Origin of the sequence: Enterococcus sp. CSURQ0835, from assembly GCF_902706605.1 — a bacterium.
In the GTDB taxonomy this organism is placed as follows: domain Bacteria; phylum Bacillota; class Bacilli; order Lactobacillales; family Enterococcaceae; genus Enterococcus_A.
Map to the genome: position 1 here is coordinate 1 of NZ_CACSLH010000018.1, position 40,875 is coordinate 40,875.

Annotated in this window: 33 protein-coding genes and 1 other annotated feature; of the genes, 30 read left to right on the plus strand and 3 right to left on the minus strand. The window is 42.8% G+C overall.

Annotated elements, in window-relative coordinates; genetic code table 11:
* The 14 genes from GVJ38_RS08550 to GVJ38_RS08615 form a co-directional block, all read left to right on the plus strand.
* A partial coding sequence (locus tag GVJ38_RS08550) for a MucBP domain-containing protein (protein WP_200849481.1) occupies positions 1–571 on the plus strand: 571 nt, incomplete at its 5' end.
* 187 nt (positions 572–758) lie between these two features.
* A complete protein-coding gene (locus GVJ38_RS08555) occupies positions 759–1,406 on the plus strand; it encodes a hypothetical protein (RefSeq protein ID WP_159722739.1) in 648 nt (215 codons plus the stop codon).
* An 85-nt stretch (positions 1,407–1,491) separates the two neighbouring features.
* Entirely contained in the window at positions 1,492–4,236 is a 2,745-nt protein-coding gene (locus GVJ38_RS08560) for a helicase C-terminal domain-containing protein (RefSeq protein ID WP_159722740.1), read from the plus strand.
* A 100-nt stretch (positions 4,237–4,336) separates the two neighbouring features.
* Positions 4,337–4,837, plus strand: coding sequence for a cell wall elongation regulator TseB-like domain-containing protein (locus tag GVJ38_RS08565; RefSeq protein WP_235032852.1), 501 nt, complete (start codon positions 4,337–4,339; stop codon positions 4,835–4,837).
* 17 nt (positions 4,838–4,854) lie between these two features.
* Positions 4,855–6,045 carry a pyridoxal phosphate-dependent aminotransferase gene (locus tag GVJ38_RS08570; RefSeq protein WP_159722741.1) on the plus strand — a complete coding sequence of 397 codons (1,191 nt, stop codon included), beginning with the start codon at positions 4,855–4,857 and terminating at the stop codon, positions 6,043–6,045.
* A gap of 23 nt (positions 6,046–6,068) precedes the next feature.
* Positions 6,069–7,367, plus strand: coding sequence for an asparagine--tRNA ligase (gene asnS, locus GVJ38_RS08575; RefSeq protein WP_159722742.1), 1,299 nt, complete (start codon positions 6,069–6,071; stop codon positions 7,365–7,367).
* Positions 7,368–7,550: 183 nt separating this feature from the next.
* Complete coding sequence (locus tag GVJ38_RS08580; protein ID WP_159722743.1) at positions 7,551–8,186, plus strand: SGNH/GDSL hydrolase family protein; 636 nt, start codon at positions 7,551–7,553, stop codon at positions 8,184–8,186.
* Positions 8,187–8,352: 166 nt separating this feature from the next.
* Positions 8,353–10,413, plus strand: coding sequence for a heavy metal translocating P-type ATPase (locus tag GVJ38_RS08585; protein ID WP_159722744.1), 2,061 nt, complete (start codon positions 8,353–8,355; stop codon positions 10,411–10,413).
* A gap of 218 nt (positions 10,414–10,631) precedes the next feature.
* Positions 10,632–11,072 (plus strand): CopY/TcrY family copper transport repressor, encoded by a 441-nt coding sequence (locus GVJ38_RS08590; RefSeq protein WP_159722745.1) that lies wholly within the window; start codon positions 10,632–10,634, stop codon positions 11,070–11,072.
* Between the two features lie 69 nt (positions 11,073–11,141).
* Positions 11,142–11,351 (plus strand): copper chaperone CopZ, encoded by a 210-nt coding sequence (gene copZ / locus GVJ38_RS08595; protein ID WP_159722746.1) that lies wholly within the window; start codon positions 11,142–11,144, stop codon positions 11,349–11,351.
* Positions 11,352–13,523 carry a heavy metal translocating P-type ATPase gene (locus tag GVJ38_RS08600; protein ID WP_159722747.1) on the plus strand — a complete coding sequence of 724 codons (2,172 nt, stop codon included), beginning with the start codon at positions 11,352–11,354 and terminating at the stop codon, positions 13,521–13,523. It begins immediately after the preceding gene.
* A gap of 18 nt (positions 13,524–13,541) precedes the next feature.
* Positions 13,542–15,716 (plus strand): heavy metal translocating P-type ATPase, encoded by a 2,175-nt coding sequence (locus GVJ38_RS08605; RefSeq protein ID WP_442896032.1) that lies wholly within the window; start codon positions 13,542–13,544, stop codon positions 15,714–15,716.
* A gap of 142 nt (positions 15,717–15,858) precedes the next feature.
* On the plus strand, positions 15,859–17,157 hold the full coding sequence (locus GVJ38_RS08610; RefSeq protein WP_159722748.1) for a hypothetical protein: 1,299 nt from the start codon (positions 15,859–15,861) through the stop codon (positions 17,155–17,157).
* Between the two features lie 21 nt (positions 17,158–17,178).
* Positions 17,179–17,721, plus strand: coding sequence for a type II toxin-antitoxin system Phd/YefM family antitoxin (locus GVJ38_RS08615; protein WP_159722749.1), 543 nt, complete (start codon positions 17,179–17,181; stop codon positions 17,719–17,721).
* A gap of 91 nt (positions 17,722–17,812) precedes the next feature.
* Here the strand turns inward: GVJ38_RS08615 and GVJ38_RS08620 are convergent, their stop codons facing one another.
* Entirely contained in the window at positions 17,813–18,040 is a 228-nt protein-coding gene (locus tag GVJ38_RS08620) for a hypothetical protein (RefSeq protein WP_159722750.1), read from the minus strand.
* A gap of 82 nt (positions 18,041–18,122) precedes the next feature.
* A complete protein-coding gene (locus GVJ38_RS08625; RefSeq protein ID WP_159722751.1) occupies positions 18,123–19,376 on the minus strand; it encodes a multidrug efflux MFS transporter in 1,254 nt (417 codons plus the stop codon).
* Positions 19,377–19,617: 241 nt separating this feature from the next.
* On the opposite strand from GVJ38_RS08625, the gene GVJ38_RS08630 reads away from it, so the two are divergent.
* The 16 genes from GVJ38_RS08630 (at position 19,618) to rlmN (ending at position 39,700) form a co-directional block, all read left to right on the plus strand.
* The gene (locus GVJ38_RS08630) at positions 19,618–19,989 is read left to right on the plus strand and encodes a DUF1033 family protein (protein ID WP_159722752.1); all 372 of its coding nucleotides are present in this window, start codon (positions 19,618–19,620) and stop codon (positions 19,987–19,989) included.
* Positions 19,928–22,003, plus strand: coding sequence for a DNA topoisomerase III (locus GVJ38_RS08635; protein WP_159722753.1), 2,076 nt, complete (start codon positions 19,928–19,930; stop codon positions 22,001–22,003). The genes GVJ38_RS08630 and GVJ38_RS08635 overlap by 62 nt, the downstream gene beginning before the upstream one ends.
* Before the next feature lie 189 nt (positions 22,004–22,192).
* Entirely contained in the window at positions 22,193–24,868 is a 2,676-nt protein-coding gene (locus GVJ38_RS08640; protein WP_159722754.1) for a sigma-54-dependent transcriptional regulator, read from the plus strand.
* Between the two features lie 154 nt (positions 24,869–25,022).
* Entirely contained in the window at positions 25,023–25,346 is a 324-nt protein-coding gene (locus GVJ38_RS08645) for a PTS sugar transporter subunit IIB (protein WP_159722755.1), read from the plus strand.
* A gap of 21 nt (positions 25,347–25,367) precedes the next feature.
* Positions 25,368–25,700 carry a PTS lactose/cellobiose transporter subunit IIA gene (locus GVJ38_RS08650; RefSeq protein WP_159722756.1) on the plus strand — a complete coding sequence of 111 codons (333 nt, stop codon included), beginning with the start codon at positions 25,368–25,370 and terminating at the stop codon, positions 25,698–25,700.
* A 14-nt stretch (positions 25,701–25,714) separates the two neighbouring features.
* The gene (locus GVJ38_RS08655) at positions 25,715–26,881 is read left to right on the plus strand and encodes a GNAT family N-acetyltransferase (protein WP_159722757.1); all 1,167 of its coding nucleotides are present in this window, start codon (positions 25,715–25,717) and stop codon (positions 26,879–26,881) included.
* A gap of 195 nt (positions 26,882–27,076) precedes the next feature.
* Positions 27,077–28,330, plus strand: coding sequence for a PTS sugar transporter subunit IIC (locus GVJ38_RS08660; protein ID WP_159722758.1), 1,254 nt, complete (start codon positions 27,077–27,079; stop codon positions 28,328–28,330).
* A 68-nt stretch (positions 28,331–28,398) separates the two neighbouring features.
* Entirely contained in the window at positions 28,399–29,787 is a 1,389-nt protein-coding gene (locus GVJ38_RS08665) for a glycoside hydrolase family 1 protein (protein WP_159722759.1), read from the plus strand.
* A gap of 2 nt (positions 29,788–29,789) precedes the next feature.
* The gene (locus GVJ38_RS08670) at positions 29,790–30,878 is read left to right on the plus strand and encodes a DUF871 domain-containing protein (RefSeq protein WP_159722760.1); all 1,089 of its coding nucleotides are present in this window, start codon (positions 29,790–29,792) and stop codon (positions 30,876–30,878) included.
* 264 nt (positions 30,879–31,142) lie between these two features.
* On the plus strand, positions 31,143–31,400 hold the full coding sequence (locus GVJ38_RS08675; protein WP_159722761.1) for a FeoA family protein: 258 nt from the start codon (positions 31,143–31,145) through the stop codon (positions 31,398–31,400).
* On the plus strand, positions 31,378–33,300 hold the full coding sequence (gene feoB, locus GVJ38_RS08680; RefSeq protein WP_159722762.1) for a ferrous iron transporter B: 1,923 nt from the start codon (positions 31,378–31,380) through the stop codon (positions 33,298–33,300). Before GVJ38_RS08675 ends, feoB begins: the two co-directional genes overlap by 23 nt.
* Before the next feature lie 88 nt (positions 33,301–33,388).
* Positions 33,389–33,621, plus strand: a binding site (T-box leader).
* A gap of 205 nt (positions 33,622–33,826) precedes the next feature.
* Positions 33,827–34,468, plus strand: coding sequence for an amino acid ABC transporter permease (locus GVJ38_RS08685; protein WP_159722763.1), 642 nt, complete (start codon positions 33,827–33,829; stop codon positions 34,466–34,468).
* A gap of 15 nt (positions 34,469–34,483) precedes the next feature.
* Positions 34,484–35,119, plus strand: a complete 636-nt coding sequence (locus tag GVJ38_RS08690; protein WP_159722764.1) for an amino acid ABC transporter ATP-binding protein — start codon at positions 34,484–34,486, stop codon at positions 35,117–35,119.
* A gap of 47 nt (positions 35,120–35,166) precedes the next feature.
* Positions 35,167–35,994 carry an amino acid ABC transporter substrate-binding protein gene (locus GVJ38_RS08695; RefSeq protein WP_159722765.1) on the plus strand — a complete coding sequence of 276 codons (828 nt, stop codon included), beginning with the start codon at positions 35,167–35,169 and terminating at the stop codon, positions 35,992–35,994.
* An 86-nt stretch (positions 35,995–36,080) separates the two neighbouring features.
* A complete protein-coding gene (locus tag GVJ38_RS08700; protein ID WP_159722769.1) occupies positions 36,081–38,477 on the plus strand; it encodes a DNA translocase FtsK in 2,397 nt (798 codons plus the stop codon).
* Between the two features lie 155 nt (positions 38,478–38,632).
* Positions 38,633–39,700, plus strand: coding sequence for a 23S rRNA (adenine(2503)-C(2))-methyltransferase RlmN (gene rlmN / locus GVJ38_RS08705; protein WP_159722770.1), 1,068 nt, complete (start codon positions 38,633–38,635; stop codon positions 39,698–39,700).
* 108 nt (positions 39,701–39,808) lie between these two features.
* On the opposite strand, the gene GVJ38_RS08710 is transcribed toward rlmN, so the two are convergent.
* Entirely contained in the window at positions 39,809–40,636 is an 828-nt protein-coding gene (locus GVJ38_RS08710) for an NUDIX hydrolase (protein ID WP_159722766.1), read from the minus strand.
* Between the last annotated feature and the right edge of the window lie 239 nt (positions 40,637–40,875).

Genomic DNA, 40,875 nt, shown 5'->3' on the forward strand with positions numbered 1-40,875 from the left:
CGCTGATCCCCAAACAGTAACGTATATTTACACGAAAGATCCAGTGCAAACAGCAAGTGTAACTGCAAGTTATCAAAATACGGAAGGTGATCCGATTGCTCCAAATGTAGTTAAGAATGGGAACGTCGGCGATCCCTATACGACCGAACAAAAAACAATTCCAGGCTACGCACTAAAAGAAATAAAAGGGGATAAGACGGGCATCTTCAAGGATAAGGCTCAAACGATAACCTATATTTACACAAAAGCAGCTGTTTTGCCTGAACCTTCTAGTCAAACGGAGCAAAGTACGATTATACGCTACCCTAATAGTTCTGGAGACATCGTTAATTTAAATCATGGCTCCAGTATACAACCAACTTCGAAGTCTCAAGCTCTTTCAATTGAAAAACCAAGTAATTCAAAAAATAAATCTCTTGGACAAATAAATTCCAATACTCCAGTAAAGTCTAATGTAAGATATCCGAAAACTGGAGAAAGTAAACGAACTTCTGAGATTCTTTCATTGATTGGATTGGGTGTGGTCATCGCTGTTGTTTCGTTTGGAAAGATTATTTTAAATAAACGATAGTAAGCGAGGGGGACGAGGTAAACAATGACAATATCAATAGACGTTAAACAGTTTGGATTACTTAAGGGAAATGTTTCGGCATTTCCCTTTTTTATAAGTTTGAAATAATTATTGAGGGAATCAATTTTTTGAATTTCTCTTTTGCTTTCATTATAATGAAGAGATGATTTTTAGAAAGGGTGAGACGATGGCGACTGCACAAAATGACTTTGACTATTATCAGCGAACCATTCAACAAATGTATGATCGTTATTACATGAAGCGAATCATACTAGGTTTAGTTGCTTTAGCTATTTTTGTTGCATATACTTTTTTTATGAAAGAGCTGCTTTTGCTAAATGGAATATTGATCCTCATTATCGCTGTAGTCACTGGCTATTGGTTCGTCCAGCGGCAAAAATTTCCGGAAGTCTATCAAGCTTTTTTAGTTGAAAACGAACCACAGCTATCCATTCAATCAGTTGAAGAAGCGGAGTATACGTATAATATTAAAACAACTGGTCAGGTGATTCGGATAGCTAAAAAGGGTGCTCGTAATTTGCCATCTCAAAATAAACAGTACACATTATTAGTCGGGTTTGCTAAAAATCAATTTGCCCGCCAGCCGCTTCAAATTGTTTATTATGATTTATTAGCGTTGACGTACGAAGAAAAGTTTCGTTTGTCACGTAATGGCTATAGTCGGTTGCCAAAATTTTTACGGCGTTTTACGTGGAGCAATCTTAAAAACAGTGCGGGAAACGCAGCAAGTCTGATTTTTGGAAATTTATTTTTACTGTTTATCTTGTATCGCTTAATTCGATATATATTAGCTTTTTTACGCATGATGTTTTAAACCAGCAGATTTGCTGGTTTTTTATTTTTAGCTAAAACATGTTAAGATGGCAGTTAGAGTGTACAGAAAAAGGAGCGTCAGCGTCATGAAGAAGACTTATGCGGTAGTAGATATCGAAACGACGGGGACTGATCCGAAAAGTGATCGGATCATTCAGTTTGGTTGTGTTTTGATCGAAGACGACGCGATCGTCTCACGGCTGTCCATCGATATCAATCCTGACCGTCAGATTCCTAATCAGATCCGCACCTTGACCGGCATTACCAATAAGCGAGTCAAAGAAGCGCCATATTTTGAAGATGTGGCTCTAACGATCTATAATTTGCTGACGGATACGGTCTTTGTTGCCCATAATATTTATTTTGATTATCCCTTCTTAAATCACGAGCTGAAACGTTGTGGTTTACCAGAACTGGAGATACCTGGCATTGACACGGTAGAATTATCTCAGATCTTTTTGCCCACGTCATTGAGCTTTCGGCTAGGATATTTAGCCCAAGAGCTGGCCTTGACTCACGAAAATCCTCATCAAGCGGACAGTGATGCGGAAGTGACTGCCCAATTATTGTTGCGGTTAAAAGACAAGATGAAACGGTTGCCGTTTGTCACCTTAGAAGCAATCGCTGCGCGCGGTGAACACTTGGCCTTTCAAACGCAAACATTTATCGAAGAAGTGTTGACTGAACTGCGCGAACAGCCGCAAGAATTGGCGCCAGAGTTACAGATCGTAAATGGGCTAGCGTTACAAAAAAAAGCAGTTCCACTATTTGAAGAAAATTATTATCAACCGGCCTATCCGCGAGCAAAAAAAAATAAAGTCAAACTATATCAAGGTCGATTAGAGTTTCGTAAAGAGCAAGCACGGTTGATGAATCTCGTGTATGATTTTTTTCAGCAATCGACCGAAAAAAATCTTTTGATCGAAGCTGCGACAGGGATCGGTAAAACGCTGGGCTATTTATTGCCAGCTTGTTTTTTTGCGACACCAGAAAAACCATTAGTCGTTAGCACCGCGTCCTTAGTTTTACAAGAACAGATCATGATCCACGATTTGCCACTTTTAAATCAGTTGATGGAGCAGCCCTTACAAGGCGTCGTATTAAAAAGTAGCCGCCACTATATCAACTTAGCGCGTTTTTATCAAACGTTGCAACGACCGGTTGAGCAAAAACAATATGCTTTTTATCAAATGGCCGTTCTCGTTTGGTTGACGGAAACGAAGACCGGCGACTTCGACGAGTTAAACCAAACGAATTACAATCATCCATTTTGGCATGATATCAGTCATTATGGCACGCAGACTTTAGTTAAAAATGATCCGTTTTATGAAGTGGATTTTATTCGCCACCGCAATGAGCAGTTGAAACAAAGCAATTTGATCGTGACCAATCACGCGTTTTTAGCCCAAGAAGATGAACGCGAGTTTCCTGAATTGCCGACCACGCCGTATTTATTGATCGATGAAGCGCATCATCTGAATCATACGTTGAGTCGTCAAAGTACGGAACTGATCGATGTGACCGCTTTTCAAAAAATGATCCAGCAGCTGACTGAAAAAGCTTGGTTTGAAACGTGGCAAGTTCTGGCTCAAAAAGATCAGCAAAGTCAACATGCGTTAGCTTTATTACAAGAGATCGCCGGAGAACTGATTGAAGATTTAACTGATTTTTATCACGTGATCAGTGATTTGCCGACAACGGAACGGATCTTAGCAAAAGACCAGTTCGATCAATTGCCGTCGACTGGAGAAGAATTACTTTCGCGCATCGAAGTGTTGTACCAAGATGCAGTGACACTTACTGAACAACTCAAACGATATTTTCAGCAACAACAAGCGCGCTTTAGTTTGGCTGAACAAGATCAGCTAGCGCATTTTTTACGATTAGCAGAACGATTAGCAGTCGACGAACGAACCTTTCATGATTTTACGAACCAATTTGCGGCACGCTATGTCCGTTTCGTTGAACCAAAAAAAATGCGGTTCGGGCTGCAAGACCTCCAAGCGGATAATTTACCTCAAACAAAATGGTATCAACGCTTTGAACGGATCTTGTACATTGGTGGCACCTTAAAAGTTGGTAGTCAGCGGGATTACTTTCCAAAACGTTGGGGGATCGAAGCTAAGCTAAAAGTGATCCAAAGTCCTTATGATTATGCCAACCAAGCGCGATTGTATGTGCCAAGTGACAGTTTAGACATCCAACATGCTCCAGCAGAACATTATGCTCATTATTTAGCTGAAGTCGTCTGTCAGCTGGCGGGTCATGAGCAGCGACCGATTTTAGTGTTGTTCACATCCCATGATATTTTGCAACGCGTCTATCAAAATGTTCGCGGACCATTGCTGCAAGAAGGCCGCGAATTATTAGCTCAAGGAGTCGGGGGCAGTCGCGAGCGATTGTTGAAACGTTTTTTACTTTCAAAAGATGGGATCTTGTTTGGTGCCGATAGTTTTTGGGAAGGCATTGATTTACCAGGTGAGATTTTACAGTTAGTGGTCGTAACGCGTTTACCATTTGAAAATCCGCAACGGCCGCTAGTTAAAGCCCGCAACCAGTATTTAGAAGCCCAAGGACTCAATCCTTTTTACCAAGATTCATTGCCTCATACGGCATTGCGTTTGCGGCAAGCACTCGGGCGTTTGATTCGCGGACCACAAGATCGAGGCGTCTTGATCTTACTAGATGCGCGCTTTTTAACCGCGAGTTACGGCAGTCGTTTGCAAAAATCGTTGCCTAAAGATTTACCGATTGAAGAAAAACCACTTCATGAGATCATACTTTCTGCCAGTGAGTTTTTACAAGCGCCACAAATGTCAGATAATTCGTGAGGGTTGCCGGCTTATTTGGTATAATGAGTGAGACACGCGGGGTGGGAAAAAGTATGTACGAGCCCGGCCAAAATTTGTTACTTTAGTGAAGGAGTCCAATGTGAGAAGAAGGTTTAGACAACGTAAGCTGAATTATTGGTTACTGTTAGCCGTGATTATTTTGCTAGGATTCATCACAGCGGCTACCATGATGTTCATCAAAGCCAGTCGTCCTATGACACAAGCGCGTGCTGAAGCGGTGAAGATCGCAAAAAAACAGGCGCATTTAAAGACGGTGGATGAATTTTATTGGTTCAATCGCGGAAAGTCTTATTTTACCGTTACAGGAAAAAATGTCGATGACAAACCGATCGTCGTGATCATTCCTAAAACAGGCGATAAACTGCGGCTGTTAAGTCAAAAAGATGGACTGACAGAAGCTGATGTCCGGCAATTAATAGCGGAAAGACAACCGCAAGAAAAAATTGAAAAGTTAGCGCTAGGGATTTACCAAAAGCAAACCGTTTGGGAAGTGACGACGAAAAATAAAAACGGAGAATTGAATTATTACCTCTTGGCTTTTTCAAATGGTAAGAAAGTCAAGACGATCAAAAATTTATAATGGTAGGTGTAGTAAGTATGAAATTAGCAAAAAGAGCAGCTGAATTAGAGCCGTCAGTTACTTTAGCTGCGGCCGCTAAAGCTAAAGCATTAAAAGCAGCTGGTTTAGATGTGATCAGTTTAACGGTGGGGGAGCCGGATTTTACGACACCAGATAATATCGAGCAAGCTGCGATTGCTGCCATCAAAAGTGGAGAAGTGAGTTTTTACACTCCCTCAGGTGGAACGCCGGCCTTAAAATCAGCGATCATTCAAGCAACTAAAGAAACGTATGGCTTCACTGTTGCAGCCGAAAATGTCATGGTGGGTACCGGTGCAAAGTTTGCATTATATGCATTGTTCCAAGCGATCATCGATGAAGGGGATGAGGTCATCATTCCAACGCCTTATTGGGTGAGCTATGGTGAACAAGTAAAACTTGCGCAAGGGACACCGGTCTTTGTGGCTGCGACGCACGAAAACGATTATAAGGTCACAGTCGACCAATTGGAAGCCGCTCGGACAGACTATACGAAAGCAATTATCATCAATTCGCCATCTAACCCGACTGGTATGATTTATACCGAGGCTGAATTGCGCGCGATCGGTGAGTGGGCAGTGGCCCATGAGCTATTGATCGTGGCAGATGATATTTATGATCATTTAGTTTATAACGGAAATGTCGCTCATCACATCGCGTCTCTTTCAGATGCGATCAGACAACAGACCGTCATCATCAATGGGGTGTCTAAGACGTACTCGATGACGGGCTGGCGAATCGGTTATGCGATCGGTGATAAAAAAATCATCGCGGCGATGACATCGATCGCCTCGCAATCAACTAGTAATCCCACAGCCGTCAGTCAAATTGCGGCCATCGAAGCATTGACTGGTGAGCAAGCGACTGTCGAAACGATGCGTCAAGCATTTGAAAAACGATTGAATACGATCTATGAAGAAGTCGCGGCATTGCCTGGTTTCAAATTAGCAAAACCGCAAGGCGCTTTTTATTTGTTCCCGAACATCAAAGAAGCTATGGATTTAGGTGGCTACACTAATGTGACGACTTGGGTCAATGATTTGTTGGAACAAGAACAAGTCGCATTAGTTACTGGAGAAGGGTTTGGCGCGCCAGAAAATGTTCGGCTCAGCTATTCTTCTAGTCTTGAAGATTTGGAAGAAGCGGTGATCCGCATTCGGCGCTTTATTGAAAAGAGTCAAAAAAATTAGTTTTTAAGATAGGAGAGACACTTGTGAAACAGATTCAAATCATCGACGCCAAAGATCATGTTGGCGAAACAGTCAAAATCGGCGCTTGGGTTGCCAATAAACGTTCTAGCGGAAAAATTTCCTTTTTACAATTACGCGATGGGACAGCTTATTTCCAAGCCGTTGTGGTAAAAAGCGAAGTTCCCGCAGAAGTATTTGAACTTGCAAAAGAAGTCCACCAAGAAACTTCTATTTGGGTGACCGGGGAGATCCGAGAAGATGCGCGTTCAAAATTCGGTTATGAACTAGGTGTGCAAAGTATCGAGGTCGTTGGGGAAAGCCATGACTATCCTATCACACCTAAAGAGCACGGCGTCGACTTTTTGATGGATCACCGCCATTTATGGTTGCGTTCATCACAACAACACGCCATCATGTTGATCCGCAATGAAATCATTCGAGCAACGTATGAATTTTTCAATGACAATGGCTTTGTTAAAATCGATCCACCGATCTTGACGGGTTCAGCACCTGAAGGAACGACGGATTTGTTTGAGACTAATTACTTTGACCAAAAAGCGTACCTCTCTCAAAGTGGTCAATTGTATATGGAAGCCGCAGCCATGGCCTTTGGAAAAGTTTTTTCATTTGGTCCGACCTTCCGTGCGGAAAAATCAAAAACTCGCCGGCACCTGATTGAATTTTGGATGATCGAACCCGAAATGGCGTTCATGCACCAAGAAGAAAGTTTGGAGGTCCAAGAACAATATGTGGCTTACTTAGTCCAAAGTGTCTTAGATCATTGTGATTACGCGTTAGATACTTTAGGTCGTGATAAAGAATTGTTGAAGAAATATACGCAACTACCTTATCCACGAATTTCTTACGATGATGCGATCGAATTATTGAAGAAAAATAATTTTGACGATATCGAATGGGGAGATGATTTTGGTTCACCACATGAGACGTTTATCGCAAATTCATTTGATCGTCCCGTTTTCATTTTGAATTATCCGAAAGCGATCAAACCATTTTACATGAAGCCACATCCAACACGAGACGACGTCGTGATTTGTGCTGATTTGATCGCGCCAGAAGGTTATGGTGAGATCATCGGCGGCTCAGAACGGGCGACTGACTACGAATATTTATTGGAACAAATCAAAGCAGCTGGCTTAGATGAGGAAGAATATTCTTGGTACCTTGATTTGCGGAAATATGGTAGCGTGCCACATGCTGGGTTTGGACTAGGACTAGAACGGACGATCACATTTATTACGGGGATCGAACATGTGCGAGAAGCCATTCCATTCCCACGTTTGTTAAACCGGATCTATCCATAAGTAAATTCAAAAAATCCGATCTGATAATTTGTCAGGTTGGATTTTTTTTGCAATCAAAGCGAGCTGACTTGCTAAAAATATCAAAGCAGTTAGCAAACTTTTGGTTCGAGCAAGTGAGTATGTCATAATAAAAGAGAGGTGAAGCAGATGGGGATTTTTTCGTGGTTTAAAAGGAGGGAGACGATGCGAATTTTATTTATTGGTGACAGCATCACGGATGTGGGGCGTACGCAAACAAAATATGGAGCACTTGGTCATGGCTACCCACTTTTGATCAGTGGAGCTTTGACGAAAGACTATCCCACCGAAGCGATCGAATTTTTTAATCGCGGTATCAGCGGCAATCAAGTCAGCGATCTGAAAGCGCGTTTTGAAACCGATTGCTTAGCTTTAAATCCTGATGTCGTTTCGATCTTGATCGGGATCAATGACACGTGGCACACAGTTGGGACTAAACAATTTGGAACGCCAGTTGCTGCTGAAAAATTTGAAGCCGACTATCGAGAGATCTTGAACCAGTTAAAGCAAGCGCGGGTGAAAAAAATTATTTTACTCGAGCCTTTCGTATTACCGTATCCAGCTGATCGTAAGACGTGGCGCTGCGATCTTGATCCAAAAATCCAGATCGTACGCAAGTTAGCGTTGGAGTTTGATACCTTGTTCGTACCACTGGACGGAATATTTAATCAGTTAGGTATTCGCTATGGCTTTGACAAATTTACTTTAGACGGTGTACATCCCACACCTGCTGGTCATCAAGTGATCGCCGAGCAATGGTTGGCGGCAGCATCTAGTGAGTGGCTATTCGAATCAAGTTAATATCTTTAAATAATAATTGAAAGCGACTTTTTGAGCTAATCGCAAATAAAAAATTATTTGCAGTTAGAATGAAAAAGCTTTCTTTTTTAGTTGACACATGAACATATATTCATATATAATATAAATGAAGAAACATTCATGTGTTAATTTGAAAGAAGGGACTGTCATGGAAAAAATTTATCATTTAGCAGGACTGGACTGTGCGAATTGCGCAGCAAAAATTGAGCGGAATATTCAACAGATCAAAGGGGTCAAATCTGCGCGAGTCGATTTTATGACGACAAAGTTAACGATCGAAGCAGAAGAAAAAGAAATGGACCACGTGTGTGCGGAAGCGAAAAAAATTGTTCATAAACTCGAGCCGGATGTTGAACTACAAACAGAAGTGATCCCGAAAAGCGAAGGCTTAGATCGCAAAAAAATCGTTCAGATCGGTGCAGCACTTTTAGCGCTGTTGTTCTTAACCGTTTTTAAGTCAGCGTCGCTGTGGGAAATAGTAGCGTATGTAGTCGTTTATCTTTGGATCGGTTTTGATGTCTTGAAGACAGCGATCCTCAATTTATTTCATGGTGAGTGGTTTGATGAAAACTTTTTGATGGCACTAGCTACAGTCGGAGCTTTTGCGATCGGGCAATACCCAGAAGCGGTGGCAGTCATGTTGTTTTATCAGATCGGAGAATTTTTTCAAGACTATGCGGTCCAACGTTCGAAAAAATCGATCACTTCATTGTTGGCGATTCGACCTGATTCAGCTAATCTTTTAGTGGATGGAGCGGTTCGCGTCGTTTCTCCAGACTCAATTCGCGTAGGTGATGAGATCGTCGTAGCTCCCGGAGAAAAAGTTCCTTTAGATGGTTTGATCGTAAACGGCAATTCTTTAGTGGATACATCTGCATTGACAGGAGAATCCGTCCCTCGCAGTGTTCAAGCAGGTGAAGAGATTTTGAGTGGTTTTATCAATCAAAGTGGTCGCTTGGTGATCAAAGTCGAAAAAGTTTTTGGTGAATCAACAGTCAGCAAGATTTTAGATTTAGTGGAAAATGCCAGCAGCAAAAAAGCGCCAGCAGAAAATTTTATCACGACGTTTGCGCGCTATTATACACCGATCGTTGTGGCTTTAGCAGCTGCTTTAGCAATCATCCCACCACTTGTGACGAGTCAGCCATTTTATGATTGGTTGTATCGGGCACTAACATTTTTAGTGATCTCATGTCCGTGCGCGCTCGTGATTTCAGTTCCATTAAGTTTTTTTGGTGGGATCGGTGGTGCAAGTAAAGCTGGGATTTTGATCAAGGGGAGTAACTACATTGAAACGTTGGCTAAAATCAAAACGGTGGTCTTTGATAAAACCGGCACGTTGACTAAAGGTGTCTTTGCTGTCCAAAAAATTGAAACCTCATTGGAACAAGCTAAGTTTTTACACTTAGTCGCAAGCTTGGAACAACATTCCAATCATCCAATCGCGCAATCGATTGTTGCCGCGTATGGCAAAACTTTAGCGCCCGTTAGTGATCTGCAAGAGCAAGCGGGTTACGGAGTGAGCGGTGTAGTTGAGGGGCAGCAAGTCGTCGCTGGAAATGCTAAATTACTAACAAGCCGTCAGATTCCATTTGAACCAGTTACCGCGTTAGGAACGATCATTTATGTCGCGATCGATGAAACATATGCGGGCTACTTAGTGATCGCAGACGAATTGAAGGCCAATGTCAAAGAAACTCTGACGGCGTTGAAACAATCAGGGATCGAACAGACGATCATGTTGACCGGAGATAATGAAGTGATCGCTAAAACGATCAGTGATAAAATCGGAATCGATCAAGTGTATAGTGAATTATTACCAGCTGATAAAGTCAAACATCTAGAAGAACAATTAGCGTTGGATAAAAAAGTAGCGTTTGTCGGAGACGGTATGAATGATGCGCCTGTTTTAGCTCGAGCTGACCTTGGGATTGCAATGGGCGGATTAGGTAGTGACGCTGCGATCGAAGCTGCGGACGTGGTGATCATGGATGATCAGCCAGAAAAAATCCCGCTAGCCATTCAAATCGCGCGAAAGACGATGCGGATCGTAAAACAAAACATCGTCTTTGCGATTGGAATCAAAATTTTTGTGTTAGCGTTAGGCGCATTAGGATTTGCTTCGATGGCTGCCGCTGTATTTGCTGATGTAGGCGTGACAGTGCTAGCTGTTTTGAATGCAATGCGGTGTTTGAAAGTTAAAAGTTAAAAATATAGTTGTAAGCAGTGGCTGATTAATTTAGCTGCTGCTTTTTTTGCGAAAAAGCGCACACAATAAATTCTTAAACATTTATTTTATCGTCCATTTCACAATTCTAAAAAACATTTTTTATTTTTTTGAGGATATCGCTTGACCTTTTCCGATTACAAATGTAAACTCTGTTTGTAAGTTGATCTACAAATGTAATCACAAAGGGGGCGAATAATATGCCAACAATGACGCCAGTGAAGATCAGTGACTCAGAGTGGGAGATCATGCGAGTGATTTGGACGAAGCAAGCGGTGACCGCTCAAGAGATCATTGAGATTTTAAAACCAGCGATCGATTGGAAACCGGCCACGATCAAAACGTTATTAGGTCGTCTAGTTAAAAAAGAAGCGATCTACCCTGAACAAGCTGGGAAAAAATATATTTACCATCCTGCGATCTCAGAAGATGAAAGTGTTCGCAGTGCGACAGAAAATTTGTTTTCGCATATTTGTGCGAAGCGGATCGGCAAGACGATCGCCGAATTGATCGACGAGGCGGAGTTGACTGCTGAAGATGTCGAATTGATCAAGGAGCGTTTAGAACAAAAAGTATCCGTGGCTGAGATAAAATGTAATTGTATCCCAGGACAATGTGAATGTTCCCACCACCAACTATAAATTAGCGATCAATATATGTTAGATCCAGTATTACAAAAATAATCAAATTTAAAAGAGGAGTGTTTTATGATGAAACAAAAATTTGCGATCAACGGAATGAGCTGTAACCACTGTGTTGCCACAGTTGAAAAAACGATCAATGAATTGCCGGGAATTGAAAAGGTCAAAGTCAATTTGAAAAAAAATCAAGGTAGCGTCAAGTTCGATGAGACCCAGACGTCCGCGCAAGAAATCGCTGATAAGGTCAGTGCTGCAGGGTACGAGACTGAGGTGATCTAAATGGCGGAAGCGGCAGTGGAAACATTTGTGATCACAGGCATGACTTGTGCGAATTGTTCGGCGCGAGTCGAAAAAGAATTGAAGACAACGCCAGGAGTTAAAAGTGCTAATGTGAATTTAGCGACTGAAAAAGCGACTGTGGAATATGAGCCAACGATCACGCCTGAATTTTTGATCCAACGTGTCGAGTCGATCGGCTATGGTGCGATCTTATTTGATGAAGAACACAAGCAAAAAATCGCCGCTGAAAAAGCTGGCTACCTCCAAAAAATGAAACGCGATTTGATCATCAGTGCCATCTTAACGACACCGCTTGTCGTAGCAATGGTAGCCATGATCTTAGGGAGCAATGCGGGCTGGGTCCATGTCCTGCATTTACCTCTCGTTCAGTTACTGTTAGTGACTCCGGTTCAATTTGGGATCGGCCAACGTTTTTATCGAGGCGCTTACCACGCGTTAAAAACAAAAGCGCCGAATATGGATGTCTTAGTGGCGATGGGAACCAGCGCGGCTTACTTATTAAGTATCTATAATGGTTTTTTTAATCCTCACAACTCGGATCTTTATTTTGAAAGCAGTGCCATGATCATCACGTTGATTTTGTTGGGGAAATATTTGGAGCAAAAAGCTAAGACCAAGACGAGTGATGCGATCAAACAACTGATGGCATTGCAAGTTAAGACAGCGGCTATTTTACGGGATGGTCAAGAGTTTCAAATTCCCATCGAACAAGTCCAAACTGGGGATCGTTTGATCGTACGACCAGGTGAACAGATCCCCGTTGATGGTGAGATCGTTCGCGGACAAACGACATTAGATGAAAGCATGTTAACAGGTGAAAGTTTGCCCATCGATAAGAAAGTCACTGACCCAGTCTATGGTGGAACGCTGAATACGACGGGAAGTATCGAAGTGACCGCAACTCAAGTTGGCAGTCAAACGGTCTTAGCTCGGATCATCAAATTAGTAGAAGAAGCACAAGGTGAAAAAGCACCGATCCAACAAATCGCTGACCGCATTTCAAAAGTTTTTGTCCCCGTCGTTTTAGGGATCGCCGGTTTGACGTTACTTATTACCGGCTTTGTAACAGGTGACTGGCAACAAGCGATCGTACACAGTGTGGCCGTTCTTGTCATTGCTTGTCCTTGTGCGTTAGGGTTAGCGACGCCGACTGCGATCATGGTCGGTACCGGTTTAGGTGCTAAATCAGGAATCTTGATCAAAGGCGGCGGCGCGCTGGAAAAAACGGCCCATTTGACAACGATCGTCTTAGATAAAACTGGCACGATCACCAAAGGGCAGCCGCAAGTCACGGACTTTGAAAGTCAGGACCCTAAAAATTTAGCGCGACTAGTTAGTTTAGAAAATCAATCGGAACATCCATTAGCGAAAGCAATCGTTGCTTACGGGGAGGCTGAAACTTTATTACCGGTCACGGACTTTGAAAGTTTGACTGGCTTTGGGATCACCGGTAAGTTAGATAACCAAACGTATTTTGTCGGATCACGTCGCGGCATTTTGAAGCGTGGTTTTACGTTAGAGAATTTTCCACAAGTCGATTCATTGGAACAGTCGGGCAAAACGGTGATGTTTTTAGCCGATGAACAAGAAGTACTGGCACTTGTAGCGGTCAGTGATCAGATCAAAGACAGCTCGGCTGAAGCGATCAAACGCTTGAAAACAAAACTCAACGTTAAAATGTTGACCGGCGATAATCCGCAAACGGCCGCTTTCATCGGTGCTCAAGTTGGCTTGAGTCCAGCTGAGATCGTCGCCGAAGTCTTACCAGAAGACAAAGCGCAAGTGGTTAAAGCATTGCAAGCAAAAGGCGAAATCGTTGGCATGGTAGGTGATGGGATCAATGATGCACCGGCACTTGCCTTAGCTGACATCGGGATTGCAATGGGCAGTGGGACGGATATTGCGATGGAAACGGCGGATATCACGTTGATGAATAGTGATTTGTTATCAGTGGAAAAAAGTATTGCTTTGTCGCACAAAACATTGCGTAAGATCAAACAAAACTTATTTTGGGCTTTCTTGTACAATGTGATCGGGATTCCGTTTGCTGCGTTAGGTTTTTTGAATCCCATGATCGCCGGAGGAGCAATGGCATTTAGTTCAGTCAGTGTTTTACTGAATTCACTGAGTTTGAATCGGAGTAAAATTTAAGGTTGGAGGGATTGTTAGATGGCAAATAAGAAACAAGATCCAGCTCAGAATGACATGGGAAGCACGTCTTCCCATGAGCATTCTTCAATGGATTCAATGAGCCACGGTCATATGGACCACAACGAACAGGATATGGATCATATGAGCATGGACCATTCAATGCACGGAATGGAGCAGATGGATCATAGTCAGATGGACCACAGTCACATGGATCACGATTCGATGGGTGGGATGGATCACTCGATGCACATGGGTAACTTCAAGCAAAAATTTTGGTTATCGTTGGTCTTAGCGATCCCGATCATTCTTTTGTCACCCATGATGGGATTACGTCTACCATTTCAAATCACATTTCCCGGTTCGGAATGGGTTGTTTTGATCTTAGCAACGATTTTATTTTTCTATGGTGGGCAACCTTTTTTAAGTGGGGCCAAGATGGAAGTGCAAATGAAAAGCCCTGCGATGATGACGTTGATCGCGATGGGGATTTCGGTTTCATATATTTATAGTCTGTATTCCTTTGTGGCGAATAAATTAAATCCAAGTGCTCACGTGATGGATTTCTTTTGGGAATTAGCGACGTTAATCGTGATCATGTTGTTAGGTCACTGGATTGAGATGAATGCTGTTTCCAATGCCAGTAGTGCGTTAAAAAAATTAGCAGAACTTTTACCAGATGAAGTGACGCAATTAACCGCAGATGGTTCGACAAAGCAAGTAAAATTACAAGCTGTAAAAAAAGGTGATCGTCTTTTAGTTCGTGCAGGAGATAAAATGCCGACTGATGGTGTGATTGCTAAAGGTGCGACGACAGTTGATGAATCAGCTGTCACCGGTGAATCAAAAGGTGTCACAAAAAAAATGGGAGATCCAGTCATTGGTGGATCGGTCAATGGTAGTGGCACAGTGGAGATCACAGTTTCAAATACTGGAGCAGATGGCTATTTGGCAAAAGTTATGGAGATGGTCAAGCAAGCCCAAAGCGAAAAGTCAAAACTAGAATCACTTTCAGATAAAGTCGCGAAGTGGTTGTTTTATGTAGCGTTGGGCGCTGGTCTATTGAGTTTTGTAGTTTGGCTATTGGTGGCCGATTTGCCGCAAGCCTTAGATCGAATGGTCACCGTGTTTGTGATTGCCTGTCCCCATGCATTAGGTTTAGCGATTCCCTTAGTCATCGCTCGATCTACTTCATTAGCGGCTAAAAATGGTTTGCTGTTAAAAAATCGTAAAGCTCTCGAGCAAGTCAATCAAATGCAGTACATCTTTTTAGATAAAACTGGAACGCTGACGCGCGGCGAATTTACCGTGACTGGTGTAGAGCTTGTGACAGCTGACTATACGAAAGAACAAGCGTTAGCTTATATCGGAGCATTGGAAAGTCAAACAAATCATCCACTGGCTAGTGGGGTCATGAACTATTTAAAGACCGAAAAAATCGATTGGTTACAAGCCGATGATGTCAAAACGATTAATGGTGTTGGGGTATCCGGTCAAGTTGGACAACAAGCAGTGGCTCTAGTCAATCAAGGCGAAATCGAAAAACGAGGATTGACTTTTGACACTAGCCGCTTGAAAAAATATCAAGTGCAAGGCAATACGATCTCCTTTTTATTGATTGATGACCAACTGATCGCCTTTTTCGCATTAGGGGATACGATCAAAGAAGATGCGAAAGACTTTATCGCTGCATTGAAACAAACGGGGATCGAGCCGGTGATGGCAACCGGTGACAACCAAGAAGCCGCTAAAGCAGTGGCTGACTACTTAGGAATCAAGGAATATTATGGTGAACTGCTACCAGATGGCAAAGAAAAAATCATTCAGTCTTATGTTGCTCAAGGAAAAAAAGTCATGATGGTCGGTGATGGGATCAATGATGCTCCTGCTTTAGCCCGTGCTTCGATCGGGATGGCAATTGGTGCTGGGACTGATATCGCGATTGATTCAGCTGATGTCGTGTTGACGAACAGTCATTTGAGCGATATTTTGAAATTTATTGAATTAGCGAAAAAAACGCGGAGCAAGATGATCCAAAACTTATGGTGGGGAGCTGGCTATAATATTTTAGCGATTCCATTAGCAGCAGGGATCTTAGCTCCGATCGGGATCATTTTAAATCCAGCAGTCGGCGCGGTCTTGATGTCGCTTTCAACGATCATCGTGGCAATCAATGCGATGACATTAAAAGTTTAGCAATTAAACGTGTAAGTGATGAAGAATCGTCGCTTGCGCGTTTATTTTTGCTTACTAAAGGTTCGTTGCAAAAGCTTGATACCTTTTTTCTTAATTTATTTAATGAATAAGCTTGCCACAAGTCAAAGGGAGTGTGCTACAGTTGCCGAAAACTGGAACGGGTGATGAAATGTTGTGGCAATTATTTACAGAAAAAACGACTCAGCGACGGATGCATTTAGTCTGTTTATTAGAAAAGAAAGCAGTCCCATTAGCTGAGTTAGCACGATGTGTTGATTATAGTAGTAAGACCCTTCAACGCGATCTGATTTTTTTGCAGCAAACGTACCAGCTGCAATTTCAAATCGGGGACCGGATCGTTTGGCAAGATAAAGAAAAATATCCTACACTGTATCAACAACTGCTACATGACAGCCCACGTTTTTGTTTATTTGAGCAATTTTTGTGGGGAAAAGAAAAGGCTGCTCACTCAAAGATTCGACAACCGTTGCAAGAATTGAATCGATTTTTTAAACCACTGGGGATCTGGCTTGATACGAAAGCCGGTTGTCTAGCCGGAAATCAACGCGTGATTTTTCAATTACGACTCCAATACGTTAAAGATTTTACGAGCTGTAAATCTTCTAAGCAACGATATGAATATTTTTTGGCCCAACGAGCCCCCGTTTACTTTGCAGAAAAATATTTGGAACAAGTTGCGGATGATCCGTGTTTTTTTCGGTTTTTAAATGAATGCGATTTCACAATGCGCCAGCGGATCGGCTTTTATCAAGATCATCAATTGCAGGCTGTAGAACATAATCAATTATTGGCCCAACACCAAAAAAGTGCTAGCCCGTGTTATCAAAAAGTAGTCCGATTGATGGCGGTCTTAAAGCGCTACTTTACATTTTCTCACCACCAACAAGCTGCTTGCCAGCGGATGTGTTTTAAATTATTGTTAGCGATTGAAACGGAGCTGCCATTAGCTTATGTCCGATTGGCTGTTTACCGAAGTCAGTCGCAAGCGCCGCGTTTTACGAAACAGTTGAGCCAAGAGTTGCAACAATTAAGATTAGTCGTTCAATCAGAAAACGAATTGTTTCAAGCGATTTTATTTGATTTGATCGAAAAAATCTTGCCTCATGCATTCAGCGAAAAAAGTTGGCGCGTGGGCTTAGCATTGAAAAGTTCGGCGACGGAACAAGCGCGAAACCAACAGCAACTGCAACATGCCTTTGGGTTAGTTGGCAAAATCGAGATCATTTTATTTAAAGCGGGGGAGCCATTGCCGCCGCGATTAGATGTGGCGATCATTGAAGACCATTATGAAACACCACCTGCTGCGATCCCGATCTTTCATTTCAAAGACATCTCACTAGCTGAGCTGTTTATCTTTTTATGGCAATTAATCCAAGAGCAAGACATTTTTTGCTTGCCGCGGATATGCTATAATGAGTGAAAAGAAAGGGACGAAGCTGACGTGGAGTTGAAAAAACTAGAAGTACCGACTTCTTCGATTACAGAAGTCAAAAAATCCCCGATGACGGTCTTTGAACAAGCTCGTCAAGCAGGAACGGGTGTCTATATCTTTAATCGTGAAAAAATCGCTGGCGTGATGTTGACTAAAGAACAATATGAAGGGCTGTTAGAAGAGTTGACCGAGTTACGTCAACGTGCAGCTGAACTGGTGAGCGAGCCTGCAGTAGCTGTAAAGGAAATCGAAACTGTACCAGCAGGTTTAGAAGAGTTAGCGCAAAGCTTGCGCCAAAAAATCGTGCCAGGCACAGTCGTTTCCGCGCGCTATTTGGATGAACAAATGGTGTTTGCAGGGTTCATCACGAAAAAGACCGGTTTTGGCGGTGTGACCGAGATGCTGCGGGAATTGGAAAACAGCGGTAAGATCGTTTACCAATTGCGCCGGAAAGAAAATGGCCAGCAAGTCTATGGCGAGATTGAAGGAACGTTACCTGAAAATCAACCAGATCATTTAAAAATCGAGCAATTTAAATTAATCGCCCGCTAAGTTAGGGCGGTTGAACGAAATAAAAATCCCGTCAACGCACAACGTTGGCGGGATTTTTTTCGGTCAAAGCTAATCGAATCACACTGATCGACTATAAGGTATCTTTAAATTGTTCCAGCACGAGGGTGATCTCAGGTTGACGCTCGGGTTCGATCAGTGGCAGTAATTCTTGTTTGAGCTGCGCGGCTTTCTGATCATCATAGTTAGCAGCATCGATATCAGCAAAACTTTTAGCCAATACTTCTTCTGCCGCTTTTTCTTTTCCAGGTAGAACACTTTGTTTTACGAAATCAAAAAATTTTTCTTGTGCTGTTTGCATCATCATCCACTCCTTTTCTTCTATTATAAAGAAAAGAACTGGCTTAGACGACTAAAAGGATTCGTAAACGAGTTAGAAAAAATCAGTGATTGGTATCCGGAGCTTCCTGGTAGTCGTGTTCGATTTCTTTCGTGTTGCGGTGAACGGAAAGATAGTTGATCAAGATCAATAAGGAAGTGGAGAGAAAGACGCCGCGGTAACCAAAAATAGATGAGACGCTTGAACCGATCATAGGTCCCATAACATTGCCGGCTGCTTGGAATGATTGGTTGTAACTAAAAATCCGGCCAGCTGCATCATGTGGTGAGTATTTAGTGATCAAAGCTTGCACAGCCGGTAAGAGACACGCGTCTGAAATGCCGACTAGAAAACGCAAGAAGCCTAGCTGCCATACATTTTGGACCAGTGACATCGGTAAATAAACGAGCATCGCAAAAATCAAACCAACGCCTAAGATTTTTTCGCTACCGATCCGATCTCCTAACCGACCAAAACGCGGTGCAGCGATCAGTGTAGCGATCCCGGGAATCGAAGCAATGATCCCACTGACTAAGGTGACATCACCAGCATGATGCATCAACTCTCGGACGTATAAACTAATGATCGGACTGATCGAGTTGTTGGATGCTTGGATGATCATTGTCGTAATGAACATGCCGATGATCAAGTGGGGATATTTCAATTCTTGATAGATCTGTTTAGCGGGGATCATATCTTTTTTCTCAACCGGCGTAAATTCTTCGTGGACGAAAAATAAACTCAACAAAAAGACGATCAATAAAATCGCGCCAGTGATAAAAAAAGTATAACGATAACCGAATAATGAGGCGGCGACCCCACCGACTAAAGGACCCAATAAATTTCCTGTGACCGCACCAGTCGAAAGCGTTCCAAGTACTTGACCGCTTTTTTCTCTCGGTGTCCCCGTAGCAACTAGCGCGGTGGCATTACTGATGTAACCGGAAAAAACGCCTTGCAGTAAACGCAAGCCGATCAGTTGATAAACACTTGTGACAAGTCCCATCAACGCGATGACGATCGCCATGCCCAGCGAGGCTCGCAAAAGCATCAGCTTCCGGCCCTTTTGATCGGCCAACCGACCCCAAGCCGGCGAGATGATCGCAGTGACTAAAAAAGTAGAAGAAAAGGTAATCCCACTCCAAAAATTGAGTTGCGTACTAGAGTAATGCCCTAATGTATCGATGTATAAAGACATGAACGGCATGACCAAACTAAAGCCGACGCCCGCCATAAAAGTCCCGAACCACAAGACGATCAAATTTTTTTGCCACGTGGCGCGCGGTTGAAATAATTTTTGTTTAATTCGTTGGGTCAAAACGGAATATGCCTTCTTTCAAATGTTTTCAGTTTCTATTTTCAAGTTTAACAGGGGAAAACGAGATATAAAAATGACTTGCTTTATGGTAAAGTGGTATTTAAGGAAATCGCAAACTTTCTATGGCAAAATAGAAATTAACTTGTTTGCTGATTAAATTAAAAAGTCCGTCAACTAAACAGATTACTTGCCAATTTTTTTTCCACTGCTTATGATTGAATTGCATAAAGGGGGAACTATCATGTATCAAGTAATTAAAATGTACGGTGATAATGAGCCGTGGTGGTTTTTTGACGGTTGGAAACAAGATATCAAGGAAGAAAAACAGTTTACTGATTTTGCGAGTGCCCAAAATTACTACGCAAACTGTTGGCAGGAATTTTCAGAACATAATACATATCAAAATGCGAAAAAAAATTATTTAAGTGCTTTTTGGAATCCTGAAGACGAGCGCTGGTGTGAAGAGTGTGATGATTATCTTCAACAGTATTGGGGCTTGGCTTTGTTAAAAGATGGAGAAGCACTAGACTTGGAGAGTGGAAAAGAACTTTATGAAACAACTAATTCTAGCGGAAAAACCAAGTGTTGCAAGAGACTTAAGCAAGGTGCTTAATGCGAATCAAAAACATAAAAATTATTTCGAGGGTCCTAACGTGATCATCACGTGGGCCCTTGGTCATTTATTGGGCTTAAAAATGCCGGAAGACCTCAATCGGGAATGGCAAACGTGGCAAATGGAGACCTTGCCGATGATTCCTAAAAAGATCGGGATCAAACCACTGCCTAAAACCGGCGGACAGTTAAAAACGATCAGTCAGTTAGCTAAACGCAGTGACGTTTCTGAAGCGGTGATCGCAACAGATGCGGGACGAGAAGGTGAACTAGTAGCACGCTGGATCTTAGAGTGGGTACGGTTCAATAAGCCAGTTAAGCGGTTGTGGATTTCTTCGCAAACAAACAAGGCGATCAAAGATGGATTTAAAAAATTACGTCCGGCTAAAGAATACGATGATCTTTATCAATCAGCGTTAGCTCGAGCAAAAGCTGACTGGTTGGTAGGGTTGAATGTAACGCGCGCCATGACTGTCAAATACCAAGACAATCTCTCGGCTGGTCGGGTCCAAACACCGACACTCGCGTTAGTTCGCCAACAAGAAAAAAAGATCGATCAATTTCGGCCGCAAAATTATTTTGAGATTCGCTTAGAAGTCAATGGTCAAAAAGCGAAGCGACAACAAAAAAATCCCTACGCGATTAAAGAACGTGACGAAGCGGAAAAAATCGTTCATACTTTGAGTCAGCAAAAAGGAACGGTCACAAAGATCCAAGAAAAAGAAAAAATCGAGCCGGCACCACTGCCGTATGACCTAACGGAGATCCAGCGGGAAGCCAATGCACGTTATCAATTTTCAGCTAAAAAAACATTGTCACTGGTTCAAAGTTTGTATGAAGTCCATAAGATCGTCACATATCCGCGGACAGATAGCAAATATTTAACGAGTGATATGAAAGCAACGATGAAAGAACGTCTGCAAGCAATCAGTGATTTTGCGCCGGAAGTCAAGCAATACATCAAAGGCGGCGCGGTCGTCAAACAGCAAAAAGTTTTTCAAGATAGCAAAGTCACCGATCACCATGCGTTGATCCCGACTGAACAACGTCCGCGGTATGAAAAATTAACTGGGGATGAACAGAAGATCTACAATTTGATCGTGGAGCGTTTTTTAGGTCTATTTGCTGAACCGCATAAAGAACGCCAACAAAAAGTGACCGTGACTTTTGGCGAAGATACTTTCACTTTTTCACAGCATGAAGTTTTAGTGGCCGGGTGGAAACAAAAAGAAGCTGCGACTCAAACGGCAGTTGATTGGCAAGAAGGACAAAAGATCGTGCCGAGCTTTTCGATCGAGCGTGCATTAACGACACCACCTAAACCATTGAGTGAAGGGACGCTGTTAGCCCAAATGGAAAAATTCAGTCTGGGAACACCAGCCACTCGGGCCGAGATTATCGAAAAATTGATCAAGTCGGAATTGATGGAGCGAACCCCTCACGGCTTGCAAGTCTCACCAAAAGGGAAACAATTGTTAGAGCTCGTTAATCCAGCACTTGCGACACCCGAGCTGACCGAAAAATGGGAAAAACAATTGGAACAGATCGCTCGCGGGAAATACAGCAGTCAGAAATTTTTAAGTGAGATCGAAAAAGATACGAAACAACTGGTAAACGAAGTCAAACAAAGCGAGAAAAAATACCAAGACTTTTCGATCACGCAAAAAAAATGTCCCGAGTGCGGCTCGCCATTACGAGAAAAAAATACGCGGGATGGCAAGATCTATGTTTGTACAAATCCTGAGTGTAATTATCGGCGCCGCAAAGATCCAAAAGTTTCCAATCATCGTTGCCCGCAATGTCATCGCAAGATGGAGATCATTGATGGCAAAAACGGTTCATATTTCCGCTGTAAATATGATGGGACGACGGAAAAAATGTTAGATAAAAAAGAACGCAGTAAAAAAATGAGCAAGCAGGAAGAACGACGCTTGTTGAAAAAAGTCAATCAAGAAGCTGAAGAACAAGAAAGTCCATTGGCAGCAGCCTTAAAAGCAGCTATGAAAAAAGAATAAGGTGACTAGTACAGCGTAGCCAATTAGCTAATGTGAGTCAGAAAGAGTGAGACCGCGAGTCCCACTCTTTTTTGCAGTTTAATCGTCAGCTTTAAAATGCAATCCTATTTTTTGAGAAAAATTTGGAAAATTTTAATGCAGATTGGTTATAATGGGTTTGCTCTATACCAAAGATCTGGAGGTGTTCGTTTGAGTTCACGAAAAGAAGAAGTATTTGAGTGGTTGAAAAAAGCGGCGACTCCGCAAAGTGCGGCGCAGTTAGCAGAAAAAATGCAAATGGATCGAACAAATGTCAGCCGCTATTTAAATGAGTTGGTTAAAACAGGTCGTGTCCAAAAAATCGATGGCCGGCCGGTTTTATTTCAAGTCCAAGCGATCAAGACAAAAGTCGCGACAGAAGATCATATCACCTTTGATAATTTGATCGGTCGTGAAGATTCTTTAAAAAGTCAGATCCAAAAATCAAAAGCGGCGATCTTATATCCACCGCGGGGTTTACATACAATTATTTTTGGTGAGACGGGGACCGGGAAAACGATGTTTGCTGAGTGTATGTATCACTTTGCTGTTTCTTCTGGCATGCTGGATGAGACAGCACCGTTTATCACCTTCAACTGTGCCGATTATGCCCAAAACCCGCAACTGCTTTACGGGCATATTTTTGGTGTGAAGCGCGGAGCTTTTACGGGGGCAGAAGAAAACCGAGAAGGGTTAGTGGCAAAAGCTGACGGCGGTATTTTATTTTTAGATGAGATCCATCGCTTACCACCAGAAGGTCAAGAGATGCTGTTTACGTTTATCGACAAGGGAATTTATCGTCCATTAGGGGATAGCAAAGAAAAAACTGCGGCTGTTCAGATCTTAGGCGCGACGACGGAAACGAGTTCGACTTTTTTGACGACTTTCAATCGCCGCATCCCGATGCAGATCGAACTGCCTTCATTAGAACAGCGCTCATTAGATGAGCGGCTGGCGATCATCAAAGAATTTTTGCAGCAAGAAGCAAATCGTTTGAATCAAGAGATCGCGATCGACAAAAAAAGTTTGCTCGCTTTTTTATTGTATCAAGCAGAAGGCAATATCGGCCAATTAAAACGAGATTTAAAGTTAGTTTGTGCCAAAGCATTCTTACATTATCGGACGAAAAATGATGGTCAAAAATTGATGATCGTTCAAGAAGATTTGCCGTTGAGTGTTCAAAAAGGTCTGCTGCGAGAAAAAGAAACGCCCGAGACCATCAGTCCATTGATGGATAAAAAAAATCTCTATCTGTCATTTAAGCCAGGCAAAGAAGAAGTCGTTTGGGCGCAAGATCCGACTCAAAGCATGGAAGTTTATAATTCGATCGCTCATAAGTTGGATCATTTGAATCATGAAAACTTAAGTGAGATCGATTTGGAAGAATTGATCTCAAATGATGTCGATCGTTATTTTGATACGTATGTAGAAGAATTGTCCCATACGAATGCGTATCGTGAGATCATCTCAGACGAGTTGTGGCATTTGACTAATGAGATCTACAGTATCGCTACTGAAAAACTACAACGACAATTTGATGAAAAAGTCCGATTTGCTTTTGCGTTGCACATGAACTCAACGATTGAACGAATTCGCGCCAACCAACTGATCCCGCATCCGAATTTAAATGAGATAAGGCGACGCTATTCAAAAGAATTTCAATTAGCAATCGAGATTTCTGGCCAAATCGAAGAAGCGTATCACGTGATGATCCCATTAGATGAAATCGGGTTCATTACGATGTTTCTGACCAAAGAGATCAGCGAGAAAAAAATGTTGGCGGAAAAACAAGTGGCAGTCATCGTGTTGATGCACGGCCGCTCGACTGCTAGCAGTATGTTGGAAACAGCGCAAGATCTGTTAGGGACACAAAACGGTATTGCGTTCAACATGCCGTTGACGGTAAAAACCGAGGAGATGTACACGCAATTACGAAATTACTTAGCCGCTAGCAAAGAAAATTTTTCAGAAGGGATCATATTGTTAACCGATATGGGCTCTTTGAATGACTTTGGGAAATTGATCTATCATGAGACAGGGATCCGAACGAAAGTCATTACGTTAGCCAGCACGTTGTTAGTTTTAGAAACATTGCGCCTAGCTTCACTAGGTCGCAGTTTAGAAGATATTTACCACAGTGTGATGACGATGTTTGTCAATTTGGTCCAACAAGAAGAATTAGTAAAAAAAGATCGTAAAAAGGTGATCATCGTCGCGTGTTTCACAGGCGAAGGTGTGGCGCGTAAGTTGCATGAAGTCGTCTCGCGGCTGGTAGACCCAGCTGAATTTGAAATCGAGCAAATGCAATTTTTAGAAAAAGAAAGCTTTAAGCACCGCATCGATCAGTTGATCGACCACAAAGAGATCGTGGCGATTGTCGGAACGATGGAGATCAGCTATCAACAGATCCCATTTGTTCCAGCGTTAGATTTATTCGATCGCAAAAAGATCATCGCCTTTCAAGATTTATTAGGCACGCAGTTGACATTGACTGAGATGATCAAAGCATTGACTGGAGATTTTTCACCAGAACTCGATGTGACGGAATTATTTTTAACGATCGAGCAAGGCTTGAAACGAATCCGCACGCAACAAACATTGGTGATCGATCCAAATGTCTTACAAGGCATCGCGATCCATTTGGCCTTTTTGGTAGATAAGATAAAAAAAGGCGAGCATAGTCCCGCGTTTAATGATTGCGAAAATTATTTGACCCAGCAGCAGGGATTATTGGGAGCAGTCATGCAGCTGTTGACACAATTACAAGAAAAATTTGGTGTCTTGTTTACTCCCGATGACCAAGCCTACTTAGTGAAGATGCTCCATGACAATGACCTTAACTTATAAAATTGATTCAATGAAGGGGGTTACACAGTGTGTAACCCCCTTCTTTTTTGTGTGTAAGCGCTAAACTGCATCAAGTAAAGGCTGCTTGTTAAAAAAAGTTGGCACGCTTTTTGCTTTATAGTTAATGTCAAATAAAATTTAAGGAGTGTTTTAGATGAAACGAATTATGTTAGTTTGTTCAGCTGGAATGAGTACGAGTTTATTGGTCACAAAAATGGAAAAAGCAGCAGAAGCTCAAGGGATGGAAGCCGATATTTTCGCTGTCTCCGCTTCAGAAGCAGATGCTAAACTTGAAGATAGTGAACATCCGATCGATGTGATGTTGCTTGGACCTCAAGTTCGCTTTATGAAGAGCCAATTCGAAGATAAATTAGCGGGTAAAAATGTGCCATTAGCAGTGATCGACATGAAAGATTACGGCATGATGAATGGTGAGAGTGTTTTAAAAACTGCAATGGAACTAATCGACAATAAATAAAAAATAAAAGGAGATTTAGCGATGACTGAACCGTTGAATCAAGAACAATTAGAAGCAGTCATGGGATTGATCGTCAATGCCGGAAACGCGAAAAGCGATGCGATGGAAGCCATCCAAGCCGCGAAAAAAGGCGATTTCGAACAAGCGCATGAAAAATTAAAAGCGGCTGAACAAGCCTTAGTAGAAGCCCATCACTCACAAACGAGTCTGTTGACTGACGAAGCGAGTGGCAAACCGATGAACATCACATTGTTGACGGTTCACAGCCAAGATCATTTGATGACCAGTATCACGTTCAACGATTTAGCAAAAGAAGTCGTTGAGATCTATGAACGTTTAGCTGCCGACGAATAAAAGGAGGGAGTGGCGTGCGTTTAGAAAAAAATGAAGCCGCTTTAAAAGACGTCGCTCATTTGATCGAGTACGCCTTCAACAAAACAGATTCAATTGAACATGATCCATTGTTTTTATCTCGTTATGAACACGCGACGTGTTACGGGCAAAAAACAGCCGGTGAGTTAACGAGCTTAGTAATGGCCAATCATTTTACCGCGCAATTTTATCATAGTCAGTTGCCATTAGCCGGGATCGGTTACGTTGCAAGTTTTCCTGAATATCGAGGCAGCGGTGAGGTGGCCCACACAATGGTAGAAGTGCTGAATGATTTAGCAAAACAAAACGTTGCGCTGTCATTATTAGCGCCTTTTGCAGAAGATTTTTATCGCCAATTCGGCTATGAGCAAGTGAGCTGGCAAAAAAAATATCAACTAAATCAGCAAGCTTTTGCCCAGTTGAAAAGTGAAAAGGCCGGCTCTATCAAACGGGGAACGTGGCAAACTGCAGCATTGCGTGAAACAGTTTTAGCACTTTATCATGAACAGTTAACGGCTGGATGTGAAGCCGCAACGATCGCACGAGAAAATTGGTGGTGGCAGCGCAGTGATCAGTACTATCCCCACCGCTTTATCGCAGTGGCTTATGATGAGTTGCACACGGCTTGTGGCTATTTGATCTATCGCCTGAAAGGTGACACTTTTATCGTGGATGAACTTTCCTATCGAACTATTTTTGGCTTACGGAAATTATTGACTTTTATGAAATCCCACGTGTCATCCTTTCAAAAATTCAGCTACGCCGCACCAGTGACTGAGCAGTTGGAAGATTGCTTTTTAGAAACGGCGGACTTACAGATCGAATTAGTTCCTTACATGATGGGCCGCATCATTGATTTTCAAACTGTCATCGAAAACGTTCCGCTAAAAACGGGCGATTACTATTTTGAAGTGACGCAAGATGTGCAGTGTCCGCAAAATGTTGGCATTTGGCACGTTGCGGTAGCGGATAAGAACCGAGTCCAAAAAGTTGAAAATCACTCAGCGGATCTGGCAGGAGCGATCACGAGTTGGACCCAATTATTATTAGGTGGGCGAACGTTAGATGCCTTACTGTTTACGGAAAGGCTGACTAGTCCACGACCAGAAAAAATCAAATATTTATTTCCAATCGGCCGTCACTCTTTTTATGATTATTTCTAAGCGGCGGTTACGATACTTTAACGCGAAGACGTGAAAATCAAACAGAAATTTGAAAAAAATTTCTACACCTTAATAGGAACAAGGATGCCAGTTCCACTTGTTAAAGTTAGATTAGTGGAATGGTATACGGCGTGAAAATCAAACAGAAATTTGAAAAAATTTCTATACCTTAATAGGAACAAGGAGGAAAAAATTATGAATCGCTTTATCGATTTTATGGAAAAACATTTTATCCCGGTTGCTTCTAAGATCGGCGCGCAGCGTCATCTAGTTGCGATTCGAGATTCATTTATGGTTACGATGCCGCTAATGATTTTAGGGGCATTGGCAGTCATGATCAACAATTTACCGATTCCAGGTTTCCAAAGTTTTATGAACGGTATTTTTGGCGGCAAAGCTTGGCAAGGCTTCGGGGGCTCTGTTTGGAACGGAACCTTTGGCGTACTGTCGGTTTTCATCGCCTTCTTAGTTGCGTATAACTTAGCCCACACATATGGCAAAGATCCAATCGCTACCGGTGTTGTCTCCGTCGCTTCATTCTTTACGTTAGGAGCAGCTGTCAGTGGAATGAACTCAACTGGTTTGTTCGTAGCGTTGATCGTTGGGATCTTAACGGCTGAAATCTTCACTCGTTTAGTTGGCAATCCAAAATTAGTTGTTAAAATGCCTGATGGAGTACCGCCAGCAGTTGCCAAAGCTTTTGCGTCACTTTTCCCAGCTATGATCACGATTTCGATCTTTGGTTTAGTCGCAGCAATCATTGCCGCGTTTGGTGTCAAAGATATGTTCGAAAGTTTCTACAAATTAGTCCAAGAACCATTCATGGGCTTAGCAAACTCTTACGGCTCAGCTTTACTGATCGCCTTCATCACACCATTCTTGTGGTTCTTTGGATTACATGGTGCCAACATGATCGATCCATTCATGCAAACGATCAATGCACCAGCGATCGAAGCAAACGTTCGGGCGATCGAAGCCGGACATGCAGCACCTTATATCGTCAACAAACCATTTATCGATTCATTCGTCAACATGGGCGGAACGGGTGTAACCCTTGGTTTGATCATCGCGATTTACTTAGTAGGTCGTAAAAATAAACCATTCATGGTCGTTAACAACTTAGCGGCAGCGCCTGGTATTTTCAATATCAATGAGCCATTGATGTTCGGTTTGCCACTAGTCTTGAACCCGATCATGTTCATTCCATTTATTTTAACGCCGATGGTTTGTGTATCGACTGCTTACTTTGCGACTAAATTTGGTTTAGTGCCTCCAGCAACTGTAATGCCACCATGGGTAACACCACCGATCATTGGTGGGATCTTAGCTACTAAAAGCTTAGCTGGCGGTGTGTTAGCTGCCATCAACTTAGTTATCGCTGTTTTGATGTACATTCCATTTATCATCATGTCAAATATTCAAGAACAGAAAAAAGGACAAGAAATCTAAATCAAAAAAGGGATTCGCGGATCACAAGTCCTTTGAATCCCTTTTTTAATCAAAGGAGAACTGTAACGATGAAAAAATTTCCCGAAAACTTTTGGTGGGGAGCTGCCACTTCTGGTCCCCAAAGTGAAGGCCGCTTCCACAAAAAACACGCCAATGTTTTTGATTACCATTATGAGATCGACCCAAGTGCGTTTTATGATCAAGTCGGCCCAGATACCGCGTCAAATTTTTATAACGATTACAAAAATGACTTGCAGCTGATGAAAGAAGTCGGCATGAACAGTTTGCGGACGAGTATTCAATGGTCACGGTTGATCGATGATTTAGAAAAAAATACCGTTGATCAAAACGCTGTTGATTTTTATAATCACGTGATCGATGCGATGTTAGAGATCGGCTTGACTCCCGTGATGAACTTACATCACTTTGATTTGCCAGTCGAACTGTATCAAAAATACGGTGGCTGGGAATCTAAAAAAGTGGTGGAATTATATGTCGGGTTTGCGGAAAAATGTTTTGAGCTATTTGGTGACCGTGTTAAATACTGGACGACGCATAACGAGCCGATGGTAGTCGTGGAAGGCCAATACTTATTCCAATTTCATTATCCTAATCTCGTGGATGGCAAAAAAGCAGTCCAAGTAGCCTACAATTTAAATCTAGCATCGGCTAAAGCGATCGCTAAATTCAAAGCGATGGATTTAAAAGACGCGCAGATCGGAACAGTTTTGAATTTGACCCCGACGTATGCCGCTTCTGAGTCACCAGAAGATCAAGAAGCAGCGCGCATCGCGGAGCTTTGGAATAATAAAATGTTTTTAGAGCCTGCGATCTTCGGTCATTTTCCAAGTGAGTTAGAAGAGTTATTGACTCGCGACGGTGTCTTATGGGAAACGAGTGATGAAGAAAAAGCGATCTTTAAACAAAATACGATCGATTTTCTTGGCGTGAACTACTACCATCCAAATCGAGTGAAAGCACCAGATGTTGCACCGGATTCTGTGGGTGCGTGGATGCCGGATCGTTATTATGATGCATATGACATGCCAGGTCGTCGCGTGAACTTAGACCGCGGTTGGGAAATTTATCCGCAAGCGTTGTATGATATCGCCATCAACATCAAAGAAAACTATGGGAACATTCCGTGGTACGTTTCGGAAAATGGCATGGGCGTCTCCAATGAAGAACGCTTTATGAATGCTGACGGGATGATCGAAGACGATTACCGAATCGAATTTGTCAAAGAGCATTTGACTTGGTTGCATAAAGGAATCGAAGCGGGTTCTAATTGCTTTGGCTATCACATGTGGACACCGATCGACTGTTGGTCATGGTTGAATGCTTATAAAAATCGTTATGGTTTTATCTCAAATAATATCCATACACAAATCAAAACGATCAAAAAATCAGGACGTTGGTTCAAACAAGTTGCCGAGCAAAATGGTTGGGAGGCGTAGCGATGAAACGTGAACTAGGCATCTCGATCTATCCAGATCATAGTGATCCAGCCAGTGATCGGGCTTATTTAAAAAAAGCGGCTGACCTTGGTTTCACTCGGATTTTCATGAGTATGTTGGAAGTGACAGAAGGCAAAGAAAAAGTCAGCCAGAAATTTAAACAGCTGATTGAATACGGCAATGAATTAGGGTTTGAAACGATTTTAGATATCGCGCCGTCGATTTTTGATGAACTAGCGATTTCCTATGATGATCTAAGCTTTTTTGCGGAACTAGGTGCAGCGGGGATTCGATTAGACGAAGGGTTTGACGGGAACAAAGAATCATTGCTGACGTTTAATCCGCAACAGTTGGCGATCGAATTGAATATGAGTAACAACGTCGCGTATTTAGATAATATTTTATCTTATGAAGCGAATCGCCCGTATCTTTATGGCTGTCATAATTTTTATCCGCAGCGCGGCAGTGCACTGCCGTATGATTTTTTTGTCGCGTGTAGTCAGCGTTTCAAACAGCAAGGCATCAAAACGGCTGCTTTTGTGACAAGCCAAGTAGGGACAGTTGGGCCATGGGATGTCAATGATGGACTGCCAACTTTAGAAGAGCACCGCGACTTGCCAATTGAAGTCCAAGCCCGCCACTTGTTTGCCACTGGCTTGATCGATGTCGTGATCATCGGCAACGCGTATGCTTCTGATGAAGAATTGGAAAAAGTCGCGGCGATCGATCGTTACAAGTTGAGTTTTACGGTGGAGCCAGTACCGGCCATCAGTGAAGTCGAGCAAAAAATCTTAACGGATCAAAATCATTTTCGGCGCGGAGACATCACAGCTCAAACGGCACGCTCGACCCAAGTGCGAGTAAAATATGCGCAAGTCCCGAACCCACCGCATGATGAGAACGAAATTTTTCAAGTGGGTGACGTGGTGATCGGTAACGATGCCTTTGGAAAATATAAAAATGAATTGCAAATCATTTTAGAACCGCATCGTGATCCGCGTAAAAATTTAGTTGGCAAGATCCCACAACAAGAACTTGTGTTGTTAGACTTTTTAAAACCTTGGACCAAATTCAAATTTATTTCAGCATAAAACAACGAACTCTAGCTTACGAGCTGGAGTTTTTTTGTCTTCATCCTCTATTCAGCTAAGCTTTAAACTGTGATGCTACCTTAGCTGCGCAAACTTTTTTTGCGGCAGAACAGTTCGGGATCGTTTTGCTTTTAATCACAAAAGCTCTTGCATTTTCTAAATCAACAAGGTAACATAGTTAATAAAGTTAGGCGTGGCTAAACATTTAAATTTTGCTGAAAATGTTGAATGAAATAAATTGAGTAAAGAAAAGGAGTGAGGCAGATGCGGTTATCTGAATTGGCAGTCGGACAAAAAGGGATCATCAATGAAAATTATTTAGATCCTGAAATGACACGCCGCTTGTGGGATCTAGGTTTTACGAAAGGGACTTTGATCGAAGCGGTCCAACAAAGTCCTAGTGGTGACCCGATTGCGTATAAAGTTCGCGGAACGATCTTTGCGGTTCGTAAAAAAGATGCGGCGTTAGTCGAAATCATCAAGCAGGAGGTGAGAGAAGATGGAACAGACGCAGACGCTTAAAACGGAAACTGAATTTACCGTGGTCAAAAAAAATGCGGATGATCAAGTCATCGCTTTTGCAGGTAATCCGAATGTTGGGAAAAGTACGCTGTTTAACTCACTGACAGGGATGCGGCAACACACCGGGAATTGGCCGGGGAAAACAGTTGGACTCGCACAAGGCAATCATGAATTTAAAAATAAAAATTATGTGCTGGTGGACTTGCCGGGAACTTATTCTTTGTTAGCTCATTCAGCCGAAGAAGAAGTCGCGCGCGATTTTATTTTATCGGCTGATGCGGATGCGACGGTGGTCGTTTGTGACGCGACGGCTTTAGAACGAAATTTGAATCTCGTATTGCAGATCATGTTGCTAACTAAAAAAGTAGTGGTCTGTGTCAATTTACTCGATGAAGCCAAACGAAAAAAAATCCAACTTGATTTAGAAAAACTGGCGGCTTTACTGGGAGTGCCGGTAGTCGGGACTTCTGCCACCTATGAAACGGGATTGACGGAACTGATGACCGCTGTCCAAAAAGTGACGACAGGTGAGGCTGTGGTCAATCAAACGATGTTCACGCAATTACATGATTTGGTGACAGACCATGAAGAGCAGCAAGTTGAAGCATTGATCGATCGTGCAGCCGTCATTGCTGCTAGTGTCGTGACTACTGACGATGCGAACCATGACAAAGTCGACCGCAAACTGGATCGACTGTTTACTAGTAAATTGACCGGGATCCCGATCATGCTTTTATTACTGCTCGTGATTTTTTGGTTTACTATCGAAGGCGCAAATGTTCCATCTGATTTATTAGCGACGGCGCTGTTTCGCTTTCAAGATGTGTTGATGAGTTGGACGAACAGCTGGCCGACTTGGCTGCAAGGCTCTTTGATCGAAGGCGTTTATCGCGTCGTTGCTTGGGTCGTTTCGGTAATGTTACCACCGATGGCGATTTTCTTTCCGGCGTTTACGTTGTTAGAAGATTTTGGTTATTTGCCTCGTGTGGCCTTCAACTTAGACCATGCTTTTCAAAAAGCGGGTGCGTGTGGTAAGCAAGCACTGAGCATGTGTATGGGCTTTGGTTGTAATGCAGCCGGAGTGACTGGTGCACGGATCATTGATTCACCTCGCGAGCGATTGATTGCGATCATCACTAATAACTTCGTACCTTGTAACGGTCGTTTTCCGATCTTGATCACCGTGATCACGTTGTTTTTTGTCGGGAGTGCTAACACGTTGACGAATTCGCTCTTATCAGCTGCCTTTTTGACTGGCGCGATTTTATTAGGTGTATTGATGACGATGGGGATCTCACGGGTGTTGTCACAAACGATTTTGACTGGACTGCCTTCTTCGTTTACATTAGAGTTGCCGCCGTATCGGAAGCCGCGGATCGGCCAAGTCTTAGTACGTTCGATTTTGGACCGGACCTTGTTTGTCTTAGGTCGCGCGTTGAAAGTTTCGGCACCGGTGGGCTTGTTGATCTGGATCTTAGCCAACATTCAAACTGGCGATGGTTCACTGTTACAAGTTATCACCAACTTTTTAGATCCGATCGCCCACGTATTTGGGTTAGACGGTGTGATTTTGATGGCGTTTATTTTAGGACTGCCAGCTAATGAGATCGTGATCCCGTGCATGTTGATGGGGTATTTAGCAACGAGTACGATCGTGGATTATGATTCATTAGGTCAATTGAAAAATCTATTATTAGCCAATGGTTGGACTTGGCTGACTGCGTTAAACGTCATCTTGTTCACGTTGTTTCATTGGCCTTGCGGAACGACGCTACTCACGATCAAAAAAGAATCGGGGAGTGCCAAATGGACGCTGGTTTCATTTCTCGTACCGACTGTGATCGGCTTGGCGCTGACCTTTTTAACGACGCTGATCGCCCGTTTACTACAGCTCGTTTAAAATTTGAAAAATGAGAAAAAACTGACAATTTATTGAACTTATCGGTTGACAAACTTTTTTTCTGGCGGTATAGTAACAACAACTTAATCAAACGACAGTGAAAAGAAGAGTAGCAAGTAACGGATTACAAGAGAGCTTCTGGTTGGTGAGAAGAAGCAATCGTTAAGTGTGAACCACATCTTTGAGTCGGCTGGCTGAACAACTAGTAGGTCGGTCCGGGAAGCCCGTTACAGCTACGGTCATTTAACGATGACTAGAAGAGGTCGCTTGTTGTAAGACAGCGATGAAAAAAGGTGGCACCACGTAATTTACGTCCTTTAGTCGATTCGGCTAAAGGACTTTTTTATTATCTCGTGCCTTGCTTCTAGTAACTGACCGATGGAGTTCTTTTCTGTGAAGAAAAGATAAATTGAGGTGGCACCACGTAGCTTACGTCCTCTGGTAAATTTACCAGAGGCTTTTTTTATTCAACCCGTCAAACAGCGGGCAAAAAATCAACCGAGCTTAACTATTGGAGGAGACGAAGATGAATTATTTAGCTGAAGTCATGCCGCAACTATTACAAGGTGCGGTCACTACCTTGAAATTATTTTTGTATACGATTATCGGATCGCTGCCGTTAGGAATTATTTTATCGGTAGGACTGGCAAGCCGCTTCAAACCGTTGCAGGCCATCTTGCATTTTTATGTTTGGATCATGCGAGGCACGCCGCTTTTGTTACAATTGATCTTTGTTTTTTACGGCTTGCCGATCTTAGGGATTGTGTTTGATCGTTTTGATGCCGCACTGTTAGCCTTTGTTTTGAATTACGCGGCTTATTACGCAGAAATTTTTCGCGGGGGGATTCAATCAATTCCAGAAGGACAATATGAAGCAGCGCGGGTCTTGCGTTTGTCGCCTTGGCAAACGGTCAGCCGGATCGTGATCCCGCAAGTGGTGAAGATCGTGTTACCTTCAGTGGGAAATGAAGTGATCAATTTAGTGAAAGATACTTCTTTAGTTTATATCTTAGGTTTGTCAGATGTGATGCGGGCCGGCAAGATCGCAATGGAACGAGATACGACGTTATTGCCATTAGTCGGAGTCGCTTTGATCTATCTAGTCTTAACCGGTGTTGCAACGCTGATCATGAAACAATTAGAAAATCGATTGAATTATTATAAATAAAAGCAGGTGAAAAAAATGATCGAATTAAAAAATGTCAACAAGTCATTTGGAACAAAAAAAGTGATCGATAATTTGAATCTCGTGATCCCTGACGGTGAGATCTTAGCAATCGTCGGTCCTTCCGGCGGTGGGAAGACGACGCTGTTACGAACGTTAGCTGGTTTGGAAAAAGCAGACAGCGGAGAATTTTTATTAGACGGCCAGCCCTTTGATCCGACGTCTACCAAAGAACAAGAACAAGTCGTCGGCGTCGTCTTTCAAGATTTTCAATTGTTCCCGCATTTAAGTGTGCGCGATAATATCACGATCGCACCCTGCCTCGTCTTAAAAGAAAGTAAAGACGTTTACAATCAAAAAGCGGAGCGGTTGGCAAAACTATTAGGTCTAAGCGAGTTGTTGGAAAATTATCCTTACCAACTTTCTGGCGGTCAAAAGCAACGGCTAGCGATCGCACGGGCGATGGCGATGGACCCAAAAGTTTTAGCTTATGACGAGCCCACCAGTGCGCTTGATCCTGAATTGCGCCAACAAGTGGAAAAACTGATCTTGGATTTGAAAAAAGACGGTGTGACCCAGATCGTTGTGACCCATGATTTGACTTTTGCCGAAAATATCGCGGACAAGCTGTTGAAAGTTGAGCCGATCAAATAAACAAATGAAGGAAAAAACTTTTTAACCAATCAAGGAGGAGACCAAGTATGAAAATCAAAAAAATGGTATTAGGGTTAGTCGCAGTCGTAGGAATGTTTACGTTAGGAGCTTGTGGTTCTAAAAAATCTGATGCGGCAGATGGTTGGAAAAAGATCGAAGAATCCAAAAAAGTGACGGTGGGATTAGATGATACGTTTGTGCCAATGGGGTTCAAAAATGATCAAGGCAAAATCGTCGGGTTTGATGTTGATCTTGCGAAAGCCGTTTTCAAAAAATATGGCATCAACGTCAAATTTCAACCGATTGATTGGTCGATGAAAGAAAATGAATTGGAAAACGGAACGATCGATTTGATTTGGAACGGATATACTGTGACAAAAGAGCGGGAGAAAAAAGTTGCTTTTACAAATCCCTATGCGTCAAATGAGCAAGTGATCGTCACACCGAAAAAAGACAACATCACAAGTGTCAACGACTTAAAAGGAAAAAAACTTGGCGCTCAAGAAGGTTCATCTGGTTATGAAGCATTTACGAATGAACCGAAAAAATTAAAGGATCTCGTAGCGGATAACGATGCGGTACAATACGCTAGTTTCAATGAAGCTTTTATCGATTTAAAAAGCGGACGAATCAATGGGTTGTTGATCGATAATGTGTATGCCGATTATTATTTGAAACAAGCTAAACAAACCCAAAACTACAACATCATGCCAAGCGGTTTTGCAAATGAAGATTTTGCAGTCGGCGCGCGCAAAGGTGACAAGCAACTAGTCAAAAAGATCAACGAAGGCTTGAAAAAAGTCGAAGCTGATGGTCAGTATGCCCAAATTTCAAAAAAATGGTTTGGCGAAGAATTAAAAGTCCCACAACCATAATCTTAAGCAAACTTTAGGCGAGCATAACTTTTGTTCGCCTTCTTTTTTTTGTATAATGGGGAAGAATGAAATGAGGGATGAAAAAAATGGCGCAGCAGCGTAAACGTAAGAAAAAAAAGAAGCTGACCAAAAAACAAAAACAATTGCAAGAACAGCGGCTGACGATTTCAATCGGCGCACTCTTTTGTCTGTTCGCAGTCTTTTCACTGTTTCATTTAGGCTTTTTAGGGAATTTGATCGCCAATGTCTTTCGGATGCTAGGCGGCAATACATATCAATTTTTAGCCGTGTTATTAGGTGTTTACGGTAGTTTATTGATCGTCAAAAATACTAAACTGAAGATTACGAAGATTCGGCGCTGGAGTGGCGTAGGTGTTTTTTATTTAGGAATCTTACTGACGCTACACGCTCGACTTTTTGCCAGTGTTCAAGCTAAAGACCCGAATGTATTGAAGACGACGTGGGATTTATTGCTGAGTGATTTTTTCGGTGATCAGATTACACAAAATGTTGGTGGCGGAATGTTAGGCGCCGCATTATATAGTTTGACGCACTTTTTAGTTTCGCAAGTAGGTAGTTATTTAGTTGCTATTATTTTATTTTTAGGTGGGATCTATTTATTTAGTTTGATGGACTTTGCGCAAGTGGTGGATTTTCTAACACAGACAGGCGACACGGTCAAAGAAAAATTAGAGACTGTTGATGAAAGACGAGCGACGCGCAGTAAAGCGCGGGCAGCTCGCCGAAAAGAAAAAGTGAAAGCCCAACGAGCGGTCACTAAAAAGCAGACCACTGCACCCGTGCAACCGGTAGAACGTGAGTTGACGCCAGGTGAAAAATTAGCCAAAGAAAGTCAAGAGCCCCACACGAAAGCAGTTGAGCCCGTTGCACCCGTACCGATCGAAGGCTTCCAAGCACCTGAGCCACCACAAGCACGGGTGACACCTGCTAGTCCAGCAGCTGGTGCGACGGAAAACTTAGAAGAAGAACCAGATGCAGGGGAGTTGGAATTTGATTTAAATGCTGAACCGGAAGATCACGATTATCAATTGCCGCCATCGACATTACTAGATCAAATCCCGGCAACGGATCAAAGCGATGAATATCAAAAAATCGAGCAAAATATCAAAGTGTTGGAAAAAACGTTTGATAGTTTTGGTGTGGAAGCTAAAGTCGTGAAAGCCAGTCTTGGCCCGGCGGTCACGAAATTTGAAGTGCAGCCAGCTGTGGGTGTCAAAGTCAGCAAGATCGTGAATTTGACGGATGACATTGCCTTAGCGTTAGCGGCAAAAGATGTTCGAATGGAAGCACCGATCCCAGGAAAATCATTGATCGGGATCGAGGTACCCAATAGTACGGTCAGCACCGTTTCATTTCGGGATATCATCGAGTCGCAACCCAATCACCCCGATAAATTATTGGAAGTGCCATTGGGGCGAGATATTTCTGGTTTAGTACGGACGGCGGATTTGACGAAAATGCCCCATCTGTTGATCGCCGGTTCGACTGGGAGCGGGAAGTCCGTCGCCATCAACGGCATCATTACCAGTATTTTGATGCGAGCCAAACCTCATGAAGTCAAACTCATGATGATTGATCCGAAGATGGTGGAGTTGAATGTGTATAACGGCATTCCCCATCTGTTGACCCCGGTTGTGACCAACCCGCGAAAAGCGGCTCAAGCGTTGCATAAAGTTGTCCAAGAAATGGAAGAACGGTACGAAAAATTTGCTCAATCAGGTGCGCGCAATATCACCGGTTATAACGAGCAAGTGATCCAGCAAAATTTAGAAGATGGACAAGTGCGGCCGATCTTACCTTTTATCGTCGTGATCGTCGATGAGTTAGCCGACTTAATGATGGTGGCGTCAAATGAAGTGGAAGATGCTATCACTCGGTTAGCCCAAATGGCGCGGGCTGCCGGGATCCATATGATCTTAGCTACTCAGCGCCCCAGTGTCGATGTCATCACCGGGATCATCAAAGCGAATGTTCCTTCGCGGATCGCGTTTGCCGTATCTTCTGGGACCGATTCGCGAACGATCATTGATAGCAATGGCGCGGAAAAATTATTAGGGCGCGGTGATATGTTGTTCTTACCAATGGGTGAAAATAAACCGATCCGTGTTCAAGGCGCATTCATTTCAGATCATGAAGTTGAGCAGATCGTATCCTTTGTTTCTGAACAGCAAGAAGCTCATTATGAAGAAAAAATGATGCCCACAGAAGAGCCGACGAGTTCACCATCAGAAGTGCCGCAAGATGATTTGTATGAAGAAGCTAAAGCCCTAGTTGTCGATATGCAAACGGCAAGCATTTCACTCTTGCAACGGCGCTTTCGGATTGGGTATAACCGAGCCGCGCGCATCGTGGACGAATTGGAAGACAACGGCGTGATCGGACCATCTGTCGGTAGTAAGCCCCGGGAAGTATATTTACAAAAAACAGATGAAGCGGATCTGCCACTGGAAAATCATCCGTAACAAAAAAGTCTCGTACTTGCGAGACTTTTTTTAGTCGACTGAGTGTTACTAAGAAGCGGTCATCATTTAAAAGAAAGCGTGAAGTTTTAGCTAGAGCGTTGCATTGCATTTTTGAATCCGTTATAGTATGTAGCGAAGAACTAGGAGGTAAGATGTTGGAAAAAATATCGATTTATGGTTTGCAAAAAGCGGCGCTGACAGAGTGGTTAGTAGCCCATGGCGAAAAAAAATTCCGCGCGACGCAAATTTGGGAATGGTTATATCAAAAGCGGGTCACCACATTTTCTGAGATGACCAATCTTTCTAAAGCGACACTTGCGTTATTAGAAGAACATTTCATTATCAATCCATTAAAGCAAATGGTCGTCCAAGAAGCAAGTGACGGTACAGTCAAATATTTATTTGAACTACCAGATAAAAATATGATCGAAACGGTTTTGATGCGGCAAGAATACGGCTTGTCAGTGTGTGTCACGACCCAAGTCGGCTGTAATATCGGCTGTACATTTTGTGCATCAGGCTTATTAAAAAAACAACGGGACTTGACTGCCGGCGAGATCGTTGCACAAATCATGTTAGTCCAACATTACTTTGATGAACGAGGCGAGGATGAACGGGTCTCTCACGTGGTCGTAATGGGAATCGGAGAACCTTTTGACAATTACGATAATGTAATGGACTTCATCCACGTAATCAATGACGCAAAAGGACTAGCGATCGGTGCTCGTCATATTACAGTTTCGACTAGTGGCTTAGTTCCTAAGATCAAAAAATTTGCCGAAAATGGATTGCAAGTCAACTTAGCGATCTCATTGCATGCACCAAACAACGATGTCCGTTCGTCGATCATGCGGATTAATCGCAGCTTCCCGATCGAAAAATTGATGGAAGCGGTGGATTATTATTTAGCGGAGACGAATCGTCGGATCACGTTTGAATATATTATGCTGGCAGGCGTGAATGACCGGCCTGAGCATGCTAAAGAATTAGCGGCGCTGATGAAAGATAAAAAGAAATTAGTTTACGTGAATTTGATTCCGTATAATCCAGTCAGCGAACACGATCAATATTCTCGTAGTGACAAAGCCGATGTATTGCGCTTTTATGATATTTTGAAACAAAACGGGGTCAACTGTGTGATCCGTAAAGAACATGGGACCGATATCGATGCTGCGTGTGGTCAGTTGCGCAGTAAACAAATGAAGAAAAAAGCGAGCGCCTAAACTGTTCGTAGGTAAAAAGCCGCGATCAAAGTTTTACTTTGATCGCGGCTTTTTCAGCTAGTCATTGAGTCGATAAATCCAAAAATATTTTTCTTGCGTTCCACGTGTTTATTTTTTCTCACCGAGTTCATCTTTTAAACGATAGATCTTAGATGGACGACCGATTCCCACTGGACGTTCGCCGATCTCGACGAAATATTGCAGCATCGCTTTTTTAAAGTTGGAGTGGTCAACCGTGCGGTAATCAACGCCTAAAAATTTAGCAAAGACTTTACGCGCTTCTGTGATGGTGAATTCATCACCTAAGACTTGCAAGATCAACGGTTCGTGATCCATTTTGTTCACGATTCGATTGAAGCCTTTGCGAATAATCTCATTGTGGTCAAAAGCTAACGTATCTTTGCCAATTGATTTGCCCGTCTCAAGGTCGATCTCGATTTCGATATCGTCACTGGTGAGCACGATCTTGTCTGCTTGGCGCTCTAAATTGAACCAGCGGGCATCTTGCGTATCATCGCCAGCTGTCGGTGGGACTTGACCGATAAAGGCTAAATAACTGACGGTGATCACCCAGCCACGCGGATCGCGGTGAGGGGAGCTAAAAGTATGCAGCTGTTCTACGTTACGGCGCCCGATGGTAAGACCGGTCTCTTCTTTTGTCTCGCGCCGAACGCTATCATTGGTTGATTCATTTCGTTCGACAAAACCGCCTGGTAAAGCCCATGAATTGCGATAAGGATTGCCCCGGCGTTGGATCAATAATAATTTTAACTGATCCTCGGCTTTGTTGTACCCCATGATCACGATATCGACTGTGACAGAGGGCTTGTCGTATTCCGGTTGTTCTTGTTGCTTGTACCACGTGATAAATTCTGCTTCGGGGGCTTCGTGTTCATAATAATCTTTTTCAGCCGCCTGCGAAGAAAATTGTTTCATTGCTGTTTCACCTATCCTGTAAAAAGTATTTGATACTTTATTGTAGCATGAAAAATGAACAAGAACCGATTTTTTCCGAAAAAGATCAGAGGGGTGCAGTGCTGGTCGAATTAAATCAAAACCACCCGTGTGAACGGGTGGTTTGCTCTTCGGCTGAAAGCCTCTATTACCGGCCACGGCCTAAAAGGCCCTCTGAAAGGTCTCCCTTCCGCACCACTTCTACTCGCTGATTCTAAAAG

Bases quoted from the DNA above. Each gene is read 5' to 3' on its own strand.
- GVJ38_RS08580 (WP_159722743.1), top strand. From the start codon at position 7,551: ATGCGAATTTTATTTATTGGTGACAGCATCACGGATGTGGGGCGTACG.
- GVJ38_RS08690 (WP_159722764.1), top strand. From the start codon at position 34,484: ATGATCGAATTAAAAAATGTCAACAAGTCATTTGGAACAAAAAAAGTG.
- GVJ38_RS08555 (WP_159722739.1), top strand. From the start codon at position 759: ATGGCGACTGCACAAAATGACTTTGACTATTATCAGCGAACCATTCAA.
- feoB (WP_159722762.1), top strand. From the start codon at position 31,378: ATGGAACAGACGCAGACGCTTAAAACGGAAACTGAATTTACCGTGGTC.
- GVJ38_RS08710 (WP_159722766.1), bottom strand. From the start codon at position 40,636: ATGAAACAATTTTCTTCGCAGGCGGCTGAAAAAGATTATTATGAACAC.
- copZ (WP_159722746.1), top strand. From the start codon at position 11,142: ATGAAACAAAAATTTGCGATCAACGGAATGAGCTGTAACCACTGTGTT.
- GVJ38_RS08685 (WP_159722763.1), top strand. From the start codon at position 33,827: ATGAATTATTTAGCTGAAGTCATGCCGCAACTATTACAAGGTGCGGTC.
- GVJ38_RS08675 (WP_159722761.1), top strand. From the start codon at position 31,143: ATGCGGTTATCTGAATTGGCAGTCGGACAAAAAGGGATCATCAATGAA.
- GVJ38_RS08700 (WP_159722769.1), top strand. From the start codon at position 36,081: ATGGCGCAGCAGCGTAAACGTAAGAAAAAAAAGAAGCTGACCAAAAAA.
- GVJ38_RS08590 (WP_159722745.1), top strand. From the start codon at position 10,632: ATGCCAACAATGACGCCAGTGAAGATCAGTGACTCAGAGTGGGAGATC.
- GVJ38_RS08645 (WP_159722755.1), top strand. From the start codon at position 25,023: ATGAAACGAATTATGTTAGTTTGTTCAGCTGGAATGAGTACGAGTTTA.
- GVJ38_RS08635 (WP_159722753.1), top strand. From the start codon at position 19,928: ATGAAACAACTAATTCTAGCGGAAAAACCAAGTGTTGCAAGAGACTTA.
- GVJ38_RS08650 (WP_159722756.1), top strand. From the start codon at position 25,368: ATGACTGAACCGTTGAATCAAGAACAATTAGAAGCAGTCATGGGATTG.
- GVJ38_RS08600 (WP_159722747.1), top strand. From the start codon at position 11,352: ATGGCGGAAGCGGCAGTGGAAACATTTGTGATCACAGGCATGACTTGT.
- GVJ38_RS08585 (WP_159722744.1), top strand. From the start codon at position 8,353: ATGGAAAAAATTTATCATTTAGCAGGACTGGACTGTGCGAATTGCGCA.
- GVJ38_RS08660 (WP_159722758.1), top strand. From the start codon at position 27,077: ATGAATCGCTTTATCGATTTTATGGAAAAACATTTTATCCCGGTTGCT.
- GVJ38_RS08665 (WP_159722759.1), top strand. From the start codon at position 28,399: ATGAAAAAATTTCCCGAAAACTTTTGGTGGGGAGCTGCCACTTCTGGT.
- GVJ38_RS08695 (WP_159722765.1), top strand. From the start codon at position 35,167: ATGAAAATCAAAAAAATGGTATTAGGGTTAGTCGCAGTCGTAGGAATG.
- GVJ38_RS08670 (WP_159722760.1), top strand. From the start codon at position 29,790: ATGAAACGTGAACTAGGCATCTCGATCTATCCAGATCATAGTGATCCA.
- GVJ38_RS08570 (WP_159722741.1), top strand. From the start codon at position 4,855: ATGAAATTAGCAAAAAGAGCAGCTGAATTAGAGCCGTCAGTTACTTTA.
- GVJ38_RS08620 (WP_159722750.1), bottom strand. From the start codon at position 18,040: ATGCAAACAGCACAAGAAAAATTTTTTGATTTCGTAAAACAAAGTGTT.
- GVJ38_RS08560 (WP_159722740.1), top strand. From the start codon at position 1,492: ATGAAGAAGACTTATGCGGTAGTAGATATCGAAACGACGGGGACTGAT.
- GVJ38_RS08630 (WP_159722752.1), top strand. From the start codon at position 19,618: ATGTATCAAGTAATTAAAATGTACGGTGATAATGAGCCGTGGTGGTTT.
- GVJ38_RS08605 (WP_442896032.1), top strand. From the start codon at position 13,542: ATGGCAAATAAGAAACAAGATCCAGCTCAGAATGACATGGGAAGCACG.